At 66.3% G+C, this 57,671-nt stretch carries 41 protein-coding genes, 1 tRNA gene, 2 other RNA genes and 6 pseudogenes (1 of these 50 running past the window's edge); 37 read left to right on the top strand and 13 right to left on the bottom strand.

Going from position 1 to position 57,671, the window contains the following annotated elements; genetic code table 11:
• The 3 genes in view from XCSCFBP4642_RS0116080 to XCSCFBP4642_RS0116070 are tightly spaced (at most 5 nt apart) and all read right to left on the bottom strand, a layout consistent with a single transcriptional unit that may run on beyond the window.
• Nucleotides 1–1,800 carry the 5' portion of a transglutaminase TgpA family protein gene (locus XCSCFBP4642_RS0116080; RefSeq protein WP_029220694.1) on the bottom strand. 153 nt of this gene lie to the left of the window's left edge, so only the first 1,800 of its 1,953 coding nucleotides appear in the window; it begins with the start codon at nucleotides 1,798–1,800; the stop codon falls past the left edge of the window.
• Complete coding sequence (locus tag XCSCFBP4642_RS0116075) at nucleotides 1,793–2,749, bottom strand: DUF58 domain-containing protein (RefSeq protein ID WP_029220693.1); 957 nt, start codon at nucleotides 2,747–2,749, stop codon at nucleotides 1,793–1,795. Before XCSCFBP4642_RS0116075 ends, XCSCFBP4642_RS0116080 begins: the two co-directional genes overlap by 8 nt.
• A gap of 5 nt (nucleotides 2,750–2,754) precedes the next feature.
• Nucleotides 2,755–3,708, bottom strand: coding sequence for an AAA family ATPase (locus tag XCSCFBP4642_RS0116070; protein WP_029220692.1), 954 nt, complete (start codon nucleotides 3,706–3,708; stop codon nucleotides 2,755–2,757).
• Nucleotides 3,709–3,744: 36 nt separating this feature from the next.
• Between XCSCFBP4642_RS0116070 and XCSCFBP4642_RS0116065 the strand changes: the two genes are divergently transcribed.
• Both XCSCFBP4642_RS0116065 and XCSCFBP4642_RS30395 read left to right on the top strand, forming a co-directional pair.
• On the top strand, nucleotides 3,745–5,586 hold the full coding sequence (locus XCSCFBP4642_RS0116065) for a glycosyltransferase family 39 protein (protein WP_029220691.1): 1,842 nt from the start codon (nucleotides 3,745–3,747) through the stop codon (nucleotides 5,584–5,586).
• A gap of 8 nt (nucleotides 5,587–5,594) precedes the next feature.
• Nucleotides 5,595–5,723, top strand: coding sequence for a hypothetical protein (locus XCSCFBP4642_RS30395; RefSeq protein ID WP_266104088.1), 129 nt, complete (start codon nucleotides 5,595–5,597; stop codon nucleotides 5,721–5,723).
• 147 nt (nucleotides 5,724–5,870) lie between these two features.
• Here XCSCFBP4642_RS30395 and XCSCFBP4642_RS0116055 read toward each other — a convergent pair whose 3' ends face one another.
• Nucleotides 5,871–6,446 (bottom strand): Maf family protein, encoded by a 576-nt coding sequence (locus XCSCFBP4642_RS0116055; RefSeq protein ID WP_029220690.1) that lies wholly within the window; start codon nucleotides 6,444–6,446, stop codon nucleotides 5,871–5,873.
• Nucleotides 6,447–6,555: 109 nt separating this feature from the next.
• On the opposite strand from XCSCFBP4642_RS0116055, the gene XCSCFBP4642_RS0116050 reads away from it, so the two are divergent.
• The 13 genes from XCSCFBP4642_RS0116050 (at nucleotide 6,556) to XCSCFBP4642_RS0115990 (ending at nucleotide 17,340) form a co-directional block, all read left to right on the top strand.
• Nucleotides 6,556–7,065, top strand: coding sequence for a YceD family protein (locus XCSCFBP4642_RS0116050; protein ID WP_029220689.1), 510 nt, complete (start codon nucleotides 6,556–6,558; stop codon nucleotides 7,063–7,065).
• A gap of 97 nt (nucleotides 7,066–7,162) precedes the next feature.
• Entirely contained in the window at nucleotides 7,163–7,357 is a 195-nt protein-coding gene (gene rpmF, locus XCSCFBP4642_RS0116045; RefSeq protein ID WP_010368401.1) for a 50S ribosomal protein L32, read from the top strand.
• A 90-nt stretch (nucleotides 7,358–7,447) separates the two neighbouring features.
• Complete coding sequence (locus tag XCSCFBP4642_RS0116040) at nucleotides 7,448–8,425, top strand: beta-ketoacyl-ACP synthase III (protein WP_029220688.1); 978 nt, start codon at nucleotides 7,448–7,450, stop codon at nucleotides 8,423–8,425.
• Between the two features lie 223 nt (nucleotides 8,426–8,648).
• On the top strand, nucleotides 8,649–9,593 hold the full coding sequence (gene fabD / locus XCSCFBP4642_RS0116035) for an ACP S-malonyltransferase (protein WP_029220687.1): 945 nt from the start codon (nucleotides 8,649–8,651) through the stop codon (nucleotides 9,591–9,593).
• Nucleotides 9,594–9,676: 83 nt separating this feature from the next.
• On the top strand, nucleotides 9,677–10,420 hold the full coding sequence (fabG, locus tag XCSCFBP4642_RS0116030) for a 3-oxoacyl-ACP reductase FabG (RefSeq protein ID WP_029220686.1): 744 nt from the start codon (nucleotides 9,677–9,679) through the stop codon (nucleotides 10,418–10,420).
• A 204-nt stretch (nucleotides 10,421–10,624) separates the two neighbouring features.
• Entirely contained in the window at nucleotides 10,625–10,864 is a 240-nt protein-coding gene (acpP, locus tag XCSCFBP4642_RS0116025) for an acyl carrier protein (protein ID WP_002814322.1), read from the top strand.
• A 141-nt stretch (nucleotides 10,865–11,005) separates the two neighbouring features.
• Nucleotides 11,006–12,241, top strand: coding sequence for a beta-ketoacyl-ACP synthase II (gene fabF, locus XCSCFBP4642_RS0116020; protein WP_029220685.1), 1,236 nt, complete (start codon nucleotides 11,006–11,008; stop codon nucleotides 12,239–12,241).
• A 182-nt stretch (nucleotides 12,242–12,423) separates the two neighbouring features.
• Complete coding sequence (locus tag XCSCFBP4642_RS0116015; RefSeq protein WP_029220684.1) at nucleotides 12,424–13,779, top strand: aminodeoxychorismate synthase component I; 1,356 nt, start codon at nucleotides 12,424–12,426, stop codon at nucleotides 13,777–13,779.
• Nucleotides 13,780–13,839: 60 nt separating this feature from the next.
• Entirely contained in the window at nucleotides 13,840–14,913 is a 1,074-nt protein-coding gene (gene mltG / locus XCSCFBP4642_RS0116010; protein ID WP_029220683.1) for an endolytic transglycosylase MltG, read from the top strand.
• Nucleotides 14,910–15,869: a DNA polymerase III subunit delta' gene (locus tag XCSCFBP4642_RS0116005; RefSeq protein WP_029220682.1), complete on the top strand. Its 960-nt coding sequence runs from the start codon at nucleotides 14,910–14,912 to the stop codon at nucleotides 15,867–15,869. The genes mltG and XCSCFBP4642_RS0116005 overlap by 4 nt, the downstream gene beginning before the upstream one ends.
• A complete protein-coding gene (locus XCSCFBP4642_RS0116000; protein WP_003483889.1) occupies nucleotides 15,866–16,219 on the top strand; it encodes a PilZ domain-containing protein in 354 nt (117 codons plus the stop codon). Before XCSCFBP4642_RS0116005 ends, XCSCFBP4642_RS0116000 begins: the two co-directional genes overlap by 4 nt.
• 167 nt (nucleotides 16,220–16,386) lie before the next feature.
• A tRNA-Val gene (locus XCSCFBP4642_RS0115995) sits at nucleotides 16,387–16,461 on the top strand.
• A 552-nt stretch (nucleotides 16,462–17,013) separates the two neighbouring features.
• Entirely contained in the window at nucleotides 17,014–17,340 is a 327-nt protein-coding gene (locus tag XCSCFBP4642_RS0115990) for a hypothetical protein (protein WP_029220681.1), read from the top strand.
• Nucleotides 17,341–17,472: 132 nt separating this feature from the next.
• Here XCSCFBP4642_RS0115990 and prpR read toward each other — a convergent pair whose 3' ends face one another.
• Nucleotides 17,473–19,047 carry a propionate catabolism operon regulatory protein PrpR gene (prpR, locus tag XCSCFBP4642_RS0115985; RefSeq protein WP_029220680.1) on the bottom strand — a complete coding sequence of 525 codons (1,575 nt, stop codon included), beginning with the start codon at nucleotides 19,045–19,047 and terminating at the stop codon, nucleotides 17,473–17,475.
• Nucleotides 19,048–19,219: 172 nt separating this feature from the next.
• Between prpR and prpB the strand changes: the two genes are divergently transcribed.
• From prpB to XCSCFBP4642_RS29695, 11 genes and pseudogenes are all read left to right on the top strand, one after another.
• On the top strand, nucleotides 19,220–20,116 hold the full coding sequence (gene prpB / locus XCSCFBP4642_RS0115980; RefSeq protein ID WP_029220679.1) for a methylisocitrate lyase: 897 nt from the start codon (nucleotides 19,220–19,222) through the stop codon (nucleotides 20,114–20,116).
• A 75-nt stretch (nucleotides 20,117–20,191) separates the two neighbouring features.
• On the top strand, nucleotides 20,192–21,346 hold the full coding sequence (gene prpC, locus XCSCFBP4642_RS0115975) for a bifunctional 2-methylcitrate synthase/citrate synthase (protein ID WP_029220678.1): 1,155 nt from the start codon (nucleotides 20,192–20,194) through the stop codon (nucleotides 21,344–21,346).
• Nucleotides 21,347–21,491: 145 nt separating this feature from the next.
• Complete coding sequence (acnD, locus tag XCSCFBP4642_RS0115970) at nucleotides 21,492–24,083, top strand: Fe/S-dependent 2-methylisocitrate dehydratase AcnD (RefSeq protein WP_029220677.1); 2,592 nt, start codon at nucleotides 21,492–21,494, stop codon at nucleotides 24,081–24,083.
• Nucleotides 24,084–24,174: 91 nt separating this feature from the next.
• Entirely contained in the window at nucleotides 24,175–24,417 is a 243-nt protein-coding gene (locus XCSCFBP4642_RS0115965; protein WP_029220676.1) for a type II toxin-antitoxin system ParD family antitoxin, read from the top strand.
• 20 nt (nucleotides 24,418–24,437) lie between these two features.
• Nucleotides 24,438–24,731, top strand: a complete 294-nt coding sequence (locus XCSCFBP4642_RS0115960; RefSeq protein ID WP_235048231.1) for a type II toxin-antitoxin system RelE/ParE family toxin — start codon at nucleotides 24,438–24,440, stop codon at nucleotides 24,729–24,731.
• Nucleotides 24,732–24,824: 93 nt separating this feature from the next.
• Nucleotides 24,825–26,024 (top strand): 2-methylaconitate cis-trans isomerase PrpF, encoded by a 1,200-nt coding sequence (gene prpF, locus XCSCFBP4642_RS0115955; RefSeq protein WP_029220674.1) that lies wholly within the window; start codon nucleotides 24,825–24,827, stop codon nucleotides 26,022–26,024.
• 191 nt (nucleotides 26,025–26,215) lie between these two features.
• A complete protein-coding gene (locus XCSCFBP4642_RS0115950) occupies nucleotides 26,216–28,435 on the top strand; it encodes a TonB-dependent receptor (protein WP_029220673.1) in 2,220 nt (739 codons plus the stop codon).
• A 107-nt stretch (nucleotides 28,436–28,542) separates the two neighbouring features.
• Nucleotides 28,543–29,526 carry a nucleoside hydrolase gene (locus tag XCSCFBP4642_RS0115945; RefSeq protein ID WP_029220672.1) on the top strand — a complete coding sequence of 328 codons (984 nt, stop codon included), beginning with the start codon at nucleotides 28,543–28,545 and terminating at the stop codon, nucleotides 29,524–29,526.
• 678 nt (nucleotides 29,527–30,204) lie between these two features.
• Nucleotides 30,205–35,121 (top strand): alpha-2-macroglobulin family protein, encoded by a 4,917-nt coding sequence (locus XCSCFBP4642_RS0115935; RefSeq protein ID WP_029220671.1) that lies wholly within the window; start codon nucleotides 30,205–30,207, stop codon nucleotides 35,119–35,121.
• A gap of 102 nt (nucleotides 35,122–35,223) precedes the next feature.
• Nucleotides 35,224–35,415: pseudogene (locus tag XCSCFBP4642_RS29485) on the top strand (hypothetical protein); the annotation flags it as partial.
• Nucleotides 35,404–36,029, top strand: a pseudogene (locus XCSCFBP4642_RS29695) (glycerophosphodiester phosphodiesterase family protein); the annotation flags it as partial. The pseudogenes XCSCFBP4642_RS29485 and XCSCFBP4642_RS29695, both read left to right, overlap by 12 nt.
• A gap of 106 nt (nucleotides 36,030–36,135) precedes the next feature.
• Here the strand turns inward: XCSCFBP4642_RS29695 and XCSCFBP4642_RS0115925 are convergent.
• Nucleotides 36,136–37,314, bottom strand: a complete 1,179-nt coding sequence (locus XCSCFBP4642_RS0115925) for an IS4 family transposase (RefSeq protein ID WP_033898453.1) — start codon at nucleotides 37,312–37,314, stop codon at nucleotides 36,136–36,138.
• 2 nt (nucleotides 37,315–37,316) lie between these two features.
• On the opposite strand from XCSCFBP4642_RS0115925, the pseudogene XCSCFBP4642_RS25045 reads away from it, so the two are divergent.
• The 3 genes and pseudogenes from XCSCFBP4642_RS25045 to ubiM all read left to right on the top strand — a co-directional run bounded on the left by XCSCFBP4642_RS25045 (nucleotide 37,317) and on the right by ubiM (nucleotide 41,152).
• Nucleotides 37,317–38,285 (top strand): annotated as a pseudogene (locus XCSCFBP4642_RS25045) (IS5 family transposase).
• A 252-nt stretch (nucleotides 38,286–38,537) separates the two neighbouring features.
• A pseudogene (locus tag XCSCFBP4642_RS25040) lies at nucleotides 38,538–39,337 on the top strand (IS1595 family transposase).
• A 636-nt stretch (nucleotides 39,338–39,973) separates the two neighbouring features.
• Nucleotides 39,974–41,152 (top strand): 5-demethoxyubiquinol-8 5-hydroxylase UbiM, encoded by a 1,179-nt coding sequence (ubiM, locus tag XCSCFBP4642_RS0115910; RefSeq protein WP_029220669.1) that lies wholly within the window; start codon nucleotides 39,974–39,976, stop codon nucleotides 41,150–41,152.
• 150 nt (nucleotides 41,153–41,302) lie between these two features.
• Here the strand turns inward: ubiM and XCSCFBP4642_RS25035 are convergent.
• From XCSCFBP4642_RS25035 to XCSCFBP4642_RS25920, 4 genes and pseudogenes are all read right to left on the bottom strand, one after another.
• A pseudogene (locus tag XCSCFBP4642_RS25035) lies at nucleotides 41,303–41,622 on the bottom strand (hypothetical protein).
• Entirely contained in the window at nucleotides 41,619–41,861 is a 243-nt protein-coding gene (locus tag XCSCFBP4642_RS0115900) for an RNA-binding S4 domain-containing protein (protein ID WP_029220668.1), read from the bottom strand. The pseudogene XCSCFBP4642_RS25035 and the gene XCSCFBP4642_RS0115900 overlap by 4 nt, the downstream one beginning before the upstream one ends.
• Before the next feature lie 151 nt (nucleotides 41,862–42,012).
• Nucleotides 42,013–42,654: a hypothetical protein gene (locus XCSCFBP4642_RS0115895; RefSeq protein ID WP_029220667.1), complete on the bottom strand. Its 642-nt coding sequence runs from the start codon at nucleotides 42,652–42,654 to the stop codon at nucleotides 42,013–42,015.
• Nucleotides 42,655–42,678: 24 nt separating this feature from the next.
• Nucleotides 42,679–43,168: pseudogene (locus XCSCFBP4642_RS25920) on the bottom strand (RNA polymerase sigma factor).
• Nucleotides 43,169–43,339: 171 nt separating this feature from the next.
• Here XCSCFBP4642_RS25920 and XCSCFBP4642_RS0115885 point away from each other — a divergent pair.
• The 3 genes from XCSCFBP4642_RS0115885 (at nucleotide 43,340) to XCSCFBP4642_RS0115875 (ending at nucleotide 48,942) form a co-directional block, all read left to right on the top strand.
• Nucleotides 43,340–45,241, top strand: a complete 1,902-nt coding sequence (locus tag XCSCFBP4642_RS0115885) for a DEAD/DEAH box helicase (RefSeq protein WP_029220666.1) — start codon at nucleotides 43,340–43,342, stop codon at nucleotides 45,239–45,241.
• Between the two features lie 403 nt (nucleotides 45,242–45,644).
• Nucleotides 45,645–48,047: a putative bifunctional diguanylate cyclase/phosphodiesterase gene (locus tag XCSCFBP4642_RS0115880; protein WP_029220665.1), complete on the top strand. Its 2,403-nt coding sequence runs from the start codon at nucleotides 45,645–45,647 to the stop codon at nucleotides 48,045–48,047.
• Between the two features lie 172 nt (nucleotides 48,048–48,219).
• Complete coding sequence (locus XCSCFBP4642_RS0115875; RefSeq protein ID WP_029220664.1) at nucleotides 48,220–48,942, top strand: pseudouridine synthase; 723 nt, start codon at nucleotides 48,220–48,222, stop codon at nucleotides 48,940–48,942.
• Nucleotides 48,943–48,946: 4 nt separating this feature from the next.
• On the opposite strand, the gene XCSCFBP4642_RS27285 is transcribed toward XCSCFBP4642_RS0115875, so the two are convergent.
• Nucleotides 48,947–49,023: non-coding RNA, sX9 sRNA (locus XCSCFBP4642_RS27285), on the bottom strand.
• 186 nt (nucleotides 49,024–49,209) lie between these two features.
• Between XCSCFBP4642_RS27285 and XCSCFBP4642_RS0115870 the strand changes: the two genes are divergently transcribed.
• Both XCSCFBP4642_RS0115870 and XCSCFBP4642_RS27280 read left to right on the top strand, forming a co-directional pair.
• Nucleotides 49,210–50,319, top strand: a complete 1,110-nt coding sequence (locus XCSCFBP4642_RS0115870; protein ID WP_425480198.1) for a GGDEF domain-containing protein — start codon at nucleotides 49,210–49,212, stop codon at nucleotides 50,317–50,319.
• A gap of 380 nt (nucleotides 50,320–50,699) precedes the next feature.
• Nucleotides 50,700–50,775: non-coding RNA, sX9 sRNA (locus XCSCFBP4642_RS27280), on the top strand.
• 4 nt (nucleotides 50,776–50,779) lie between these two features.
• Here the strand turns inward: XCSCFBP4642_RS27280 and XCSCFBP4642_RS0115865 are convergent.
• Nucleotides 50,780–51,727: a DMT family transporter gene (locus XCSCFBP4642_RS0115865; RefSeq protein WP_029220662.1), complete on the bottom strand. Its 948-nt coding sequence runs from the start codon at nucleotides 51,725–51,727 to the stop codon at nucleotides 50,780–50,782.
• 343 nt (nucleotides 51,728–52,070) lie between these two features.
• The gene (locus tag XCSCFBP4642_RS0115860; RefSeq protein WP_029220661.1) at nucleotides 52,071–52,904 is read right to left on the bottom strand and encodes a DUF72 domain-containing protein; all 834 of its coding nucleotides are present in this window, start codon (nucleotides 52,902–52,904) and stop codon (nucleotides 52,071–52,073) included.
• A 723-nt stretch (nucleotides 52,905–53,627) separates the two neighbouring features.
• Here XCSCFBP4642_RS0115860 and rraA point away from each other — a divergent pair.
• From rraA to XCSCFBP4642_RS0115845, 3 genes are all read left to right on the top strand, one after another.
• Entirely contained in the window at nucleotides 53,628–54,128 is a 501-nt protein-coding gene (rraA, locus tag XCSCFBP4642_RS0115855) for a ribonuclease E activity regulator RraA (RefSeq protein ID WP_029220660.1), read from the top strand.
• Nucleotides 54,129–54,147: 19 nt separating this feature from the next.
• Nucleotides 54,148–55,743: a serine hydrolase gene (locus tag XCSCFBP4642_RS0115850; protein WP_029220659.1), complete on the top strand. Its 1,596-nt coding sequence runs from the start codon at nucleotides 54,148–54,150 to the stop codon at nucleotides 55,741–55,743.
• Between the two features lie 312 nt (nucleotides 55,744–56,055).
• Nucleotides 56,056–57,321, top strand: coding sequence for a cation:proton antiporter (locus tag XCSCFBP4642_RS0115845; protein ID WP_029220658.1), 1,266 nt, complete (start codon nucleotides 56,056–56,058; stop codon nucleotides 57,319–57,321).
• Nucleotides 57,322–57,671: the final 350 nt, after the last annotated feature.

Below are 57,671 nucleotides of genomic sequence, written 5' to 3'. Positions count from 1 at the left end.
CCAGGTGATGGCCGGTTCGTGCGGTTCGCGCGCCAGGCCAAGCTTGCCGTAACGGCGGCCCAGCCGATGCCAGGCGCGCAACAGCCGATCGCGTTCGCGTTCGCCACGCGCCAGCAGCCAACCCATCCAGGCCAGGGCACTGACGGCAAACACGCCGAAGATGGCGGCCAGCTGGGTGGGGTCCAGGCGCTCGATGCCGAACGGTTGCAGCAGCCGTTGCTGGCGGTCGGCATTGAAGGACAGCACCAGATCGTTCCAGCCGCGGCGCAGCCAGTCGCTGACCTGGCCCAGGCTGGCCCAGGCGCCGAGCTGGGCGAAGTCGTTGCCGCCACCGCTCTGCAGGCGATCCTCCAGCGTGTCGTAGATGCGCTCGGGCGCCACTGCGGCAGTGGGGTCCACGCGAACCCAGCCGCGGCCTGCCAGCCACACCTCGGTCCAGGCATGCGCATCCATGCGCCGCACCACCCAATAGTTGCCGAAGCTGTTGTAGGTCCCGCCGGCATACCCGGTGACCACGCGCGCGGGGATGCCGGCGGCGCGCATCAGCACCACGAACGCCGAGCTGAAGTGCTCGCAGAATCCGGCCTTCTGCTGGAACAGGAACTCGTCGACGCTGTTGCGACCCAGCAGTGGCGTGTCCAGCGTGTAGGCGAATTCGCGGGTGATCCACTGCAGCGCCCGTTGCACGATGGCATCGTCGTTGCCGCCAGCGTCGGCGCGCCATTGCCGGGCCAGGATGAGCGTGCGCGGATTGAAGCCGGGCGGCAACGCGAGCGCGCGTTTGCGCAGCTGCTCGGGCAGGTCGGTGTCGAACCGTGCCGGCGGTGCCGATTGCAGCTCCCAGCGGGTCAGCGCACTCAATGAGCGCTGCGCAAACAGTTCGTAGTCGGGCGAGAGGTCGGCATTGGCAACGCCCTGGGTCGGCAGGTCCAGCGAGACCAGCTGGCGACGATCGGTGGGCTCGTAATCCAGGCGATAGCGATAGGTCTGCGGGCCGGGCGTGACCGATGCCGGTTGGCCGCGACCGGTCCAGCGGGCGCGCTGCCAGCTGCGGCCGTCGAAATCCCACATCACCGGACCGCGCCAGTAGCGCTGCTGCTGCGGCGGCGCCTTGCCGGTGAACTGCACGCGCAGCGCCGGGCTGTCGTCGGCCATCAGGTCGATCCATTCGCCCGGCGACATGGTGTCCGACAGGCCGGGCCGGGACAGTGCGCGCTCGGGCACGCCCCACAGCGGTGAGCTCAGGCGCGGCAGCAGCCAGAACGTGGCCAGTGCCAGCGGCACGCCGATGGCGACCAGCTTGCCGATGCCGCGCAACTGCAGACGCAGGATGGGCGTGGTGGTGCAGTGTTCCTCGTCGGCCAGCCGCTGCATGCTGAGCAGGGCGCTGAGCACGGCCAGCAGTGCCAGGCCCATCGTCGCCGGCCCCTGGTCGAGCAGGAATGCGGCGAATGGAGCGAACAGCGCGAAGCCGAGCAGGCTGCGCGCATCGCGCAAACTGCGCAGTTCGGACGCCTTGATCGCCAGCATCGCGGCCAGCACCGCGCAGCCGGTATCGCGGCCGAAGCGCATGCCGATCTGCCAGTACACCGCCGCCAGCATCGCGATCACTAGCAACAGCCGCAACGGCGCCAGCAGGCTGCCGCGCCAGCTCATTGCCCCGACCAACACGGCGGCCACCGCGATGGTGGCGGCGAGCAGGCCGGGCAACTGCAGCAGCAGCGGCGCCAGCGCCAGCCAGCTGGTGGCCAGTACCCAGCCACGGCTGGCCTGTGAAATGGGAAGGGCCGGCTCAGTCATGGGGAAGCAGTGCCAGGGCGCGCAGACACAGATGATGGTGCGAGGGCCCTTGCGCAGGGCCCAGCGGCGGCTGGCCGGGCAGCAGCAGGCGATAGCGGCGCCCGTCGCGTTCGGCCAGGTTGACCCAACGTGCCAGCCGCGCGATGCGGCGTTCGTAGGGCAGTGCGTGCAGCGTGCGCCAGTCGAGCGTCATTTCGATGCCGAGCGGCTGTTCGTACTCGCGCACCAACAGGGTGTCGCGGCGGGCCGAATGCTTCCAGGAGATCGTGCGCGGGGCATCGCCGGCGCGGTACGGGCGCAGTTGGTGCAGTTCCTCGCCCTGGGCGTGCAGCCGGGTCTGGTTGGGCGCGCCGGCGCCATCCGGCAGGGTGGGGCCGTGATCCTCGGGCCGGGGGTAGGCCAGCAGTGGCGTTTCCGGCCACACCCAGGACCACGCACGCACCAGCCCCAGCGGCTGGGTGCTGGACAGGCGGATGCGTTCGATGTCCTGCCAGCCGCGCCGGGTGGTGGGCACCAGCAGGTCGACCTCCGCCATGTCGTGCTCGAGCAACGCACAGAAGCCGCTGCTGTCAAGATGATCCAGGCGCAGGCCACGCCGCAGGCGGGTGTCGCGGCGGGCCAGCGAGACCCGCATGCGCAGCGGTTCGCCGGCGACCACCGGTTCGGCCGAGACTGCCTCCACGCGCAGCGCCGACAACTGCAGGTGCGCCATGATGCTGCTGGCGATCCCGGCGGTGGCCAACAGCAGGGCCAGCAGCAGGGCCGGGTTGTTGTTGTAGTTCAATGCGCCCAGCAACATCGCCAGCAACAAGGCGGTGACGAACAGCCCAAAGCGGGTCGGCAGCACATAGATGCGACGGCGATCCAGCACGATCGGCAAGGCTTCCGCGCCCCGCGGACGGGCCAGCAGGCTGAGTCGGCGGCCAATGCCGCGCAATGACGCACGCACCGGTATCAGTCCACCGGCACGCTGTGCAGGAGCGCCTTGGCCAGCGCCGGTCCGGACGAGGATTCGGCTTCCGGCACCAGCCGGTGCCCGGCCACGGCCACAAACAGCGCCTGCACGTCTTCCGGCAGCACATGCTCGCGCCCCAGCAGCAGCGCGTAAGCCTTGGCGGCGCGCAGCAGCGCGATGCCGGCACGCGGCGACAGCCCCACCCGCACCCCGGCGTGCTGGCGGCTGCGTAGCAACAGCGCCTGTACATAGGCGATCAACGCATCGCTGGTGTGGATCCGGCTGACTCCGGCGCGCAGAGCCACCACGTCGGTATCGCTGAGCTGCGGTGCGGCCTGGGCGATCAATTCGCGCCGGTCGGTACCCGACAACAGGGCGCGTTCGGCGTCGGCGCTGGGGTAGCCCAGGCTGAGCCGCAGCAGGAAGCGGTCCAGTTGCGAGTCCGGCAGGGGAAACGTGCCCGACAGGTCCACCGGGTTCTGCGTGGCGATCACGAAAAACGGCTCCGGTAACGCATGGGTGACGCCGTCCAGCGTGACCTGCTGTTCGGCCATGGCCTCCAGCAGCGAGCTCTGCGTACGCGGCGGGGCGCGATTGATTTCATCGGCCAGCAGCACGTTGGTGAACACCGGGCCGGGATGGAACTGGAACTGGCGCGAGGCGGCATCGTAGACCGACACGCCCAGCACGTCTGCCGGCAGCAGGTCGGAGGTGAACTGCACGCGCTGGAAGCCCAGTCCCAGGCTGGAGGCCATGGCGTGGGCCAGGGTGGTCTTGCCCAGGCCGGGCAGGTCCTCGATCAATAAATGTCCCCCGGACAGCAGTGCCACGAACGCCAGCCGCACTTCCTGCGCCTTGCCCAGCAGCAGCGAATTGACCTGGTCTTGCGCGCGCCGCAGCGATTGGCGCAGCGCATCGGTTAGCATTTCCGTGGAACGCAGCGGTGTCGACATCACAATTCCGTAGGTGGAAGAAGAGTGCACAGGGCAATGCAAGGGGATCAACGCGCACATCGCACCTTCGTGATCCTGTGGACACTGGCCACTGCCGTCAAGCTGTTGATCGCCGCGCGGTTGCCGCTGTTTGTCGACGAGGCGTTCTATTGGCAGGAAGGCCAGCATCTGGCCGCCGCGTATTCGGATCTGCCGGGCATGACCGCCTGGCTGACGCGGCTCGGTGTCGAGCTCGGTGGGCATCATCTGCTGGCGTTGCGCCTGCCGTTTCTGGCCATCGCCGCGTTGCTGCCGTGGTTGATCGCGCACATCGCCACGCGCTGGTTCGGCTCCACACTCGGGTGGCAGGCCGGCAGCCTGACCCTGCTGATGCCGCTGTCGGCCACGCTGGGCATCCTGGCGGTGCCGGACGTGCCGATGGCCCTGGCCGCGGTGCTGTGCATGGATGCCGGCGCACGCCTGTTGCGCGAGGTCGACGCCACCAGTGCGCTGGAGCTCGCCATCGGCCTGGTCATCGGTGCGCTCAGCCACTACCGCTTTGTCGGTGTGATCGGGGTGGGCTGCATTGCGCTGCTGTGCATTCCGCAGGGGCGCGCGGTGCTGCGCGACCCGCGCATCTGGATGGCGCTGACGGTGGGCGCGGTGAGCTGGCTGCCGCTTTTGTTCTGGAACACCGACCATGACGAGGCCGGGCTGCGCTTCCAACTGGTCGATCGGCATCCGTGGCGGTTCCAGATCAGCGGTCTGTGGTTCCTGCTGATCCAGGCAGTGGCCGTGACGCCGCTATTGGCGTGGGCGATGCTCAAGGTCGGCCTGGCCGGCACGCGCGCCGGTGGCGGTTCGCGTGCGCAATGGCGGTATTTCAGCCTGCTTGGCGGGATTTCGACCGTGGCGATCTTCGTGCTCGGCTTCTTCAGCGATGCCGAGCGGATCAGTTTCCATTGGCCGCTGCCGGGCTACCTGGCGTTGCTGGTGGCGGTGCCGGTGATCCTGATGCGTTGGCCGCATACGCTGCGTCGTGCGGCCTGGGCGATTGCGCTGCTCGGCACTCTGGGTGCGTACGGCTATCACCTGGCCGTGTCGGTGCCGTCGATGCGCGCGCATGCGGCCGGCGAAAAATACTATCCGCGCAACTTTGCCGGGTGGAAGGACCTGGCGCGCGCGGTCGAGCTCCGGCTCGCGCAGATGCCGCCGGGCACGCGCGTGCTGGCGGAGAATTTCAAGGTCGGCGCCGAGCTGGGCTTCCAATTGCACGATGCCAATGTCGAGGTACTGCGCGCGGAGTTGAACGACAAGCACGGGCGCAGCGCGCAGTTGTTGCAATGGGGGCTGCTCAGCGACGGGACGCGCAATGGACCGCGGCTGCTGGTGCTCTCGCCCAGCGATCAGCGTTATCGCGACCTGCTGAAGCGCTATCATGCCATCTGCGAGATGGTCGGGCCGTTGCCGCCGCCCACCGTGGTGTTCACCGATCACGGCTACCAACGTTTCCTGCTGTTCGCGCTGCCGGCGCAACGCCAGCCCGGGCCGTGTATCGCCCCGGCGATGGCCTGGATCGATACGCCGCTGCCGGATGCGAACGTCGCTGGCCGGGTGCAGGTGCGCGGCTGGGCCTTCAAGGATGGCATCGGGCTGGCGGATGTGGAGCTGCTGCTCGACGGCCGCCCGGTGGCGAACGCCGAGTATGGCAGTGCGCTGGACGTGCGCCCGTACTGGAAAATCTCCACCGACCCGCAGCATCCGAATGTCGGCTTTTCCGCCACGCTCGACACGCAGGCGTTGCCGCCCGGCACGTATTGGTTGGGACTGCGCCTGTACGGCCGCGACGGCAGTGTCGAGGACTGGTGGGAACAACCCGTGACCGTTTCCGCACCCTAGATCCCGCAATGATCGATAACGTCTTTCCCCATCCCGCGCTTCCGTCCGGGATGGATCCGGCGCGTTGCCGCACCTTGTCCCCGCAGGTCGGGCAGGCCAGCTATGCCTATCAGTTCTGCGAACTGGCGCGTCCGTAGCAAGGATCGGCAGGGGCCAGGGCAGGTCATCGCCAGGGAGTGGCCCAGTGGCTTGGCCGGCCTGACATTTGACCAGGGCGGTGCTGCTGCCGTTGTCCTCCGTCTGCAGGCCGATGCTCCTGCCGCAGGCTGCTGCCGGAGCGGGTATCAAGGAAGCACGAACCCCGCCTGCCGCAGCAACCGCGCCAACGCGATCAACGGCAGGCCGATCAGTGCGGTGGGGTCGCTGGTGCGGATGGCGTCGAACAGGCTGATGCCCAGGCCTTCGCACCTGAAGCTGCCTGCGCAATCCAGTGCCGACTCGGCGGCCAGATAACGCGCGATGTCGTCAGGCGTCAGCGGGCGCAGTTGTACTTCGGTCAGATCCAGCGCGTGGAAGCTGCCGTGCGGGCCTGCCAGGCTGACGGCGGTGTGGAAGCGCACCACGCGCCCGGCCATGGCACCCAGTTGCGCACGCGCCCGGGCAAGGCTGCCCGGTTTGCCCAGGGCTTCGCCGTCCAGATCGGCGACCTGGTCCGAGCCGATCACCCAGGCGTCGGGGGCGCCGGCCGCCACTGCAGCGGCTTTTTCGGCAGCCAGACGGCTGGCCAGGGCCGCGGGTCTCTCGCCCGGCTGCGCCTGCTCATCGACCTCCGGGCGGGCGGTGCTGAACTCCAGTTGCAGGCGGCCGAGCAGGGCGCGCCGGTAGACGGACGTGGAGGCAAGGATCAGGGGTGGCATCATGGACATGGTCAAGGGCGGGCAGGGGAGTCTGCCAGCCTGCACTGGTTACAGCCTCTGTGAATGGGGGCATTTGACATGGCTACGGCGGGTCTTTAACATTCTGCGGCTTATGTCCGCGAACGTACCCGAAATGCTGGATGCTTGGCGGATGGTCGCAGCGCGCAGGCGCTTCGATGGCCGCATTCCGCTATCTGCGATGACTCGCTTGCAGGGAAGTCTGGTCGATACCGAGGGCGAGTGCGTCTATTCGCTCCAATTCGATCATGACGACCTGTTGAAGGTCGCCTTTGTCGAACTCAGTGTCGATGTCGAGCTTCCGCTGGCCTGCCAGCGCAGCCTGCAGCGCTTCCTGTATCCGGTGCAAATCAGACAGCGTCTTGGTTTGATCCGTGACGAAGCCGACGAAGCCGCATTGCCGGCCGAGTACGAAGCGTTGCTGGTGCCGGAAGATGGCATGCTGCGGGCCGTCGACATGGTCGAGGACGAATTGGTGCTTTCGGTACCGGTGGTGCCGATGGCCCCGGGTAGCGAAGCGATCGACGCCGAATGGGTTCCGACCCAGGAAGAGCGGGACAAGGTCAGCCCGTTCGCGGCGCTGGCAGCGTTGAAGAAACAGTAACCGCCGCTGTTAAGGGCGGAAAGACAGGTCGACGCGGGCGTAGAGCGTGCTGTTCGACTCAACAGACAAGTTATCGAACTAAAGTTGGAGCAATCCTATGGCTGTGCAGAAATCCCGTGTCACCCCGTCCCGTCGCGGCCAGCGTCGTTCGCACGATGCCCTGACCGCCAAGCAGCTGTCGACCGACCCGACCAGCGGCGAGATCCATCTGCGCCACCACATCACCGCTGACGGTTACTACCGCGGCAAGAAGGTGATCACGACCAAGTCGTCGGCCGTCCAAGAAGATTGATCCGTGGCGCCCGCCGCGTTCGACGCGGCCGGGTGACCCTCGCTTCTTCCGGAGCCGCCGGTCACCGCGGCTCTTGCACCAGGAAACAGTATGAGCAAGCGGATCTATTCCAGAATCGCGGGCACGGGTAGCTATTTGCCCGAGAAGGTGTTGACCAACGACGACATGTCGAAGATCGTCGACACCAGCGATGAATGGATCTTCTCGCGCACTGGTATCCGTGAGCGTCACATCGTTGCCGACGACCAGACCACCAGCGATCTGGCGTATTTCGCCTCGCTGAAGGCGATGGAAGCGGCCGGTGTGACCGCCGACGAGATCGACCTGATCGTCATCGGTACCACCACGCCCGACCTGATCTTTCCGTCGACCGCCTGTCTGTTGCAGGCACGGCTGGGCAACGTCGGTTGCGGTGCGATGGATGTCAACGCCGCCTGCTCGGGCTTCGTCTACGCGCTCAGCGTGGCCGACAAGTTCGTGCGCAGCGGCGACGCCAAGACCGTGCTGGTGGTGGGCGCAGAAACCCTGACCCGCATCGTCGACTGGACCGACCGCACCACCTGCGTGCTGTTCGGCGATGGTGCCGGCGCGGTGATCCTCAAGGCCGACGAAGAGACCGGCATTCTCAGCACCCACCTGCATGCCGATGGCAGCAAGAAAGAGTTGCTGTGGGATCCGGTGGGCGTGTCGGTGGGGTTCGGCGAAGGCAAGAATGGCGGCGGTGCGTTGCTGATGAAAGGCAACGACGTCTTCAAGTACGCGGTCAAGGCGCTGGATTCGGTGGTCGATGAGACCCTGGCTGCCAACGGCCTGGACAAGCACGACCTGGGCTGGCTGATTCCGCACCAGGCCAACCTGCGCATCATCGAGGCCACCGCCAAGCGGCTGGACCTGCCGATGGAACAGGTGGTGGTCACGGTGGATCGCCACGGCAACACGTCCTCGGCCTCGGTGCCGCTGGCGCTGGACGAAGCGGTGCGCTCCGGTCGCGTGCAGCGTGGCCAGTTGTTGCTGCTGGAAGCCTTCGGCGGTGGCTTTACCTGGGGCTCGGCGCTGCTGCGCTATTGAGTTCATCAAGCACGTCCGTGTTCGCCGGCGGTGCTTTCACTATCAATTCTCGACGGCCGCGCACCCGCGCGGCCGATGCGGGTGCGTGCCCGATCCGGATCGGACCGGCGCGTGGGTTTGCGCGCTCGGGCCACGTTCCGGTTGCCCCTGCATACGCGGCAGTACAGACGCCCGGGCGATTTCGCACGTATCATCCCGGCTCGATTTTTGTAGGCAGCAACGCGTGACCGAATCTACGCTCGCTTTCGTGTTTCCCGGCCAGGGCTCCCAGTCCCTGGGCATGCTGGCCGACCTGGCCGACCTGCACCCGCAGATCCGCGAGACCTTCGTCGAGGCCTCCGATGGCGCCGGTGTCGATCTGTGGGCCCTGTCGCAGGGCGGCCCGGAAGAGATGCTCAACCGCACCGAGTACACCCAGCCGGCGCTGCTGGCTGCGGGCGTGGCGGTGTGGCGGCTGTGGAACGCGCAGCGCGGCGAACGTCCGGCGCTGCTGGCCGGGCATAGCCTGGGCGAATACACCGCCCTGGTCGCGTCCGGCGCCTTGTCGCTGCACGACGGCGCCCACCTGGTGCGCCTGCGCGGTCAGTTCATGCAGGCGGCCGCGCCGGCCGGTGTCGGCGCGATGGCGGCGGTGCTGGGTGCCGAGGATGCGGTGGTGCAGGAGGTCTGTGCCGCGGCGTCCGGCAGCCAGGTGGTGGTGCCGGCCAATTTCAATTCGCCGGGCCAGATCGTGATCGGTGGCGATGCCGCAGCGGTGGACCGCGCGCTGGCGCTGCTGGCCGAGCGCGGCGTGCGCAAGGCGGTCAAGCTGGCGGTAAGCGTGCCCTCGCATACCCCGCTGATGCGCGATGCCGCCAACCAGCTCGGCGAGGCGATGGCCGGATTGACCTGGCACGCTCCGCAGATTCCGGTGGTGCAGAACGTGGATGCGCGCGTGCACGATGGCAGCGAGGCGATCCGCCAGGCACTGGTGGAGCAGCTGTACCTGCCGGTGCAGTGGACCGGTTGCGTGCAGGCGCTCGCCAGCCAGGGCATCACCCGGATCGCCGAATGCGGCCCGGGCAAGGTGCTGAGCGGGCTGATTAAGCGCATCGACAAGAGCCTGGACGCGCGCCCGCTGGCCACGCCTGCCGACTACGCTGGCGCGCTCGACGCCTGGACGCACTGATCCAACGCCGCTGCCGGTTGTGCCGGCACCCCTCGACGTTCGCGGCCACGGCTGCGACGTCCCCCCTTCGAGGAACAGTAGTCATGAGCAAGCCCCTGCAGGGCGAAATCGCCCTCGTCACCGGCGCCAGTCGCGGCATCGGTGCGGCCATTGCCGATACCCTGGCTGCCCAGGGCGCCACGGTGATCGGTACCGCCACCTCGGCCTCCGGCGCTGCAGCCATCGGCGAGCGTCTGGCCGCCCATGGCGGCCACGGCCGTGAGCTCAACGTCACCGAGGCGGCGGCGGTCGATGGCCTGATCGATGCGATCGGCAAGGAATTCGGCGCCATCTCGATCCTGGTCAACAACGCCGGCATCACCCGCGACAACCTGTTGATGCGGATGAAGGACGACGACTGGCAGGCCATCATCGACACCAACCTGACCAGTGTGTTCCGCACCTCCAAGGCGGTGATGCGCGGCATGATGAAGGCGCGCAAGGGCCGCATCGTCAACATCGCCTCGGTGGTCGGCGTGACCGGTAACCCCGGCCAGACCAACTACGCTGCGGCCAAGGCCGGCATCATCGCGTTCTCCAAGTCGCTGGCCAAGGAAATCGGCTCGCGCGGGGTCACCGTGAATGTGGTGGCGCCCGGCTTCATCGATACCGACATGACCAAGGCGCTGCCGGACGAGGCCAAGGCCGCTTTGCTGCAGCAGATCGCGCTCGGGCATCTGGGCGCGCCGGAAGACATCGCCAACGCGGTGGCGTTCCTGGCCGGCCCGACCGCCCGCTACATCACCGGTGAGACCCTGCACGTCAACGGTGGCATGTACATGCCGTGAGCGTGTGGCGCCGGGAGGCGCTAAGTGGCTGATCGGCCGGGAGTTGTGATGCAATGCAAGGCCCGGTCGCTTCCACTACACTATCCAACGCGGCCATTGCAGCGGCGATGGCGTCTTGTGAGTCCCTCACAGGAGCACCGCACATCCGTGTGCGGGGATCCTAAAACTCGAACCACCACTACTCCATCTGGAGCGATATCCCCAATGAGCACCATCGAAGAACGCGTCAAGAAAATCGTCGTCGAACAACTCGGCGTCAAGGAAGAGGAAGTCACCACCAGCGCATCGTTCGTCGATGACCTGGGTGCCGACTCGCTGGACACCGTCGAGCTGGTGATGGCGCTGGAAGAAGAGTTCGAGTGCGAGATCCCGGACGAAGAGGCCGAGAAGATCACCTCGGTCCAGCAGGCGATCGACTACGTCAAGGCTCACGTCAAGAGCTGATGCGTTGTTCCTGACGGCAGTGGCGTGCGTTAAGCCGCTGCTGCGTCAGACATTCCATGGGGCCGCTGATGCGGCCCTGTGTTTTTCAAGCGTCATCCGCAAACCGCAAGCACCGTCCGTTCCGTGGTGAGGAGATCTGCAATGAGTCGTCGTGTTGTCGTTACCGGCATGGGCATGGTGTCGCCGCTGGGCAATGATCTGGCCACCAGCTGGGATGGAATCATCCACGGGCGCTCAGGCATCGGCCCGATCACGCAGATCGATGCCTCGCAGTTCACCACCAAGATCGCCGGCGAGATTAAGGATTTCGATCCCACGCTTTTTGTGTCCGCCAAGGACGTCAAGAAGATGGATTCGTTCATCCACTACGGTGTCGGCGCCTCGTTCATGGCGCTGGACGATTCCGGCCTGGACATCGACGAAAGCAATGCCGAACGCGTGGGTGCCATTCTCGGCTCCGGCATCGGCGGGTTGCTCGGTATCGAAGAGCAGACCATCAAATTCCATGAGGGCGGCGCACGCAAGATTTCGCCGTTCTATGTGCCCAGCACCATCATCAACATGCTGCCGGGCCAGGTCAGCCTGATCAAGGGCCTGAAAGGCCCGACCTTCTCGGCCGTATCGGCCTGCGCCACCTCCAACCATTCGATCGGCACCGCGATGCGCATGATCCAGCACGGCGACGCCGACGTGATGCTGGCCGGCGGCGCCGAGCGCGGCTCCTCGCCGAGTTCGGTGGGCGGCTTCTGCGCGATGAAGGCCATGTCCACCCGCAACGACGACCCGACCGGCGCCTCGCGTCCGTGGGACAAGCAGCGCGATGGCTTCGTGCTGGGCGACGGTGCCGGCGTGCTGGTGCTGGAAGAGTACGAACACGCCAAGGCGCGTGGCGCGCGCATCTATGCAGAACTGGTCGGCTTCGGCGCCAGCTCCGACGCCTTCCACATGACCGCGCCCAGCGAAGACGGCGAGGGCGCGGCGCGCAGCATGGCCGCGGCGATGCGCGATGCCAAGCTCAACCCCGAGCAGATCGGCTACCTCAACGCGCACGGCACCTCCACGCCGCTGGGCGATCTGGCCGAAACCCTGGCGATGAAGCGCGCGCTGGGCGACCACGCCTACAAGACCATGGTCAGCTCGACCAAGTCGATGACCGGCCACCTGCTCGGCGCGGCCGGCGGCGTGGAAGCGATCTTCTCGGTGATGGCGCTGCATACCGGCATCATTCCGCCGACCATCAATCTGGAAGAGCCCAGCGAAGGCTGCGACCTGGATTACGTGCCGAACGTGGCGCGCGAGGTGCAGGTGGATGCGGTGATGTCCAACGGCTTCGGCTTCGGCGGCACCAACGGCACGCTGGTGTTCAAGCGCGTCTGACGTCCTGGCGCTGGTGTCCCGCGAACAATGCGTCGCGGGACACGCCGCACGCAGGTTACGGCCGTCGGGCCGGGCGCGTGTACGCGGCCGAACGTCGCTCCGCGAGCTGATCCTTCCCTTCATGCGTGCCCTGCCTCCCTTGCAGGGCGGCGCCTCTCAGTACCCCACGCCCAACCCGGCCGATGACGCTCACCAGACCCCTGCACGCCGACATCGACCTGCTGGCGCTGCATCGGCTGGCGCCGCAGCGGTATCCGGCACTGCTCGAATCCACCGCCTCCGGCACCGCGCACGGTCGCTGGGACGCATTGCTGCTGGCGGACGGCGCACGCCTGCGGCTGGATGCCGATGGGCGCACGCGCGACGGCGATGGGCGCGTGCTGGACGGCGGCTTTCTGCACGCACTGGATGCGGCCTGGCAAGCCGAGCGCGTGCCGCACGATGCGACCAGCCCCTGGCCGTTTCGCGGCGGCTGGGCGGTATTGCTGGATTACGAACTGGCCGCGCAGGTCGAACCGATTCTGCAGTTGCCCACGCGCAGCGATGGCTTGCCGAGCGCACTGGCCTTGCGCGCGCCTGCCGCGGTGCTGCGCGACCGGATGCAAGGCCGCTGCATCGCGCTGGCCGAGCCGGGCCGCGAGGATCTGCTGACCCGCATCGTCGAGGACATCGCCACCTGCGCCGCATTGCCACCGTTGCCCAACTGGGTTGGGCCGCTGGCTGTCGATGAGGACGCGCCGGAGCGCTTCACCGATGCAGTGGAGCGCGTGCTCGATTATCTGCGCGCCGGCGATGTGTTCCAGGCCAATATCTCGCGCGCCTGGCATGCGAAGTTCGCCGCGGCGGTCGATCCGGCGGCGTTGCATGCGCGCCTGCGCGCGGCCAATCCCGCCCCGTTTGCCGGCCTGTTCGTCGCGGCAGGACGCGCGGTGGCGAGTTCCTCGCCGGAGCGGCTGGTGTCGGTGCAGGGCGATGTGGTGCAGACGCGCCCGATCGCCGGCACCCGCGCGCGCTTTGTTGGCGACGACGATGCCGCACGCATCCGCGAGCTGGTCGGCCATCCGAAGGAGCGCGCCGAGCACGTCATGCTGATCGACCTGGAGCGCAACGACCTGGGACGCATCTGCGCGCCGGGCACGGTGGAGGTGGACGAGCTGATGGGCGTGGAAAGCTACGCGCACGTGCACCACATCGTCAGCAATGTACGCGGCCGTCTGCGCGCCGACGTCACTCCGGGCGAGGTGATCGCCGCGGTGTTTCCCGGCGGCACCATCACCGGTTGCCCGAAGGTGCGCTGCATGCAGATCATCGCCGAGCTCGAACGCACCGCGCGTGGCGCCTACACCGGCGCATTCGGCTGGCTCAATCGCGACGGCGACATGGATCTGAACATCCTGATCCGCACCGCCGAGGTCGCCGGGGAGCAGGTGCATTTCCGCACCGGCGCCGGGATCGTGGTGGATTCGGACCCGCAGCGCGAACTGGACGAGACCCGCGCCAAGGCGCGCGGCGTGCTGCGCGCCTTGGACCAGGCATGAGCGCTTCAACGGGACATCACCGGCGCGCGGTATCCTGCGCGGCGCTGGGGCAATGACGAGGTGCGTGTGGCGGTGACTGGCAAACGTGGATGTCTGGCTGTGCTGGGCACGGCCCTGTTGCTCGTGGCGCTGCTGGCCATTGCGGGGCTGGTGGCGTGGCGGCATTACCTGCACTTTGCCGAGACACCGGTGAGCGCGCGCGCGCCCAGCGTGGTGATCGCGCCCGGCGACTCGCTCAAGGCCACATTGCGCAAGTTGCGCGCCGCCGGCGTGGCGCAGGGCACCGATCTGGAATGGCAGTTGCTGGCGCGCCAGGTCGATGCGGCCGGCAAACTCAAGGTGGGCGAATACGCGCTGGCGCCGGCGCTGTCGCCGCGTGAGCTGCTCGAACGCATGCGCCAGGGCCGGGTGATCCAGTACCGCTTCACGATTGTGGAGGGCTGGAATTTCCGTCAGCTGCGCGCCGCGATCGCCACCGCCACGCCGCTGCAGCAATCCATCGCTGCGCTGGACGATGCGGCGTTGATGGCGCGGCTGGGGTTCGCCAACCAGCACCCGGAAGGGCGCTTCCTGCCGGAAACCTATCTCTACCAGCGCGGCGACAGCGATCTGGACGTGCTCAAGCGCGCCCACCTGGCCATGGACAAGGCGCTGGCGCAGGCCTGGGAGCAGCGCGCGCCTAACCTGCCGCTGGCATCGCCAGAGCAGGCGCTGATCCTGGCGTCCATCATCGAGAAGGAAACCGCGCTGGGCTCGGAGCGCCCGTTGATTGCCGGCGTGTTCCTGCGTCGCCTGCAGCTGGGCATGAAGCTGCAGACCGACCCCACCGTGATCTACGGCATCGGCAGCAGCTACGACGGCAATATCCGCCGCCGCGACCTCACCACCGACACGCCGTACAACACCTATACGCGCACCGGCCTGACCCCGACGCCGATCGCCATGCCCGGCCGCGAGGCGCTGCTAGCGGCGGTCCGCCCGGCTCCCGGCGATGCGCTGTACTTCGTGGCCGTGGGTGACGGCACCGGTGCCCACGCCTTCTCGGCCACGTTGGCCGAGCACAACGCCGCGGTGGCGCGCTACCTGCAACGTCGCCGCGAGCCGACCCTGCCGCAGAAGGAGCCCACGCCATGACCGCCGCGTTTTCGCCCTGGCAGCAGCGCGCCTTCGACCAGACCGTGGCGGCACTGGACGCCGGCCGGCTCGGGCACGGGCTGCTGATCTGTGGCCCCGAAGGCCTGGGCAAGCGCGAGGTGGCCCTGGCGCTGGCCGAGCACGTGCTGGCCAGCTCGCCCGACCCGGCGCTGGCGCAGCGCACGCGCCAATTGATCGCCGCCGGCACCCATCCGGACCTGCAGCTGATCTCCTTCATTCCCAACCGTACTGGCGACAAGCTGCGTACCGAGATCGTCATCGAGCAGGTGCGCGAGATTTCGCAGAAGCTGTCGTTGACGCCGCAGTACGGCATTGCCCAGGTGGTGATCGTCGACCCGGCCGATGCGATCAATCGCGCCGCCTGCAATGCCTTGCTCAAGACGCTGGAAGAACCCTCGCCGGGCCGCTACCTGTGGCTGGTCAGTGCGCAGCCGGCACGTTTGCCGGCCACCATCCGTAGCCGCTGCCAGCGGCTGGAATTCAAGCTGCCGCCTGCGCACGAGGCGCTGCAGTGGTTGCTGGCGCAGGGTGTCGAGGCGCGCGCCGCGCAGGAAGCGCTGGATGCCGCGCGCGGTCATCCCGGATTGGCAGCGCAGTGGTTGCGCGAGGATGGCCTGGCGGTGCGACGCGCGGTGGCACAGGATCTGGAGCAGATCGCCAGTGGTCGCGCCGGCGCGGTGGATGTTGCGCAGCGCTGGACCAACGACGGCCATGCCGATCAGCGTCTGCGCCATGCGGCTGACCTGGCGTTGGCGCAGGCATCGGCCGGCTTGACCGATCCATCGCGGTTGCACAAGCTGGCGACCTGGTTCGACGCCGCCAATCGCACCCGCGATCTGCTGCGTACTACCGTCCGCGCCGACCTGGCAGTGACGGAATTGCTGCTGGCCTGGCGCGAGGGAGAGCGCCAGGCACGTTCTAGGGGAACTCGATGAGTGCAATGAATGCACGCCAGGGCATTTTGTCGCTGGCGTTGAAGGACAAGCCGGCGCTGTACAGCGCCTACATGCCGTTCGTGAAAGGGGGCGGCATCTTCGTTCCCACGCCCAAGCGTTACATGCTGGGTGATGAGGTGTTCCTGCTGCTGACCCTGCCCGATTCCAGCGAGCGCCTGCCGGTGGCCGGCAAGGTCATCTGGACCACCCCCGCCGGTGCGCAGGGCAACCGCGCCGCCGGCATCGGCGTGCAGTTCCCGGACGGCCCGGAAGGCGAGGCGGTGCGCAACAAGATCGAAACCCTGTTGGCCGGCCTGACCACCTCGGACAAGCCCACGCACACCATGTGAAACGGGGCGTTGGCGCGGCAGGGTGGTGGGTGAGGCGCAAGGCCCACCCGCTGCCCCGCCGTGATCGGATCGAGGTCATGCAGCCGCGGTGTCGTCGCATGACAGGGCCAGATAAACAACTGTTGACGATTGCTGCCGCTGCCCTATAATGTGCGGCTCGCGTCACCGGGCGGTTAGCTCAGCGGTAGAGCATTGCCTTCACACGGCAAGGGTCACAGGTTCGATCCCTGTACCGCCCACCATTGAAATTCAGTAGATCCACGGATTTCGACGCGAAGAAAAGCCGGCCATATGCCGGTTTTTTGTGTTCGCGTTTTCTGTCTGCTAGGAGTCGAGCAGTGGGTCGCGCTCGATCCTTTCAATGGCATCGCAGTGCGCCAGGCAGCGCCTGGCGTGCATGCGTCCAAGCCGCACAATGGGTTCGATGTGGCTGGCAGGCATGATCGTGCGGCCTAGCAACCAGCTTTTCAGGGTTTCCAGAGATACCCCCAATCGCGCGCGCCGCGGGCGCGCGCCAGCGACGGCCGTAGATGCGAGGGGCGATCGCCTGCAGTGCCGGCAGGCGCGGGTACGTAGAGACAGTCATTGGGTAGCTCGGTAATGGCGCAGACGCCCATTACCGCAGATTGGCAACCAAGATCAACGGTCGGCCGCAATCCTTGTCGTGCGCGGCGCTACGGCCCGAATGGTGGCTGCGACACGACGCATTACCAGTTGCTGAGCTGGTCACCGGTTGTTGCGAGCTCGACAAGGAGTTGCCATCCTGCAAGGCCCCGGATCGAGATGGAGTGGCGATGAAGACGCTGCTGGGAAGTGCGCTGGTTGCGACATTGCTGTTGGCTGGTTGCGCGCGCGATGTGAGCGAGCAGTACGTGGGCAAGTGGGTCAACGTGAAGTCGCAGAAGAATGTGCTGAGCATCGAGCACAATGGCGAGAGCTTCATCATCCGCGACACCATGCCGGAGCTGTTTGGCAATGGCGCCAAGACCAGGAACTACCCGGCGCTGCTGACCAAGGGCGTGCTGCAGGTGTCCAGTGGCAGCGGCACCGTCAACTATGCGATCGATGAGGCAACCGGGCGTTTGAGCACCGGGGATACCGAGTACACGCGGGTCAAGTGACGCGGGGGTGGTGGCGCTGCGGTGTCATCGGAGCTTGGTTGCTCAGGGAAACGATGCAGGTGCTGGTCATCGCTTGCTGGCCGACGCTGCTGAAGGTGCGTCGTTAGCGTGACTGCGCGCGCGCGCTGAGAGCTACGGGTCTGCCGTGCGGCGGTTTTGCATCCAGCGCCACAGCGTGGTACGTGAAACGCCCAGTGCCTGTGCGGCAATGGCGCGATTGCCGTTGGCGCGCTCCAGTGCGGTGCGCACCGCTGCGGCGGTGAGCTGCATGCGCGATGCGGCCAGGTCCGTTTGCATAACTGCAGCTGTCTGATGATCGGGGTGTCTTTCGAACAGTTCGGGTGCCCAGCATTGTAGGTGCTCCAGGCTCAAGCTTTCGCTCGCCTGCACTTTCCAATGAATGCACAGGCGCTCGACCAGATTGCGCAGTTCGCGCACATTGCCGGGCCAGGTGTGCTGCTGCAGGTGCTGCAAGGCGTCTTCGGACAGGGGCGAGGCACTATTGCCTAGTTGCTGGAAATAATGCGCAAGCAGCAGCGCAATGGCATCGGGTCGGTTGCGTAGCGGCGGCAGGGCGATGCGCAGTGCCCCCAGGCGATAGAACAGGTCGCGCCGGAAGCGGCCCTGCTCGACCAGGGCATGCAGGTCCTGCAGGCTGGCGGCGACCACGCGGACGTCCACTGCCACTGGCAGGGTGGCGCCGACGCGCAACACCTCGCGCTCTTCCAGGACGCGCAGCAGGCGGGTCTGCAGCGGCGTGGGGAGCTCGCCGATTTCATCGAGGAACAGGGTGCCTTCGTGCGCAGCTTCGATCAGGCCGGTGTGGCCGCCGCGGCGTGCGCCGGTGAAGGCGCCATCGCTATAGCCGAACAATTCCGCTTCCAGCAGCGATTCGCTGATGGCGCCACAGTTGATGGCGACGAAGCGGCCGCGACGCCGGCTGCCAGCGTGCAGCTGGCGCGCGACCAGTTCCTTGCCGGTGCCGGTCTCGCCGCTGACCAGCACGGTCCCCGGATGGGGGGCATACAGCTGCACCAGCTCGCGTGCCTGCAGCATGGGGGCGTCTTCGCCAAGCAGGGCGTCGTTGCGGCGCACGCGGCGCGTGCCGCTGCGCGCAGTGCGCGGCTGCGGGCTGGTGGAGGCGCTGCCCAGCGCGATGGCCTGTTCCAGGGCTTGGCGCACCGATGCGGCCGAATACAGCAGCACGCCGGGCAGGCCGGTCTGCTCGGCGAAATCGATCGCCATGCCAGTGCCCACGATGACCTGGATGCCGGCCGTGCGCAGATCGGCAATGCAGTCGCGCGCATCTTCGGCAGTGACGAAGCGTCGGTGTTCGATGTCCAGATCGAAACTGGCCTGGAAGGCATGAAACGAAGGGACGTCGCTGGCATGCGTCACCACGCCGATGCGCGGGGCGATGCGGCGCGCGCGCGCCAGCGCTTCCATCAGATCGAAGCCGGTGGCCTGGATCGGCGCCAGCGGCAGTGGCAGGCGACTGCGCAGATAAGCGGCGTTGGAGCCGCCGGCCACCAGCGCGTCGCAGCGCTCGCGGCGCAGGCGCTGACTGATCACTTCCACCGCGTCGGCAAAGCCCAGGTTGATCTGCTCGATGCGCGCACGCTGGTCGAATTCCGGAATGACGTCGGCCAGCAGACCGGTCAGTCGCGAGACGCTGACGGTCCAGATGGTGGGCGGGGTGGACTCCATGGAGTTGGTCGGTGGGATCCTGGGCACTGGTAAACCGTGTTCCATTTGCGTTTCATACTGCGCCGAATGTTGCGTTCGTGCAACATTTAATGCCGCGTGGGAGAGTGAAATCAACTACTTGCCGTTGGCACGGTCTTTGCGCCTATTGCCCCATCTCAGCGCAGGAATCGCCATGACGTCTTCGTCCACCGCCACCGCCGGCACGCGCTTCCGCGCAGCGCTGGCTGCCGAGTCGCCGCTGCAGGTGATCGGCGCGATCAACGCCAACCACGCGTTGCTGGCCCAGCGTGCCGGCTACCAGGCCATCTACCTGTCCGGCGGCGGCGTGGCGGCGGGCTCGCTCGGGTTGCCGGACCTGGGCATCAATACGCTGGAGGACGTGCTGATCGACGTGCGCCGCATCACCGACGTCTGCGCATTGCCGCTGCTGGTGGACGTGGACACCGGCTTCGGGCCGAGCGCGTTCAACATCGAACGCACCATCAAGTCCTTGATCAAGGCCGGCGCGGCCGGCTGCCATATCGAAGACCAGGTAGGCGCCAAGCGCTGCGGGCACCGGCCGGGCAAGGAGATCGTCAGCCAGGGCGAGATGGTGGACCGGGTCAAGGCGGCGGCCGATGCCAAGACCGATCCGGCGTTCTTCCTGATCGCCCGCACCGACGCGATCCAGATGGAAGGCGTGGATGCAGCCATCGAGCGCGCCATCGCCTGCGTGGAGGCCGGTGCGGACGGCATCTTTGCCGAGGCGGCCTACGATCTGGAGACCTATACGCGCTTCGTCGATGCGGTGAAGGTGCCGGTGCTGGCCAACATCACCGAATTCGGCAAGACGCCGCTGTTTACGCGCGACCAGCTTGCGCAGGCCGGTGTGGCGATCCAGCTGTTTCCGCTGTCGGCATTCCGTGCGGCCAACAAGGCGGCCGAGGCGGTCTATACCGCGATTCGGCGCGATGGCCATCAGCAGGCCGTGCTGGAAAGCATGCAGACGCGCGAGGAACTGTATGAGCGCATCGGCTATCACGATTACGAGCAGCGGCTGGATGCGTTGTTCGCACGCAAAGGCGCATGATCGCGCGTTGCCGCGCACCGATTCCTTTACTTCGTCCGTGACATCGCAACACCCCACCGTTTGGGAGCTCATCGCATGAACGACACCGCCATTCCTGGCTTCAAGCCGAAGAAATCCGTTGCCCTGTCCGGCACGGCCGCCGGTAATACCGCCCTGTGCACCGTGGGCCGCAGCGGCAACGACCTGCACTACCGTGGTTACGACATTCTCGACCTGGCCACCAGCAGCGAGTTCGAGGAGATTGCCTACCTGCTGGTGCACGGCAAGTTGCCCAACAGCGGAGAACTGCGCGGCTACAAGGCCAAGCTGCGTTCGCTGCGCGGCGTGCCGGCGGCAGTGAAGACGGCGCTGGAACAATTGCCGCCGTCGGCGCATCCGATGGATGTGATGCGCACCGGCGTGTCGGTGCTGGGCTGCCTGCAGCCGGAAAAGGACGACCATAATCATCCGGGCGCGCGCGACATCGCCGACAAGCTGATGGCGTCGCTGGGCTCGATGCTGCTGTACTGGTATCACTACAGCCACAACGGCAGGCGCATCGAGGTGGAGACCGACGACGATTCGATCGGTGGGCATTTCCTGCATCTGCTGCATGGGTTTGTACCAAAGGATTCGTGGGTGCGTGCGATGCACACCAGCCTGATCCTGTACGCCGAGCACGAGTTCAATGCCTCCACGTTTGCAAGCCGCGTGATTGCCGGCACCGGCAGCGACATGTACAGCGCCATCGCCGGTGGTATCGGTGCGCTGCGTGGTCCCAAGCACGGCGGCGCCAATGAAGTGGCGTTCGAGGTACAGAAGCGCTACGACACGCCGGATGAAGCCGAGGCCGATATCAAGGCGCGGGTGGAGCGCAAGGAAGTGGTGATCGGCTTCGGGCATCCGGTGTACACGGTGTCCGATCCGCGCAACAAGGTGATCAAGGAGGTGGCGCGCGAGCTTTCCGAAGAGCAGGGCAGCCGCAAGATGTACGACATCGCCGAACGCCTGGAGAGTGTGATGTGGGACATCAAGAAGATGTTCCCGAACCTGGACTGGTTCAGTGCGGTGAGCTACCACATGATGGGGGTGCCGACAGCGATGTTTACCCCGCTGTTCGTGCTGGCACGGACGGCCGGTTGGAGCGCACACATCATCGAGCAGCGCGTGGACGGCAAGATCATTCGGCCTTCCGCCAATTACACCGGCCCGGAGGATCGGGTGTTCGTGCCGCTGGATCAGCGCTCCTGAAAGCCGCTGCGTGCGAGCGGCCCTCATCCGCCCTTCGGGCACCTTCTCCCGCGTTGCGGGAGAAGGGAGCGTGGCGAGCAGTGCGTGGTAAACAGCAGCAACAACAACAGCAACAGACCCCGACCGCTTTGTGATATCGCCAGCCATGAATAGCCAGTACCGCAAGCCCCTGCCGGGCACGTCGTTGGAGTACTTCGATGCACGCGCCGCCATCGATGCGTTGCAGCCCGGCGCGTATGCGGCATTGCCGTACACCGCGCGCGTGCACGCGGAGAATCTGGTGCGCCGCGCCGAACCGCAGATGCTGGATGCCTACCTGCGCCAGCTGATCGAGCGCAAGCGCGAGCTGGATTTTCCGTGGTTTCCGGCGCGTGTGGTCTGTCACGATATCCTTGGCCAGACCGCGCTGGTGGACCTGGCAGGCCTGCGCGATGCCATTGACGAACAAGGTGGCGACCCGGCCCAGGTCAATCCGGTGGTGCCGGTGCAGCTGATCGTGGACCATTCGTTGGCAGTGGAATACGCGGGGTTCGACAAGCAGGCGTTCGCCAAGAACCGCGACGTCGAAGATCGCCGCAATGCCGATCGCTTCCATTTCATCCAATGGACCAAGCGTGCGTTCGAGAACATGGAAGTGATTCCGCCGGGCAACGGGATCATGCACCAGATCAATCTGGAGAAGATGTCGCCGGTGATCTATACGCTGGACGGCGTGGCATTTCCGGATACCTGCGTGGGTACCGACAGCCACACCCCGCATGTGGATGCCCTGGGCGTGATCGCAGTGGGCGTGGGCGGGCTGGAAGCGGAGAACGTGATGCTGGGGCGCGCCTCGTGGATGCGCCTGCCTGACATCATTGGCGTGGAGTTGACCGGTCGGCCGGCGCCAGGCATCACCGCCACCGACATCGTGCTGGCGTTGACCGAGTTCCTGCGCCAGCAGCGCGTGGTGGGGGCGTACCTGGAGTTCTTCGGCGCCGGCGCCAGTGCGCTGACCATCGGCGACCGCGCCACCATTTCCAACATGACGCCGGAATTCGGCGCTACCGCGGCGATGTTCTACATCGACCAGCAGACCATCGACTACCTGCGCCTGACCGGTCGCGACGATGCGCAGGTGGCGCTGGTGGAAACGTACGCACGCCACACCGGCCTGTGGGCGGACGACCTGGCGACCGCGCACTACGAGCGCGTGCTGCAGTTCGATCTGTCCAACGTCGTGCGCAACATGGCGGGCCCGTCCAACCCGCACAAGCGCGTGGCGACCAGTGAGCTGGCGCAACGCGGTATCGCGGGGCAATGGGACGAGGTACCGGGGCAGATGCCCGATGGCGCGGTGATCATCGCCGCGATCACCTCCTGCACCAATACCTCCAACCCGCGTAACGTCATCGCCGCCGGCCTGCTGGCGCGCAACGCCAATGCGCGCGGCCTGACCCGCAAGCCGTGGGTCAAGAGTTCGCTGGCGCCGGGGTCAAAGGCGGTGCAGCTGTATCTGGAAGAAGCCGGCCTGCTGAGTGAGCTGGAGCAGCTGGGCTTCGGCATTGTGGCGTTCGCCTGCACCACCTGCAACGGCATGAGTGGGGCGCTGGATCCGGCGATCCAGCAGGAGATCATCGAGCGCGATCTGTATGCCACCGCCGTGCTGTCGGGCAACCGCAACTTCGACGGGCGCATCCATCCGTATGCCAAACAGGCGTTCCTGGCCTCGCCGCCGCTGGTGATTGCCTATGCCATCGCCGGCACGGTGCGCTTCGATATCGAAAAGGATGTGCTGGGCATCGATGCCGATGGCGTGCCGGTGACGCTCAAGGACCTGTGGCCGAGCGATGCGGAGATCGATGCGGTGGTGGCGCGCAGCGTCAAGCCGGAGCACTTCCGCAGCGTCTACGACCCGATGTTCAAGCGCAGCGTGGGGCAGGGCATCCAGGTGAGCCCGTTATACGACTGGCGGCCGGCCAGTACCTACATCCGGCGCCCGCCATACTGGGAAGGCGCGCTCGCCGGTGCACGCAGTTTGCAGGGCCTGCGCCCGTTGGCGGTGCTGGGCGACAACATCACCACCGACCATCTGTCGCCGTCGAATGCGATCCTGGCCGGCAGCGCGGCAGGCGAATACCTGGCGCAGATGGGCGTGCCGGAGGAAGACTTCAATTCCTACGCCACCCATCGCGGCGATCACCTCACCGCGCAGCGCGCCACCTTCGCCAACCCCAAGCTGGTCAACGAAATGGCGGTGATCGATGGACAGGTCACCGCCGGTTCGCTGGCACGGCTGGAACCGGAAGGGCAGGTGCTGCGCATGTGGGAGGCGATCGAAACCTACATGATGCGCAAGCAGCCGCTGATCATCATTGCCGGTGCCGATTACGGTCAGGGCTCCTCGCGCGACTGGGCGGCCAAGGGCGTGCGTCTGGCCGGGGTGGAGGTGATCGTGGCCGAAGGCTTCGAGCGGATTCACCGCACCAACCTGATCGGCATGGGCGTGTTGCCGCTGGAGTTCAAGCCGGGCACCGACCGCAAGACGCTGGGCATCGATGGCAGCGAAACCTTCGATGTGGTCGGCGAGCGCACGCCGGGCGCCACGCTGACGCTGTCGATCCATCGGCGCAACGGCGAACAGGTGCAGGTGCCGGTCATCTGCCGCCTGGATACCGCCGAGGAAGTGTCCATCTACGAGGCGGGCGGCGTGCTGCAACGGTTTGCGCAGGATTTTCTTGAGGCCTCGGCAGCCTGATGGCTTCGACGCCCGAGGACGCCAGGTCGCCCGCTTGCACCCACCCGTGCAGGCGCGCACACTTTGGCAATCTTTGCCATCAGGAGGTCGCATGGCCACGATGAATATCTCTTTGCCCGACGAGCTCAAGCAGTTCGTCGATCAGCAGGTTCAGGAGCACGCCTACGGTTCCAGCAGCGAGTACCTGCGCGAACTGATCCGCAAGCAACGTGATGTGGAACAGCTGCGTGGGTTGCTGCTGGATGGGGCCAACTCCGGGCCGGCCGTGGCAACGGAGCCTGATTTCTTCGACAAGATGCGTGAGCGCGCGCAGGCACGCGCTGCCAGCAAGTGAAGCCGGCGCGCTGGCGCCCATTGGCGCTGCGCGACGTCGACGAAGCCGCTGCGTGGTATGGCGAACACGCCGGGCTCGCGCTGGAACTGGCGTTTACCGACGCGCTGGAGTCGGCGGTCAAGATGCTGATGCAGCACCCGAGTGTCGGTTCCAGCCGACATGCGGTGCTATTGAAGCTGCAGGACCTGCGGGTGTGGCCACTCAAGGGATTTCCCTATTCGATTTTCTACATCGAACGCGACACGGACATCGTCATCTGGCGTGTGCTGCAGATGCAGCGCGACATTCCTGCGTGGATGAGCGGCGACGCCTGAGCGGTTCGACGCGAGTTTTGCCTCAACTCTCCGACAGCGCCGCAGTCAGTGCGTCTTCGCTGTGATCACGATCAACCGAGATAGACCAAGCCCATGACCCCGCTCCCCCAACTCCGCATCCCGGCCACCTACATGCGTGGCGGCACCAGCAAGGGCGTGTTCTTTTGCCTGCAGGATCTGCCCGCTGCCGCGCAGCAGCCCGGGCCTGCGCGCGATGCGTTGCTGCTGCGGGTGATCGGCAGCCCCGATTCCTATGGCAAGCAGATCGATGGCATGGGCGGGGCGACCTCCAGCACCAGCAAGAGCGTGATCGTCTCCACCAGCATGCGGCCGGGTCACGATGTGGACTACCTGTTCGGGCAGGTGTCCATCGATAGCGCGTTCGTGGACTGGAGCGGCAACTGCGGCAACCTGTCGGCGGCGGTGGGGCCGTTTGCGATTGCCAACGGCCTGGTCGATGCCGCGCGGGTGCCGCGCGACGGCGTTGCGACGGTGCGGATCTGGCAGGCCAACATCGGCAAGACCATCGTGGCGCATGTGCCGATGACCGATGGCCAGGTGCAGGAAACCGGCGACTTCGAATTGGACGGGGTGACCTTTCCGGCGGCCGAGGTGCAGCTGGAATTTCTCGACCCGGCCGACGATGCCGAAGGCGAGGGCGGAGCGATGTTCCCCACCGGCCAGCCGATCGATCAGCTGGAGATTCCCGGCCTGGGCACGATCGCCGCGACGCTGATCAATGCCGGCATCCCGACCATCTTCGTCAACGCGCGCGACCTGGGCTATACCGGCACAGAGCTGCAGGAAGCGATCAATGGCGACCCGCGTGCATTGACGATGTTCGAGACCCTGCGTGCGCACGGCGCGGTGCGGATGGGTTTGATTGCGAAGGTGGAAGACGCGGCGACGCGGCAGCACACGCCGAAGGTGGCGTTCGTGGCGCCGCCGGCCGATTACACCGCCTCCAGCGGCAAGCCGGTACATGCCGCCGAGCTCGATCTGCTGGTGCGCGCGATGTCGATGGGCAAGTTGCATCACGCCATGATGGGTACCGCCGCGGTGGCGATCGGCACCGCGGCCGCCGTGCCCGGCACCCTGGTGAATCTGGCAGCGGGCGGCGCGGCACGTTCTGCGGTGCGCTTCGGGCATCCCTCCGGAACCCTGCGCGTCGGCGCCGAGGCGCACCTGGTGGACGGCCAGTGGCAGGTGACCAAGGCACTGATGAGCCGCAGTGCGCGGGTGCTGATGGAAGGCTGGGTGCGGGTGCCGGTCGACGCCGCCGGGGTCGGCTGACCGCCCGCTGAGACCGGGCAGGCCCCCACGCACAAATTGTATGCACGCGTTGCATTAATTCGAACGCCTTTTCGAATTCGGAAAACTTTTTCGCACGCGCTCTGCCATATTTGTGTAAATCGTGTTAATTCTGTTGCACCGCGGCATGCATGCCAGGCAGCCGCCCCGCCACCAGAATTCGGAGTCTTCCCATGTCCGCCAGCCGGTCGCTCAAGATCAGCGCCCTTGCCGTTGCCGTCGCGTTCTTCCTCCCGCTTCACGCTGCTGCGCAGCAGGCTCCCGGGGACGACGACGGCGTCGTGCGTCTGGATGCGGTCAAGGTCACCGTCGAGCGTCGTTCGGAAGACTCCAAGGACGTGCCGGTCTCCGCATCGGTGCTGCGTCCGGAGTTCCTGGATGCCATCTCTACCAGCGGCTCGGATATCCGCGTGCTCGCGGGCAAGGCGCCCAGCCTCAACATCGAATCGTCCAACGGCCGCGTGTTCCCGCGCGTGTACATCCGCGGTTACGGCAACACCGATTTCAACACCTACGCCTCGCAGCCGGTGTCGTTGATCTATGACGATGTGGTGCAGGAAAATGCGTTCCTGAAGGGCTTCCCGATCTTCGATCTGGAAGGACTGGAAGTGCTGCGCGGCCCGCAGGGCACGCTGTTCGGCCGCAACACGCCGGCCGGCGTGGTCAAGTTCAATTCGGTCAAGCCGACCATCGGCGCCAACGACGGTTACGCCAGCCTGTCTTACGGCACCTACGGCACCATGACCCTGGAAAGCGGCCTGAGCATCGCCATGGGCGACCACTGGGCGGCGCGTCTGTCCACCCTGGGCCAGCGCCGCGACGACTGGGTGGAAAACCGCGACGGCCGCGATCTGGAAGGCTATACCGATTCGGCCGTGCGTCTGCAGTTGCTGTACCAGGCCAGCGACGATTTCAGCGCCTTGTTTAACGCGCATGCGCGTCACCTGGACGGCACCGCGCGGCTGTTCCGCGCCAACATCATCCAGCCCGGCACCAATCAGTTGGTGGATGGTTTCGACGCGGAAGAATCCTTCATCGACGGCGCCAACACCCAGGAACTGCAGACCTACGGCGGCAGCGCCAACCTGACCTGGGACCTGGGCGACATCGCGCTGCACTCGATCACCGCCTACGAAGGCATCGGCAAGTACTACAGCCGTGGCGACATCGACGGCGGCTTTGGCGCGGTGTTCGCACCGCCGTCCGGCCCGGGCGTGATTCCGTTCCCGGTGGAAACCGCCGGCGGCATCAAGAGCCTGGACCAGTACAGCCAGGAACTGCGTGCCGAATCGCAGTACGAGGGCCCGCTCAACTGGCAGGCCGGTCTGTACTACTTCCACGACGATGTGGAAGGCGAAAACTACACCTACAACACCTTCAGCGGCGGCGATCTGGCCAGCTACCAGCTGACCCGCCAGCGCAATACATCGTGGGCGGCATTCGGTTCGTTGAACTACGCTGCCACCGATCGGTTGAACCTGCGCGCCGGCATCCGCTACACCTACGACAAGAAGACCTTCGACGTGCTGGCGCTGGACCGCGTCACGCTGGCGGAGCCGTCCAGCGGCGAGACCGACAACTCCAAGGTCACCGGCGATCTGGCGGCCACCTTCGCCATCAACGACGACGTCAACGTGTACGCCCGTGCCGCACGCGGCTTCCGCGGCGCCAGCTTCGGCGTGCCCTCGGGCACCGCGCCGCTGACCGTGGCCGAGCCGGAGACGGTGGATTCGTTCGAGATCGGCATCAAGTCGGATCTGTTCGACAACCGTGCGCGCCTGAGCTTCGACATCTACGATTTCCGCGTGAAGAACCAGCAGCTCACTGCGGTGGGTGGCGCGTCCAACGATGTGCGCCTGCTCAATGCCGACAAGACCAAGGCGCGCGGTGCCGAGTTCGATTTCGAGGCGCTGCTCACCCAGAACCTGCGCGTGACCGCAGGCGGCGCCTACAACTGGACCCGCATCGACGACCCGACCCTGTCGGTGGGCGTGTGCCGCACCTGCACCGTGACCGATCCGCTCAATGCAGCCGGCAACGCCATCATCGACGGCAACGACCTGCCGCAGGCTGCCAAGTGGATGGCCAACGCCACCCTGCGTTACGGCATCCCGATGGGCAACGATGGCGAGCTGTTCTTCTACACCGACTGGTCCTACCGCAGCGAAGTGAACTTCTTCCTGTACGACGCCAAGGAATTCACCGGCCAGCCGCTGGTCGAGGGCGGCGCCAAGATCGGCTACAACTGGGGCGCGGGCGCGTACGAGTTGTCGGTGTTCTGCCGCAACTGCACCAACCAGATCCGCGTGACCGGTGCGATCGACTTCAACAACCTCACCGGCTTCATCAACGACCCGCGCATCGTCGGTGCGCAGTTCCGCGCCAACTTCTGATCGGCGTCGTGGTGTAGCACTATCGAACCGCCGGCCAACATGCCGGCGGTTTTTTTTATGGTCGCAGGAGTGGATGCATGCATCGGAGATGGCGAAACATGTGGTGGATGCTGGGGTTGTGGTGTGCGTCGGCAGTGGCATGTGCGCAGACGCCTGCCGCCAATGCCGCGCAGCCGGCGCCAATGCCCACGTCTACGTCGACGTCCTCCGAGTTGCTGGTGGTCTCCACCGATATCGGCGACGACATCGACGATGCGTTTGCGCTCGGGCTGTTGCTGCGTAGCCCGCAGCTGCATGTGCTGGGCATCGCATCGGCCTGGGGCGACACCAGCGTGCGTGCGCAGTTGCTGCAGCGCCTGTTGCAGCAGGCCGGGCGCAGCGAGATTCCGTTGGCGGTGGGCGCACGCACCACCAGCGCGATCCCCTTCAGCCAGGCGCGCTGGGCCGCCAGGGGACAGTTGCCCGGCAAGCTGCCGGATGCGGCGGCGATGATCCTGCAGCAGGCGCGCCTGCACCCTGGCAAGGTGACCTTGCTGGTATTGGGGCCGATGACCGACGCTGCAGTGGCGCAGCAGCGCGACCCGGCCGGCTTTGCCAAGCTCAAGCGCATCGTGGCGATGGGCGGGTCGGTGCGCGTTGGCTACGGCAAGTCGGCCTATCGTTCGGCCAGCGCGCCGGCGCCGGAGTACAACATCCTGGCCGATGTACCGGCGGCGCAGCGGGTATTCGCGGCCGGCGTGCCGATCGTGTTGCTGCCCTTGGACGCCACCCAGATCACGCTGGAAGAACCCGAGCGCATCGCCTTGTTTGCACATGGCGATGGGCTCACCGATGCGCTCACCCAACTGTATTACCAGTGGCGCAATACCGACCAGCCCTGGGCCAGCGCCACGCCGACCCTGTTCGACGCCGTGCCGGTGGCCTGGCTGCTGCGCCCCGACCTGTGCCCGACCACGCCGCTGCATCTGGACGTCGATGCGCAGGGCTACACCCGCGAAGGCGCAGGCACGCCGAACGTGCAGGCCTGCCTGCGCGCGGACAAGCCGGCGTTGATCGACCTGTACATGCGCACGGTGCTGCAGTTGCGCTAGGAGTGACTATCAAAATGTGGTGAGTGCCGGCTTGGTGGCGAGCGTAGTGGTTTTATTGGCCGTACTTTGGGATGCAGTCAAAAGCCTGGTTGGTCGTGTGCGCGGTGCCCTCACCGCTCGCGGGACACGCCGCAAGTACGTCCTTGTAGGCTCGGTGGCGGCATCCATGCCGCCACACGGTCCCGCAATCGGCGAGGACACCGCACCAGAAAATGCGTCGGTTGCTTGGTTGAACGCCTGCTTGTTGCTCTGCTTGTGATGGAACGTTTGTTCGACGCACCATCCTCCGAACAATGCACGCCATGCCCTGTGTGCGCCCCTGCACACCGACCATCTCGACTGGTCCTTGCCCGCCCACCGTCGCGGGACCTTACGCGGCATGGATGCCGCGTAAGAGCCTACATGGACGTACTTGCGGCGTGTCCTGCGATGGTGGGCGGGCAAGGGCCCTGCAGCCAAGCCGCAACTCAGCGGCCTGCCATGGACCGGTGTCAAACCATTGCGCTCACCACTGGTCGGGCGCGGCGGTCCCGTCGCAGCGCTGGCCCGGTGGCGCGTCATCGCCGTCCATCGGCAAGTCCTTGCGTCGCCCCATGCCGCCATCGGTGACGTGAACGGCATCGCTATACTTGCGTCCTCAGTCATGGGGTAGTGCGAATGGATAGCCGGGAATCAGGGATGACGTGGTCAGGCACGCGGCGCATGTTGCTGTGGGTGGTCCTGCTGGGCGCGGCGATCGGTGCGGTGGCGTGCAAGCGCAACGAAAGCGGCCAGCTGCCTGCCGCCAGTGGCGAGGCGATCAAGGCCGACACGCAGGCGATTACCGGCTTTGCGCTGGCGCGCGCCTATCCCGACCAGACCAGCGACGGCCTGTCGCTGGCGCTGGAATTCTCGCGGCCGTTGGTGGGCACGCAGGACTTCGATGCGCTGGTGCGTTTCGAGGAAAAGGTCGGCACCGGCGACAGTAGCTGGACCCTATCCGACGACGGCAAGACGCTGCGTTATCCGTACGTGGAAGCGGCCAAGGACTACACCGTCCTGGTCGACGCCAACCTGCTGGCCGCCGATGGCAGCCGCCTGGGCAAGCCGCTCAAGCAGAAGGTCTACACCGGCGCGCTCAAGCCGGTGGCCGGGTTCGCTTCGCAAGGCAGCGTGCTGCCGGCACGCGAGAGCCGCGGTCTGCCGGTGGTGTCGGTCAACGTGCCGGAAGTGGACGTGGAGTTCCTGCGCGTGCGCGAGAAGTCGCTGCCGGCGTTCTTCCAGCAGTTCCAGCGCGGTGGTCGTCGCGGCAGCTGGGAATTGGAGAGCGAATATAACGACAAGCAGCCGTTGTCCAAGCTGGCCGCCCCGGTCTACGTCAATCGTTTCATTCTCGGCGGCAAGCAGAACGAGCGCGTGCTGACTTACCTGCCCACGCAGGACATCAAGGAACTGCAGGAGCCGGGCCTGTACTTTGCGGTGATGAAGCGCGCCGGCAGTTTCGACAATGGCTTCGACACCGCGTTCTTCACCGTCAGCGACATCGGCCTGCATACGCGCGCCTATAAGGACAAGCTGTTCGTGCACACCGCCTCGTTGCAGAGCGGCGAGCCGATCAAGAACGTGGAAGTGCGCGTCCTCGATGCCAAGGGCGAGCTGTTCCTCAAGGGCACCACCGACGGCAACGGCAATGCGCTGCTCAACTACACGCTCGATGCCGGCCACGTACTGGTGGCGCGCAGCAAGACCGATATCTCGGTGCTGCCGTTCAACCAGCCGGCGCTGGACCTGAGCGAATTCGCAGTGGCCGGGCGGCAGAGCGCCTGGTTCGACGTGTTCGCCTGGGCCGGCCGCGACCTGTATCGCCCCGGCGAGACCATGCGCGTGTCGGCGATCCTGCGCGACAACGACGGCAAGCCCACCGCCGGGCCGACGAAAGGCGGGCAACCGGTGTTCCTGCGCCTCAAGCAGCCGGACGGCAAGACCTTCCGCGAGACCAGGCTGCAGCCGGGTGAGCAGGACTATTTCGAGTTCAGCCAGCAGATTCCGGCCGATGCGCCGACCGGCCGCTGGCAGGTGGAATTCCGCACCGATCCGGCCAGCAAGGACGCCGTGCAGGGCATGACCGTGCGCGTGGAAGAATTCCTGCCCGAGCGCATGAAGCTGGATCTGGACAGCACCCAAAAGACCCTGAGCCCCGGCCAGCCGTTCACGCTCGTCGCCAATGCCGCGTATCTGTATGGCGCGCCGGCCGACGGCAACCGTTTCACCGCCAAGCTTGCGGTCAGCGTCGAGCAGCACCCGCTCGAGTCCTTGCCGGGCTGGTTCTTCGGCGACCCCACGCTGGAGCTGCCGCACGACGCCAAGGACGTGATCGACACCGAATTCGGTGGCGACGGCATCCTGCGCGAAGACATCGCATTGCCGGCTGAAGCCAAGCCGGTCAGCACGATTGCGGCGGTGGTCTCGGGCAGCGTGTACGAGACCGGCGGGCGCACCGTCACCCGCAGCGTCAAGCGCGTGCTGTGGCCGGCCAGGGCGCTGGTCGGCGTGCGCCCCCTGTTCGACGACAAGGACGGCACCGACGCCAACGGCACCGCGCGCTTCGAAATCACCCGCGTGGATACCGATGGCAAGCCGCAGCCGGCCAAGGGCCTGAAGGCCACGCTGGTGCGCGAGCTGCGCGACTACCACTGGAACTACACTGACGACCATTGGGATTACGACTTCACCCGCCGCTTCGAGAACAAGGACACGCGCACGCTCGACATCGCCGGCGGCAACGCCAGGCTCGAGGTCCCGGTGGAGTGGGGCGAGTACCGCCTGGACGTGTTCGACCCGTCCACCGGGCTGACCACGCGCTACCCGTTCCGCGCCGGCTGGAGCTGGAACGACGAAAACCGCGGCCTGGACGCGCGCCCGGACAAGGTCAAGCTGGCCTTGGACAAGACCGCCTATCGCGCCGGCGACACGCTCACCGTCACGCTGACCCCGCCGCATGCCGGCAAGGGCGTGCTGCTGGTGGAAAGCGACAAGCTGCTGTACGTGCAGGACATCGACGTCAAGCCGGGCAGCAGCTTCGACATTCCGGTCACCGAGGCGTGGGAACGCCACGATGTCTACGTCACCGCGTTGGTGTTCCGCGGCGGCAGTGCGCCGAGCAAGATCACCCCGGCGCGTGCGGTGGGCGTGGCGTATGTGCCGATGGATCGCAAGGCGCGACGCGTGGCGGTGGGCGTGTCCGCGCCCAAGCAGATGCGCCCCGAGCAGGCGTTGCCGGTGACGGTGAGCGTGCCCGAGCTGGCCGGCAAGGCGGCGCACGTGACCATCTCGGCGGTGGACGTGGGCATCCTCAACATCACTCGCTTCCCGGTGCCCGATGCCAACGCGCAGTTCTTCGCGCAGCGTCGTCTGGGCACCGATGCCTACGACATCTACGGGCGGGTGATCGAAAGCTTCGAAGGCGCCAGCGGCAAGCTCAAGTTCGGCGGCGACATGGCGCTGGAAGCCTTGCCGCAGGCCAAGCGCCCGACCGCGCGCGTGCAAACCGTTGACCTGTTCTCCGGCTCGGTGAAGCTCGATGCCCGTGGCAATGCGCGCGTGCAACTGCCGGTGCCGGATTTCAACGGCACCTTGCGTGTGTCGGCGTTGGTGTATTCGGATACCCGTTACGGTAACCGCGATATGGAAACCATCGTGCGCGCGCCGATCCTGGCCGAAGCCAGCATGCCGCGCGTGATGGCGCCGGGCGACCGCAGCACGGTGACGCTGGATGTGCAGAACTTCACCGGCAAGCCGGGCGAGTTCACTGTGCGCGTGGACGGGATCGGCCCGCTGGCCATCGCCGAGGCGGCGCGCAGCGTCAAGCTTGGTGTGGATGCCAAGCAGACGCTGAGCTTCCCGCTGAGCGCCACCGAAGGCTATAGCGTGGCCAAGGTGCGCGTGCGCGTGGACGGCAACGGCTTCAAGGCCGACCGCAGCTACGACCTGCCGGTGCGTGCCGGCTGGCCGCAGGTGCTGCGTGCGCAGACGCGCGTGCTCGATCCGCTGGCGCCGATCACCCTGGACAGCGGCTTTGCCGATGGCCTGATGGCCGGCTCGGTGACCGCGCGCATGGTGGTCAGCCCGCTGCCGCCGATTCCGTTCGCCAGCGCCCTGCAGGGTGCGTTGGACTATCCGTATGGCTGCGCCGAGCAGACCACCAGCAAGGGCTATGCAGCGCTGTTGCTCGACGACGCCACCGCCAAGTCACTGGGCACCCAGGGGCTGGATGCGGCCAAGCGCCGCGAACGCATGGAAGGTGCGTTCGGGCGGCTGGCATCGATGCAGATCGCCAGCGGGCATTTTTCGATGTGGGGCGACGATGGTTACGTCAATCCGGGCCTGACCCCATACATCGCCGAGTTCCTGCTCGACGCCAAGGACGCCGGCTTTGCGGTGCCCGACAACGTGCTGCAGAAGGCGCTCAATCGGCTCAGCGAGGACCTGCTGTCCGGTGGCAACGAGTTCTACGGGCAGGACCGCCGCGATAGCCTGAAGTTCGCCAACCAGGCCTGGTCCGGCTATGTGCTGGCACGCGTCAACCGCGCCCCGCTGGGCACGCTGCGCGCGCTGTACGACAACCAGCGCGACAAGGCGCTCACCGGCCTGTCGCTGGTGCACCTGGGCGCGGCGCTGTCGCTGCAGGGCGACACCAAGCGTGGGCAGGCGGCGATCAAGGCGGGTTTTGCCAAGGACAGCAACGAGCGCCCGCCGTACTTCGCCGATTACGGCAGCGCGATCCGCGACGATGCCTTGATGATGGCGCTGCTGCACGAGCGTGGCTTGTCCAAGCCCGAGTACGACACCCGCGCAGTGGCATTGGGCCGCGCGCTGGATGCACGCCGCGCCACTGGCTGGCTATGGCTGAGCACGCAGGAGCAGGTGGCGCTGGCGCGCTTGGGCAAGGCCTTGATGGTCGGCCAGGGCAAGCAGGTGTCCGGCACCTTGACTGTTGGCGGCCAGACGCAGGAGATTGCGCCGGCACGCCTGTTCGGGCGCAGTTTCGACAGCGCCGCCCTGGCGCGCGGCGTGCAGTTCGCACCGCAGGGCGAGGTACCGATGTACGCCAGCCTGGAAGTGGCCGGCATCCCGCGCAGCGCGCCGGAGCCGGACACGCGCAACCTCAGCGTGGAGCGCAGCTGGTACACCACCGACGGCAAACCGTGGACCCCGCGTGCATTGAAGGAAGGCGAAGCGCTGATCGTGCGCGTGACCATCACCGCCAACAGCGACATGCCGGACGCGCTGCTGACCGACCTGCTGCCCGCCGGCCTGGAGATCGAGAACTTCAATCTCGGCGATGCCAAGCAATGGGCCGATGTGGTGGTGGACGGCATCGGCATCAGCGAGCGTTCCAGCGCCGCCGACGTCAAGCACGAAGAATTCCGTGACGACCGCTATGTGGCCGCGCTGGCGCTGTGCTCGGGCAGCAAGGCACAGCTGTATTACCTGGTGCGCGCAGTCACCCCGGGCACCTACACGGTGCCGCCATCGTTGGTGGAAGACATGTACCGGCCGGAGCTGCGCGGGGTGGGGCACACTGTGCCGGCAACGATCTCGGTGGTGCAGCCGTAAGACGATGCGTTGGTCCTTCTCCCTGCTCCGCAGGGGCGGATGAGGGAAGGTACGAAGTGTGGTGTCATCGATGGCCGAGTGGCTTCGCCCCGCACCCTCACGTTCTTCAGCGCCGAGGCCGCGCTGGGCCACGCCAACGACGTGGGCAAGCCGCGCGATCAGGACGATCCTGGCTACCGGTTGAATGCCACCGGAAGCCGCACTTTCGGCAGCGAGCAACAGTACGGGCTCACGGTATCGGTCAACTACCAGACGCTCAGCAGCTATACCGAAACCCACATGACCACCGACACCACCGGCAAGCTGTCGGAGCTGACCCTGGCCGACCTGCAGAAGCTGCGCCTGCGCAGCGATGAAGGCGGCGCACGGGTGCCATTGACCGACCAGCGCGTGGTCGCGCTGGATCAGATGCCGGCTGCTTCCAAGTGCCGCATCCTGTTGAATCTGGACGTCAAGGATGCGATCTATGTGCAGGTGATCGATGCAGTCGCGCGTCTGGGGATGCAGCACCAGGTGATCGTCAAGGCCGAAGCCGGCATCGCCACGCCGCTGCTGGCGGGGATGGTGCCGTTCAACACCGTGTACTTCTTCCCGACCTGATCAATGCGCACGGCACGGCCGATCTGGCCGCGATCGCCACGGCGCAAACCCGCAACGCACGCCCGATGGCATTCGAGTTGCCCAAGATGGCCGCGGAGCAATTGCCCGCCCTGGCAGCGGTCAGCAAGGCACACAACATGCGGTTGATGGTCAACTCGTTGTGGGAAGGGTTTATCGCCGGCTATGGTGGCGATGCCGATGCGGTGCGCAACCCGGACCAGGTCTGGGGCCGCCTGTACCGCGATGGGGTGAGCCTCATCCAGACCGATGCAGCGGAAGCGTTGCTGCGCTATCGCGCGACGCAGGAGCCTGCAGTGGACGTGCTGATCGGCGCGCTACCGAATCAAGCGCCACCGTGTCACGTTGTAGAGCGGGCACCAAAGGGTAGCTGACTCTTTTAGGTATCCCCACGTTTTACAGCACCAATGTCATCTGCTCGCGCACTGCGTCGGGCAGTGCGCGCAAGCTATCTAGCCAGCGTGAGACCGGTTTCATCGGCCAGCGCCTGACCAGCGCCTCGCGGCCGACGCGCAGTGTCGAGTAGAGCTTGCGAGTGCTGCTGCCTGGCGATAGCCACTTGGCGATACCGGTGGCTTCGCAGCCCAGTCCTGCCAGCCAACTGGCGAAGGTGGCCAGCGTGTTGAGCAACAACAGGATCTGCAACCGCTCACCGCGACGGGTCAGGCTGTCTTCCATCGCCTGACCGTAGCGATGCGATTTCAGATCACGAAAAGCCAGCTCGATCTGCATCCTTCGTGCGTACAGGTTGACCAACTGCTTCGCGCTTGGCGCTTGCAGCTGTGGGGAGGCAACGATCAGCCATGGCTCGCGCTCACGCGCTGCTGCTTTCAAACTTGAAGATGCACGCGAGACCTTGGCGGGGGAGCGTCGGTTGCGTTGCTGACGTCCCTGACGAGTCTTGGCATAGAGCACCAGACGGCAATCGAGTGGATCGCTGCGATTGGCCTGCATCGGTGGCAATTCGTGTGCACGGTTGGACGCCAGCGCATGCAGGCGACGGCTATCGATCCATTGCGCTGCATCATCGGGCACGTCTTGCGGTTTGACCTGCGTGCGTCCGCGCAGACGCCCGACCCAATCCCAGCCCATCGCCGACACCGCGCGGAACCATGGCGTGCGGAATCCGGCGTCGGTGACCAGGATCGGACGCACATCGTCTGGAATCAGTGCGCGCAGTTGTTGCAGAAAACGCTTCTCTGCGCCGGGCGAGCCCTGCTGGTTCCCAGCAACCACCATGTCCAGCAAGGTGAGCGTGCGCCCACCGATGGGCACGGCGGCGCGTAGCAGGCACCACGACTTGTCCGGCTTCAAATCGCTCCAGTCGATGACGATCACCGGCTGCTCGCCGCGCAACAGCCAATGCGCCATGTCCTGCTCGATGGCTGATCGCTCGACCTGCAACGTGCGATTGCACAGCAGGCGGTCGCATGTCTTGAGGGGCGCACGTACCCGCGTCGCACCGGGCCAGGCGCGTGCGATGTCGATCAGCGTCAGCCGGCATCCGTGCACTAGGGAACCTCTGAACAACGTACCACGAATGAGCGACACTATTGGTTCGGAGTGAGGAGGCATCCATGCAACTGACATTCGGTGACGCCGAAGGCCTGAGCAAGCGCAAGCAGACGCGGCGCGAGATCTTCCTAGAAGAGATGGAGCGCATCGTTCCGTGGAAGCAATTGCTTGCGCTGATCGAAGCACACTATCCGGTGTCGGGGCGGCCCGGTCGGCAGCGGTACGCGCTAGCGACGATGTTGCGGATTCATCTGTTGCAGCAATGGTATGCGTTGAGCGATCCGGCGATGGAAGAGGCATTGCGCGAGATCGCAACGCTGCGGCGTTTTGCCCAGCTCGGTGGCTTGGACGATGTTCCGGACGAGACGACGATTCTCAACTTTCGCCGTCTGCTGGAGACCCACGGTATTGCCGCGCGTATGCTGGAAGAGGTCAACGCACATTTGTCGCCCAAGGGTCAGAGCCTGCGATCTGGCACGATCGTCGATGCAACCCTGATCGCTGCACCCAGTTCGACCAAGAATGCAGATCGTGCGCGCGACCCTGAGATGCATCAGACCAAGAAGGGCAACCAGTGGTATTTCGGGATGAAGGCGCACATCGGGGTGGATGAATTTTCCGGGCTGGTACACCATGTGCAGTGCACCGCAGCCAACGTGGCCGATGTCACGGTGACGCACGCATTGCTGCACGGGAAGGAAGACCGCGTGTTCGGCGACAGCGGCTACACCGGTGCGGAAAAACGCGAGGAGCTACAGCGCTGCGAGGCTGCGTTTTTCATTGCCGCCAAGCGCTCCGCGATTGAAGCCATTGGCAACAAGCGCGAGCGTGCCCGGGAAGAACGTTGAGAACACTTCAAGGCCAGCGTGCGCGCAAAAGTGGAGCATCCGTTTCGCGTGATCAAGCGCCAGTTTGGCTACACCAAGGTGCGCTATCGCGGCTTGGCCAAGAACACTGCACAGGTGCTGACGTTGTTTGCGCTGTCGAACCTGTGGATGGTGCGCCGGCAATTGCTGCCGGCCCGGGCATAGTGCTGCCTGGCGGCAGCTAGAACCGCTAGAAAGTTGCAGAAATCGCACCAAACGCAGCATTTTGCACGTCGCTGACATGCAAGAGGCTGGAATTTGAGGGGTTTAGCGGTTCCTGATTAGCCCCATCCCTCAGCCGTAGTTGCAGGATCTGCGACGCTGCGGTTGGACAATGACCCCAGCTCAAGGCAACGGAGGTGGGAGAGGGGCATCAACATCGTGCAGTTTCAGCCAGGCTTGTCGCTGAGCGAGTTCATGGATCGCTACTGAACCGAAGCCAAGTGCTACCGGGCGTTGTATCGGTGGCGCTGGCCGAAGGGATTTCGCTGCCCGCAGTGCGACGGCCGCGCGCGCTCGCGCGTTCGACGCGATGATCAGGTGTACTACCAGTGCCGGGCGTGCCGGCATCAAACCACCTTGCGTGCTGGCACGCTGTTGCAATCCAGCAAGCTGTCCTTGCGCCTGTGGATGCAGGCGATGACCGAGCGCGAAGAACCGCGAAAACTCAAGGGGTTTGTGCAGATCGACGACGCGTATCTGGCGGTGAACGCAGCGGCGGCAAGCGCGGACGGGGCTCGGAGAACAAGCAGCCGTTCGTGATCGCGGTGCAAGTGGACCACACCCACGAGCATCCGGTCTTTGCGGTGATCGAGCCGGTGAAGGCCTTTGACAACGCCTCGCTGAAGGACTGGATCGCGCGCCGTCTGGAGCCGGAGTGTGAGGTCTATAGCGACGGCCTGGCGTGCTTTCGCCGTCTGGAGGAGGCCGGGCATGCCCACACCACCCTCGATACCGGCGGCGGTCGTGCTGCAACCGACGTCCAGGGAGCACGTTGGTTGAATGTGGTGCTGGGCAATGTCAAACGCGCCATCAGCGGGACCTACCATGCGGTGGGCCAGGCCAAGTATGCAAGGCGCTACCTGGCCGAGGCGGCCTATCGCTTCAACCGCCGATTCGACCTGAAACAGATGCTGCCGCGGCTGGCGACGGCGCTGCTGCGTTGCACACCTTGCCCAGAGCGCGTTTTGCGTATGGCAAGCAACTTCCATGGCTGAGGGATGGGGCTAATCAGGTAGTGGTTTGTTCAGACCTTCACTAGCGCTTCAACCGCGCGCAGCAAGGTGCGTTGGCGTAATGCATGCATCCCGGAGAGTGAGTTAGACAGGCACTTCTGCAATACTTCACTGGCGCGCATGGTCGGCACTCTTCCCTGGCTTAGTCACCTTGAAGCGTGTCCCATGCGCGCAGCTTCTTCCACATCTTGAATCAACAGGCGCTTGATATTGCAGGAAGAAATGTGGAGAAACCTCAGAACCTGGAACCGTTATTGAGCCGTTATTCAAAACGCACTTCCTGTGTCCTGTTCAATCCGGCTTTCCCGAGCGGCCTGAAGGTCTTCGTATAGCTTAGACTCAACTTCCAAGTGCAACACCCCGCCTTGACGTAGGGTAGCGGCATGGGCACACAGTACAGGCACCTGGGTTCCGAAGAACGCGCNTGCGCTTGCTGTTGTACTCCGCGTCGCCGAAGGTCAGTTGCATCGTCATCGTCCTGGTGCCTCTGTGCGATTGTCGCAGGATCAGGGGGAGTTGTTCAGAGTTTCCCTAAAGGACGCAGCGCTTGATCTGGATCAAGCGCTGCGCAGTCTGCCGGCTCTAGACTCCCTGCATCGGCAATCACGGATGCACGGCATGCGCAAGGTGGATATCGCGATCGTTGGTGCCGGGCCGGTGGCTCTGAGTCTTGCGCGCGCGCTGGCTGGCATCGGCCTGTCGATGGTGTTGGTCGATCAGCAGCCGCACGCGCAGCTGGCCGACCCCGCCTTCGACGGGCGCGAGATCGCGCTGACCCATGCCTCGCGCGCCTTGCTGGAGCAATCGGGCATCTGGCAGCAATTCCCGGCCGAAGCAATCTCGCCTCTGTGCGATGCGCGGGTCATGGACGGACGGTCTTCATTTGCGCTGACCTTCGCCGCCTCTGCACCTGGCGTGGGCGATCTCGGCTGGCTGGTGCCCAATCACCTGATCCGGCGCGCCGCCTGGAAGGCGGTGCAGAGTCAGGACGGGGTGGCGTTGCGCTGCGGTTGCAGCGTGCGCGCGATCGAGCACAGCGGCGCCGGCGTGCAGCTCCAACTGTCCGATGGCCAGCGGCTGTCGGCGCGTCTGCTGGTGGCTGCCGACAGCCGGTTTTCCAGTACCCGGCGCCTGCTTGGCATTGGTGCGCAGCTGCGCGATTTCGGCAAGACCATGCTGGTGTGTCGCATGCGGCATGCGCTACCGCATCACCACGCGGCGTGGGAGTGGTTTGGCTATGGCAAGACGCTGGCATTGCTGCCGCTGCATGGCAATCGTGCCGGCGCGGTGCTCACCCTGCCGCCGCGACGGATCGAGGCCTTGCTCGCGCTCGACGCCGTGCGGTTCGGCGCTGCGATGACCGATGCGTTCGAGCACCGCCTGGGTCCGATGGATCAGGACGGCAGCCGGCATGCGTATCCATTGATCGCCAGCTATGCACAGCGCTTCGTGAGCGCGCGCGCGGCGTTGATCGGCGATGCGGCGGTGGGCATGCATCCGGTCACCGCCCACGGATTCAACTTCGGACTGCAGAGCCAGGCACGCCTGGCCGAGCGCGTGCGTCGAGCGGCGGCCAGCGGGCGGGACATTGGCAGCGCTGCGCTGCTGCACGACTACGAGCGCGCGCATCGCGTCGCCACACGCCCCTTGTACGAGGCCACCAATGCCCTGGCGACGCTCTACACCGACGATCGCCTGCCGGTACGGCTCGTCCGAGCGGGGGCGCTGCGGGCCGCGCATGCGGTGGCGCCATTCAAGCGGGCGATTGCTGCGCATCTGGTCCAGCGGGGCGTCTGACGCGTTGCGGCTGTGGCGGGGAAATCATCGCCTGTTGCACCACGCTGCCTTAGCCCGGTGCGCTAGCGGTTGACTGTTTCCACGCGTGATGGAGCCATGCAGCGCACCGACCGCGCATCGCTGTGCATGCCGCAAGCGCGCTGGCTGAGCTCAGGGCGAGGCGTCCACCCGCACAACGATCGCCTCGATCGCGGCCTGCGCATCGCCGCTGCGCAAGGCCTGTTCCAAAGCGGAATCGCCCAGGCGCAGCCGGCCCTGGTCGCGTCCGCGCGCCAGTGGCCGCGCCAGCCTTCCAGCTCGTGCAGGGCCAGCATGCTGCAGCCGCCACGCTCGGCATGGCCGCTGCGGATGGAGTGCTCCAACCAGAAGAGCGTTGCCGAACCGATGGCGATCGGACACACATGGATGTCGTGTTCCGGGTCGTCGGCCGAGGGTGCGATGTTGCGCTGGCCGATCTCCACTACCTTCATTCGGTCGGTGCCGCGTCCGGGTCCATCGCCATCACGCGAATCTCCACATCCTCCAGCTGCACCACCTGGCCGGGACGGATCTTGGCGGTCTTGCGCAGCTCCTGCGCACCGTCGACGTTGACCGCACCGCTGGCGACGATCGCCTTGCCCTGGCCGCCGCTGTCGGCGAGGCCGGCCAGCTTGAGCAACTGGTGGAGCTCGATGTACTCGCCGTCGATGTCGAATTCCAGGATCTGCATGTTGCGCTCGTTGACCAAAACAGGGCGATTATCCGCCTGCGGCAGCCGGTAGCACCACCACCGATGGCGTCGCAATGGCGCACGCCGCTGGTGGTCCTGGCCCGGATAATGCCCGGGCCAGGAGGGGCGCATTCGACGCAACCCGGTACGCTCACTCGCGCCGGAAGCGCGCGATCTCGGCCAGCAGGCGTGTTGCGCGGGTCATGCCGCGCCCGGCATGTGCGTCGTCCAGGCGATCCAGCCAGGGATGGCGGGCGCGCTGCAGGCGCCGATAGCCATACCAGGTGCCGACGATGCCGATCACGCCGAAGACCGCATTGAGCAGCAGCCACCTGTGAGGCAGGCCGATACCGGTGAGCCTGCGCCGGAGGCTGTCGGCCACCGCCACCCACAGCAGCCAGCACGCCATGCCTAGCCAAGGCGCCACCCGTGTGCGCCAGCGGCGCGGCTGCGCGAGCGCCTGCTGGGTCTGCAGCAGCGGCCCGGCAAAGTCCAGTCGCGCCAGCCGCTGCAGTTGCCGCAGCGCCGACAGCGCCACACACCACAGCTGCAGCAGCACGCCGCCGATGATCGCCGCCATGTCGTCGCCGCTGCCGCTCCAGCTGCGTGCCACCACGCTGCCCAGCGCGATGGCGCACAGCAGCTGCGCCGATTGGCCCAGCCACAGCGGGCGCAGGCTGGCGTGCGCGGCGTGGCCGTGGGCTTGCTCACGCAATTGGCCGATCTGCGCGGCCTGTTGGTCCAGGCGGTGTTCCAGGGTAGTCCAGGCGTGGTGCATGTCATCCAGTTCCATGGCGGCTCCAGTGCGGTGGTGGGGTCAGAGGTCGGTGCGAATGCGGGCTTTCAGGCGGCTGAGTTTGGTGGCGACATTGGTCTGGCTGATGCCGAGCACCGCGCCGATCTCGCGGTAGCTGTGTTGGTCCAGATAGAGCGGCAACAGGGCACGCTCCAGCGACGGGTGTTGCGCGATGAAGGCGTAGAGCGCATGCACCTGCTGCTCGCGGACGGGGTCGTGCGCCAGCGGATCGGCGATGCGATCGCCACCGCATCCAGCGCGATCGGTTCGCCGGGCAGACGGCTGCGGCCGCGCAGGTCGCTGATCGCCACGTTCAGCGCGATGCGATACATCCGGGTGGAAGGCGCCGGCCCGGGCCGTAGCTGGGGAAGGCCCGCCACAGCTGGGCGGCGATTTCCTGGGCGAGCTCGTCGCGGTCGCAGCAATAGCTGGCCGCGACCTTCAGCACGATGCCGCGGTGCTGCTGCAACAGGCTGCTGAAACGGGCTTGGAGGTCTATGTCCAGACGCATGAGGCATGGCGTGAAGAGGAGAAAAGGTTGGCGTGAGGGGATGATTCGCTGGCCCGGGCGAATCCTCACAACCTGAACGGACTGTCACGGCCCTTCGACAGCAGGGGGGTAAAGGCGCACACTATGCTGCTTTGCGCCTGCCGGCTCCGTGCAGCGCCCCCGGAGTTACCCATGACCCAAGAATCTTCCGCGCCGCTGCTGTTTGCAGACCTCGGCCTCTCGGACGCTGTGATGAAGGCCGTTGCCGCCGTCGGCTACGAGACCCCTTCGCCGATCCAGGCCGCCACCATCCCGGCGCTGCTGGCCGGCCGCGACGTGCTCGGCCAGGCCCAGACCGGTACCGGCAAGACCGCCGCGTTCGCGCTGCCGGTGCTGTCCAATGCCGACCTGCACCAGGTCAAGCCGCAGGCGCTGGTGCTGGCTCCGACCCGCGAGCTGGCCATCCAGGTCGCCGAGGCGTTCCAGAAGTATGCCGAAGCCATTCCCGGCTTCCGTGTGCTGCCGGTCTACGGCGGCCAGCCCTACGCCCAGCAGCTCAGTGCGCTCAAGCGCGGCGTGCATGTGGTGGTGGGCACCCCGGGCCGGGTGATCGATCACCTGGACCGCGGCACCCTGGACCTGTCGCAGCTGAAGACGCTGGTGCTGGACGAAGCCGACGAAATGCTGCGCATGGGCTTCATCGACGACGTCGAGGCCGTGCTGAAGAAGCTGCCCGAGCAGCGCCAGGTGGCGCTGTTCTCGGCCACCATGCCGCCGGCCATCCGCCGGATCGCGCAGACCTATCTGAAAGACCCGGCCGAAGTCACCATCGCGGCCAAGACCACCACTTCGGCCAATATCCGCCAGCGTTACTGGTGGGTGAGCGGGCTGCACAAGCTGGACGCGCTGACCCGCATCCTGGAAGTGGAGCCGTTCGACGGCATGATCATCTTCGCGCGCACCAAGGCCGCCACCGAAGAGCTGGCGCAGAAGCTGCAGGCGCGCGGCATGGCTGCCGCCGCCATCAACGGCGACATGCAGCAGGCAGCACGTGAGAAGACCATTGCCCAGCTCAAGGACGGCAAGCTGGACATCCTGGTCGCCACCGACGTGGCCGCGCGCGGCCTGGACGTGGAGCGCATCAGCCACGTGCTGAACTACGACATTCCGTACGATACCGAAAGCTATGTGCACCGCATCGGCCGTACCGGCCGTGCCGGCCGCAGTGGCGAGGCGATCCTGTTCGTCACCCCGCGCGAGAAGGGCATGCTGCGTTCGATCGAGCGCGCCACCCGCCAGCCGATCGAAGAAATGCAGCTGCCGAGCGTGGATGCGGTCAATGACACCCGCGTGGCGCGCTTCATGACCCGCATCACCGAGACCCTGACTGGCGGCCAGATCGAGATGTATCGCGATCTGCTGCAGCGCTATGAGGCCGAAAACAACGTGCCGGCAATCGATATCGCCGCCGCCATGGCCAAGCTGCTGCAGGGCGATGCGCCGTTCCTGCTGACCCCGCCGGTGCGTGGTGCGCGCGAGGACACTGCACCGCGCGAGCGTCATGAGCGTGCCGACCGCGGCGATCGTCCGCGCTTCGAGCCCAAGTTCGAGCGTGGCCCGCGTGCCGACGGCGACCGCGCACCGCGCCCGCCGCGTGGCGAGGATGCCGGCAACGAGCGTCCGCGCCGTGAGCCGGCCCCGCGTGGCGAACCGGAGTTCGGCATGGAGAGCTATCGCATCGAAGTGGGCCACAGCCACGGCGTGAAGCCGGCCAACATCGTCGGCGCGATCGCCAACGAGGCCGGTCTGGAAAGCCGTTACATCGGCCGCATCGACATCCAGGACGATTACTCGATCCTGGACCTGCCGGCCGACATGCCGCGCGAATTGCTGCAGCACCTGAAGAAGGTCTGGGTGTCCGGCCAGCAGCTCAACATGCGCAAGCTGGAAGACGGCGAGGCGGCCGCCGCGCCGTCCAAGCCGCGCTTCCCGCGCGGTGGCAAGCCGTCCGGCCGTCCGAATGGCCCGGGGCGTCCGATGGACCGCGCCGGCGCGCCGCACCGCAAGGGCCCGCCCAAGCCGCGCGGCGAGTAAGCGCGGGTCGCGCGCCGACTGCGCCGCCACCGGGCGCGCGCTGCCGGTGCCCGCACTCGGCATGCACCGCGCGTGCCCTCCGGTTCTGAGTGCACCCGCCACACCCCCTGACGGCTGCCTGCGCGGTGGTATTGGCCGCTCCAGGCCACCACCGGTGGTGGTATCGCAGGCTGGGTCCGCATCGCATGGCCGGAATCGCTATGTTCTCAGAGACATAGCATCGCCGGCGCGCCGTCCCTGTTCCGAGGCGGTCGCGCAGGCCCGGGATCGACCGGCTCCGCAAGCTGTCCCCGTGTCCCGATAAGCGAGCCCGGCCATACAGAGTGCGCCGTTGCGGCCGCTACTGCCTTCAGGCGCCCACTGGGCGCCTGAATCGCACCGGGGCGGTGAAGGACGGATGGCAATGGCACAGTCAGCACGCAAGAGTGGTGGGCAGACCCTGCACCTGGTCCGCGGCTGGCTGACATTGCCCCTGGCGCTGCTGATCGGCATGGCGGTGGTCATGGCGGTGGGCTCGGCGCTGGTGATCGAAACCCAGTCCGGCGCAACCGCCTGGATCGTCGGCGAAAGCCAGTGGTCCAAGGCCCAGCAGGAATCGGTGTACTGGCTGGAACGGTACCTGGGCAGCGGCGATCCGGCCGACCTGCAGGCAGCCTGCCGCGCGCTGGACGTGCCGCTGGGAGATCGCTCGGCGCGCATTGCGGTCGAGCAGCCGGTGATCGATTGGGACGCGGTGCACGCCGGTCTGGCCGCTGGCCGCAATGCCCCTGAGGACATGCCGCAAATGGTGCGGCTGTACCGCTATGGCCAGGGCGTACCGTACCTGGGCGAGGCGATTGCGCTGTGGAAGCGCACCGACGCCGACATCCTGCAATTGAGTGCGCTGGCCGATCGTGCCGCCTCGGCACAGGCCACCGGCAAGCCGGACCTGCGCACCTTGCAGGCGCTGCGCGACGAGCTGCATCTGCTGGACGCGCGCATGCGCAGCGATGCGGCCGAATTCCTGGTGTTGCTGACCCGCTGCGCGCGCCTGCTGCACGACGTGATGGTGGTCTGCAGCCTGGCCACCTTGCTGCTGATGCTGACCACCTGCGTGCTGGCGATGCGCCGTATCCGCGATTACCTGCTGTCGCACGAAGGGCGTTTTCGTACCGCGTTCCAGCAGGCCGCGCTGGGCATGGTCAAGTTCGACCTGCGTGGTCACGTGCTGGACGCCAACGCGTCGATGGCCAATATCCTGCGCTACCGCCCGGACGAACTGCAGGGCTGCACGCTGGCGCACGTGATGCATCCGGACGACATCGTGCTGGACGGCCGCGGCATGATCGACTGGCCGCGCCTGATGCAATCGGGCGAGCTGCGCTTCCTGCGGGCCGATGGCGGGGTGATGTGGGGCCGCTGGAGCGCCTCGCTGGTGGAACCTGGCCCGGAAGAGCCCACGCTGGTGCTGGCAGTGATCGAGGACGTCTCGCACGCGCATGAACTGGCCGACGAGGTCGCCTTCCACGCGCGCCACGATGCCTTGACCGGCCTGATCAACCGCCGCGAGATCGAGCGCCGCCTGCTGCGGCTGATCGAGCCGCCGCAGTCGCCGCAGCTGCGCCATGCGCTGTGCTTCGTGGACCTGGACCATTTCAAGCTGGTCAACGACACCTTCGGGCACGCGGTCGGCGACAAGTTCCTGTGCCATTTCGCCGATGTCATCACCATGCAGCTGCGTCCCGGCGACTGGCTGGGGCGGCTGGGCGGCGACGAGTTCGCGATCCTGCTGGCCAATACCGACCTGGCGCAGGCGCAAGCGCTGCTGGAGCGCATGCACGGCGTGCTCGGGCAGCCGTGGAGCCACCAGGACGGCCGGCCGCTGACGCCGAGTTGCAGCTTCGGGGTGGTGGAGATCCGCCAGGGCGCCAGCGACGTCAATGCCCTGATGACCGCGGCCGACCTGGCCTGTTTCGCGGCCAAGGAAGAAGGCCGCAACCGCATTCGCTGCTTCGGCGAAAACGATCTGGCACTGGCGCGGCGGCGTCACGACGGTGGCTGGATCAGCGCCGTGCAACAGGCCATCGCCGAAGAACGCCTGCTGTTGTATGCGCAGAAGATCCAGGTGCTGAGCGACCCCGGGCGGCTGCAATACGAAGTGCTGGTGCGCATGCGCGCGCGCGACGGGCGGGTGCTGAGTCCTGGCGAATTCCTGCCGGCGGTGGAGCGCTACGGGCTGGGGCGCATGGTCGATGCCTACGTGCTGGAAACCCTGTGCGCGCAGCTGGGCGCCAGCCCGATGCATGTGGCCACGCTGGACCTGTGCCACGTCAACCTGTCCGCGCAATCGATCGCGCAACCGGATTTTCTCGATTTCGTCTGCGCCTTGTTCGAGCGCTATCCCGCGCTGGTGCCGAAGTTGTGCATGGAAATCACCGAGACTGCGGTGATCGGCGACCTGGAACATGCGCAGCGCTTCGTGCAGAGCGTGCGTGCGCGCGGCTGCCATGTGGCGCTGGACGACTTCGGCAGCGGCCTGGCCTCGTTCGGCTACCTCAAGCAGTTCACCGTGGATGTGTTGAAGATCGATTGCGGCTTCGTGCGCAACTACGCGCACGATGCGGTGGATCGCGCGACGGTACACTCGATCGCCCAGGTCGGCCTGGCGTTGGGGATCGAAGTGGTGGCAGAAGGCGTGGAGTCGGAGTCCGACATTCCCGGCCTGCGCGAAGCGGGGGTGGGCCAGGTGCAGGGGTTCAGCCTGCATCGCCCGTGTCCGCTGGACGACCTGATCGCGCCGCAATCGCGGCTGATGGTAAGCGGCTAGGGCGGGTCATTGCAGTCGCCAGCGGGCCATCCGGCCCAGAGATCCTGGCGGCGTGTGGGCACGCGTTGGTTGGGGGATACGCCACTGTCGCGCAAGCCGCCAAGCACGCAGGTGATGCGCTACCGCCTGCAGGCGACGGCGCACGGCCGCCGAAATCGCCGATAATTGGCAAATGACCAACCGACTCAACAAACATATCGCCGATACCGGCTTTTGCTCGCGCCGCGAGGCCGACCGCCTGATCGGCGAACGCCGCGTCACCGTCAATGGCATGCTGGCCGGCACCGGTGCGGTGGTGGGCGACGACGACACCGTGCTGGTGGACGGCCAGCCGCTGCGCGCACGCGAGGCCAAGAAGCCCGGCGGCCGCAAGCATGTCTACATCGCGCTCAACAAGCCGGTGGGCATCACCTGCACCACCGAGAGTTCGGTCAAGGGCAATATCGTGGAATTCGTCGGCCACGAGCAGCGCATTTTTCCGATCGGCCGGCTGGACAAGGATTCCGAAGGGCTGATCCTGATGACCAGCAACGGCAACATCGTCAACGAGATCCTGCGCGCAGAGAACCGCTATCAAAAGGAATACCTGGTGGCGGTCAACAAGCCGGTCACCGACGAGTTCCTGCGCGGCATGGCGCGCGGCGTACGCATCCACAACGAGACCACGTTGCCGTGCCGCACTGCGCGGATCGCCAAGTTCGGGTTCCGCATCGTGCTAGAGCAGGGCTTGAACCGGCAGATCCGCCTGATGGCCGCCGAGTTCGGCTACCGGGTGACGCAGCTGCGCCGGGTGCGGATCGACAACATCAAGCTGGCCGCGCTCAAACCAGGGCAGTGGCGCAATCTCAGCGATGCGGAGCTGCGTGGTTTGCTGCCGCAGCGCACCGACTGGTAACAGCGGCCAAGAGAACGGAGCGAGCAGTCGTCAGCCGGGTGTGGACGACGCGCGCAGAACCGGAGTGGACGAGCGGTACATGCCGCACCGCGCATCGGCCGCGCCCGCCTGGCGGCTGCACAATCGTGTTGTCAGCGGCGTGTTGTCAGCCGGCATGTTGTCAGCCGACGTGTTGTCAGCCGGTCAAGTCGGCTGGCCGGATGAACCGCACGCTGTGCGAACACCTGCGAAGTCGCGCATGCATGGCCTGGCCAATGCGGCTCCGGCATACTTGCGACGATAACCACTCAGCAGGGGGCTGACTGCGTGATCAAACCGCAATTGCCGGGAAACGAAGCCGAACGGCTGATCGCCCTGCGACAGTACGACCTGCTGGATTCGCCGCCCGAGCGCGCCTTCGACGACCTGACCCTGGTGGCCTCCACCGTCTGCGAGACGCAGATGGCGGCGGTGGTGCTGGTGGACGAGCACCGGCAGTGGTTCAAGGCTGCCCATGGCGTGCCGCGCAGCGAGGCGCCGCGCGACATCTCGTTCTGCGCGCACGCCATCCTGCGCCCGGACGAAGTGATGACCGTCGACGATACCTTGCTGGACCCGCGCTTCTTCGATAACCCGATGGTCACCGGCGAGGGCGCGGTGCGTTTCTATGCCGGCGCGCCGCTGGTCACCAGCGAAGGCATGCCGCTGGGCTCGCTGTGCGTGTTCGACCAGGCGCCGGCGCACCTGCGCGATGACCAGCGCGCTGCCTTGCAGGCCTTGTCCCGGCAGGCCTCGCATTTGCTGGAACTGCGCCTGGCCGGCAAGCAGCTGCGCCAGCAGTTGCGCGAGCGCGAATGGTACGAGCAGCAGATGGCGCAGTATTACGCGGCAATGGAAGCGGTCAACGCCGATCTGGTCGAGCAGACCCGCACCGATCCACTGACCGGCCTGCCCAATCGACGTGCCTTCGCCGCCGCACTGGCGGCCGCCACCCAGCAGACGCGGGTGGCCAACCAGCCGCTGTCGGTGGCGTTGCTGGACGTGGATCACTTCAAGGTGGTCAACGACGTGCATGGGCACGACCAGGGCGATGCCGTGCTGCGCGAGCTGTCCACGCTGCTGCGCGCGCATGTGGCCGGTAGCGGCACCATTGCGCGGTACGGCGGCGAAGAGTTCGTGTTGCTGCTGCCCAATGTGGACCTGCAGCAGGCGCGGGTGCAGTGCGAATACCTGCGGCAAAGCGTGGCGACCATGACGATTGCCTTGCCGGTGACGGTAAGCATCGGCGTGGCCATGCTGTATCCGCACGAAAGCGTGGAGGCGGTGATCAAGCGTGCCGACCAGGCGTTGTATGCCGCCAAGCGCGGTGGGCGCGACCAGGTGGTGGCGCTGGACTAGCCGTGCTTGGCGACTGCCTGGCTGCAGACTGCAGGAGCAGGCAAGACGGTAATCCGCAAGGCTGATCGGCGAGCAGTCGTCAGGTGGGTGGGGTGACGCGCTCGGAACCAGACTGCACGGGTGGTACACACCACGTCTGCGCATTGGCAGCGACCGCCTGGCGGCTGCGCAATGGTGTTGCCTGCTGCTCCAGCCCAACGTCGCAAGCGGCTATCGCCTGGATGCAGGCAGCGCAGAGAACACCGAGCATGCGCCTGTCGGTGCCATACGCGTCGTCGTGTCGGCTCCCAGAGCGGTAGGCTGTTAGGGCGCGGACTTGGAGCGGCTAGCAAAACTGCTGCACAGCCGTCAGACGGGCGCGGTCGGTGCTCGGAATCCTCATGTACCCCTCGTACACTCCGGTTCCTGCGTGCAGCCCACACCCACCTGACGCCTGCTCGCCACGTTCTGTCAGCCGCTCTTAGTCGACGATGTTCTTGGCTTCGGCGGTGCCCAGCAGTTCCGGGTGCACCACCTTGCGCCGCCGTTCCAGCACCGGATGCAGGAACACCGCGCCGAGGATGATCGCCACGCCAAGATAGAACTGCAGGGTCAGCTCGCGCTGCTCGCCCAGCAGGGCGATGGCCAGCACGATGGCGTAGACCGGTTCGAGGTTGGTGATCAGCTGCACCGAATACGCGCTCAGGTGGCGCAGCGCGACCAGCGCCAGGGCGAACGGCAGCAGGGTGCAGGCCAGCGACAGGGCCAGCAGCAGGATGCCGTCGTGCAGGCCGGGAATGACCAGCAGGTCGCCATGCAGCGATGGCAGCAGCAGCGGCATCGCCGGTGCCAGCAGGGTCAGGGTCAGCGTGCCGGCGCCCAGTTCCAGCGCGGTGACGGTGAGCGGATCGGCATGCGCCACCATGCGCTTGTTGAGCGAGCCGAACAACCCGACGAAGACGGCAGACACCGCGCCCACCACCACGCCTGCACGCATGCCGTCCGGCACGCCGCCCACCACCAGCGCCACCCCGGGCAGCACCGCCAGGCCGAACAGCAACTCGCGCGGGCGGAACGGCCGCTGCGTCACCCAGGGCTCGATCACCGCGGTAAAGACCGGGGCGAGCGCGATGCAGGTGGCCGCCACCGACGCATTGGCCAGCTTGATGGCGCCATAGAAGGTCAGCCAGTGCAGGGCCACCAGGGCGCCGATGCCGCAATAGCCCAGGACCACCCGCCCGGACAGACCGCGCAGCCCGCGCCAGACACGCGGCCACAGCGCCAGCGCCGCGACCACGATCAACATCCGCCACCACACCAGCGGCAACGCCTGTAGCGTGATCAATTTGCCCAGGATCGCGGTGATCCCCCAGAGCAGGACGCAGAAATGGATTTGCAGTTGCGTCTTGCGCAGGTCGGTCGTGGGCATGTGCCATTGTCGCCGAAATGCATCGCGGCGGCGCCGGGCGGCGCGGCACTCTTGCAGCGCCAGGCTCCGCGCGCGGGAACCGTACCGAGCCCCTCTCCCTCCGGGAGAAGGATCGGGGTGAGGGGGCGGTTTACCCACGGCCCGAAGCGTGAAGCATCGCCGTGAGTCACCACCATTCAACATCACCGCAGGCACGTCATGCGGTCCGCACGGCACCAGCAACCGCACAGGTCAGTGGCAAACCGGACACGCGCGTGGACGACACACATCACCACGTGTCCGCCACGCACCAGCATCAGGGCTCTTGCCGCACGCACAATCGCGTGCACTGTCGGCGACGCAGCTAACCTGCCGACAACTCCTTCAACAGCGCCATCGCCGCTGCCGGATTGCGCTCTTTTGCCGCACTGATGAAGAACACGAACACCTCGCGGCCCGCACTGCACGCTTTTGACGGATCTTCGATGTGCGGTAGATCGTCGGGGTCTTCGCCGCGCCGCCAGGCCTCGATGCGCTCGGCCCAGCGCTTCAGTGCCGGTGCCGGATAGCCGGCATGCAGGCGTGCCTGGCTGCGCATCAACCGTGCGTAGACAAACCCCGTGGACAGGTCTGCGAAGGAGGGATACTCATCCGAATCGGTGAACACCGTGGCCACACCGTGCTGGCGTACCAGTGCCAGCAGCGCGGTATCCACGGCCGCGGGGTCGCGGATTTCCAGTACGTGTCGCAGGGGCCGATTGCCTGCCTGTTTGGGCAGCAACGCAAGAAAACCTTCCAGATCGCCGGCCTGCAGCCGGTGCCCATGTTCGAACTGCCAGACCAACGGGCCCAACGTCTGGCCGAGCTCGACAATGCCGCCGATGAAATCTTCCACCTGTGTCCCGGTGCCGGCCAGCGTGCGCGACTGGGTGATGCGCCGCGGCGCCTTGGCAGAGAACACGAATCCCGGCGGCACCTCGTCGCGCCATTTCGCATACGTCGCCGGCTGCTGCGCGCCGTAGTAGGTACCGTTGATTTCGATGGCGGTGACCTGGCGGCTGGCGTATTCCAGCTCGCGCCGCTGCACCAGGCCTTCGGGGTAGAACATGCCTGCGCGCCACGGCGCATACACCCAGCCGCCGATGCCGACGTGGATGCCATCGAGGGTGGGCGGGGTGGAGGCGAACAGGTCGGTCATCGCAGCGGAACGCGTTGGCAGGGAAGTGCGCGATTGCAGCCGCTCTCGCTTTGACGTGGGCAGCAAGCGCAGCCTGCAGCCTCGCGGATCGGCACGGGAGGCAGCGTGAGCATGCTGATGGCTTGCGGCGTGGTTGCCAACGGTTGCGTGTGCGTCGCTTTCCGTGTGGCGATGAAACAAGCCGCTGTCGTCCCGGGGAGCAGCCGGTGGTTGCATCACGGCGGTGACTGGCCGAAGGCCAGAATGACTAACGGCCATGGCGAAGTCGTGTGCGTTGCGGTGAGCGTGGCCGCTTGATCCGGCGAACCTGAAATCGCCAGCGCGGTAACTGCGTGCGGGCAACACGTTCACCGTCTGTAATCCATGTACAGGTGCGCCGGAAATCAGTGCAACCATCGGCAGCGCGAAGTGACCGCGTAATACTGAGGATTGCCGCCAGGAAGCATTGTGCGCCCGCTTGGCTGGCGGACCGTCGCAGCGACTGCGTGTTGCCCATCACGGCATTGCAGGTCGAATCGCATCGCCTTCAATTCGTGTCTGAGGACGTGCTCTAGCCGGCACTGCATGCAGCCGGTTTGTTAGCCATGCTACGCGTTGCCATGCATGAGATCGGCTACTTCGGAGCTGTCGCACTGAGCGCAGCCGCACACCCCATCACGTCCTTGCAGCATGACGTCCTTGCAGCGGGCTACCATGACGGCTGCGCCGCATGAGACCGCATCGATGACCTGGACCACGCCCGATCTGTGCGACCGTTTTCCGGAGGTGAGCATCGCCGAGCCGCTCTTCCGTCACTTTGGCGGACGCGATGTGTTTTCCGGGCCTATCGCGACGGTGCGCTGCGTCGAAGACAACGCGCGCGCGCGCGAACTGGCCGCCACGCCGGGCGATGGTCGGGTGCTGGTGGTGGATGGGCAGGGCTCCTTGAAGCACGCGTTGCTGGGCGACCAGATCGCGGGGCGGGCGGTGGCCAACGGCTGGGCTGGGGTGCTGATTCACGGTTGCGTGCGCGATGTCGAGATCCTGGGGAGCTTGCCGCTGGGCGTGCTGGCGCTGGCGGCCTGCCCGCGACGCACCGAGCGGCGCGATCTGGGCGATGTGGATGTGCCGGTGAATTTCGCCGGTGTGGCGTTCGTGCCGGGGCACTGGCTGTACGCCGATCGCAACGGGGTGCTGGTGACGCCGCTGCCACTGTCGCTGGACAGTGCCGGCGGCCTGGCCTGATCGATCTCAAGGAATGGCAATGCGCTTGAACCACTGGCTGACGGGAGGCGTGCTGATGCTGGCGACCCTGGTGACAACGACGCAGGCGGCGGAGCTGCCGGCCGGCATGCAGCAATTCGATGCGCAGATGGAACGCGTGCGCAAGCAGTTCGACGTGCCCGGCATCGCAGTGGCCATCGTCAAGGACGGGCAGGTGGTGCTGGAGCGCGGCTATGGCGTGCGCGAGATCGGTAAACCCGAGCCGGTGCAGGCCGACACGTTGTTTGCGATCGCCTCCAACACCAAGGCGTTCACCGCCGCGTCGCTGTCGATCCTTGCCGACGAAGGCAAGCTCTCGCTGGACGACAGGGTCATCGATCACCTGCCGTGGTTCCGCATGTCCGACCCGTACGTCAGCGGCGAAATGCGCATCCGCGATCTGCTGGCGCACCGCAGCGGGTTGAGCCTGGGTGCGGGCGACCTGTTGTTCTGGCCGAGCACCAGCTATACCACCGAAGAAGTGGTGCAACGGCTGGCCAAGGTGCCGTTGCAGGGCGGGTTCCGCGATCGCTACGCCTACGACAACATCCTGTACGCGGTGGCGCAGAAGGTGATCGAGCAGGCGTCCGGGCAACCCTATGACGCCTTCCTGCAGCAGCGCATCTTTACGCCGGTGGGCATGCGCGGCACGCGCTTCAATGCCGATCACCTGCAGCCCGGCGATCACGCCGCGGTGGGGCACGCCAAGTACGATTTTAGCCAGCTGCGGACCGTGGCGCCGTTGACCTGGTCCAATAACTCCGGTGCCGGTGGCATCTACGCCAGCGCGCACGACATGGCGTTGTGGATGAAGGTGCAATTGGCCGGTGGGGTATTGCCCGATGGCAAACCACTGTTCAGTGCCGCGCGCCAGCAGGAGATGTGGTCGATGATCACGCCAATCAACGTCGGCGAGCCGCCGGTGCCCGAACTGGCCGCCACGCGGCCGAATTTTTCCGGGTATGGCGAAGGCTGGAGCTTGAGCGACTATCGTGGCCATCGCCTGGTGTGGCACACCGGCGGCTGGCCGGGCATGGTGTCGCGGCTGACCCTGATGCCGGATCAGGCGCTCGGTGTGGTGGTGTTGACCAACCAGGAAGTGGGCGCGGCCTTCAACGCCGTGACGATGCAGGTGCTGGACGCGTTCTTGCAGGTGCCGCCCACCGACTGGACCGCGGCTTACGTGAAGGCGGTGGAGAAGGCGGCCGGTGATGCCGACACCAGCTGGAAGCAACACCAGGACGCACGCGCCGCGCGTTCGACGCCGTCGTTGCCGTTGCGCAGTTACGCGGCCACCTATCGCGACCCGTGGTACGGCGATGTCGTGGTCCGCCAGGACGGCAAGCGGCTGCGCCTGCAGTTCTCCAGGACGGCGCAATTGGTCGGCACGCTGGAGCACTGGCAGCACGACAGCTTCATCGTGCGCTGGGACGACCGCTCCTTGAATGCCGATGCCTTCGTCAATTTCGCGCTGACACCCGATGGTGCGGTGCGCGAGATGCGCATGCAGGCGATCTCGCCGCTGACCGATTTCAGCTTCGATTTCCAGGACCTGGTGTTGACGCCGGTGCAGGCAAAGGCTGCCGCTCCGCAGTGATCCGGGTGGGACGGGCCGCGCACAGGACACTGCTGTGCGCATCGGCGCCGTGATCTGCGCCGATGCGCCCACTGCCCGGATTCAGTGCGGCGGCCGCTGTCTCGCACTACCCCCTGACCACCGCCCGCTACGTTGTGTTTGCCGTTCTTGAGCACCTGCAGTCGAGCGCTGCGGTTGCGCTTGAGATGGCGAGCACATGCCTCCGGCATGGCGCCCGCAACCTGTGCGGACCTGCCACGCCACCCGGCCCGCTACCGCCCACCGGGCTGGCTCGTTATGATCCGCGCACTTCTCAGGGATGTTGCCCAACGCATGACCACTCCGCAGATGTCGGTGTATTTTTTTCTACAGGCCGCGGCGATCCTGCTGGTTTGTCGGTTGGTGGGCATGCTGGCCAAGCGTCTGGGGCAGCCGCAGGTGGTCGGCGAGATGATCGCCGGGGTGATGCTGGGGCCGTCGCTGTTCGGCCTGCTGGCGCCGGGCGTGCAGGCGGCGCTGTTCCCCAAGCAGACCATGGACGTGCTGTACGTGTTCGCGCAATTCGGCGTGGGCCTGTACATGTTCCTGGTCGGCACCGATTTCCGTGGCGATCACTTCCGCGCGCGCTATCGCAGCGCGATGAGCGTGTCGCTGGCCGGCATCGCCGTGCCGTTCGCGCTGGCCTTTGCGATGTGCCCGTGGCTGCTCACCGTGGATGGCCTGTTCTCCGACAAGGCCAAGCTGATGGAGGCATCGCTGTTCCTGGGCGCGGCCATCGCGATCACCGCATTCCCCATGCTGGCGCGCATCATCCACGAACGCGGTCTGACCAAGAGCCCGCTGGGCACGCTGGCGTTGACGGCCGGCGCGTTCGACGACGCGGCAGCCTGGTGCATCCTGGCCGTGGTGTTGGCCAGTTTCGGCGGCAGCTGGGGCAGTGCGTATCTGGCCATCGGCGGCGGCGTGGCGTACGCATTATTCATGATCTTCGTCGGCCGGCATCTGTTGCGCCGGCTGGCCGACCACGTGGTGCCGGACCAGCCGCTCAGCAACAGCATGCTGGCGATCGTCTTGATGCTGTTCTGCGTCAGCGCCTGGGCGATGGATGCGATCGGCATCCATGCGGTGTTCGGCGGCTTCCTGCTCGGCGTCTGCCTGCCCAAGGGCCCGCTGACCGAGAAGCTGCGCGAGATGATGCAGCCATTCGTGGTGGTGTTGCTGCTGCCGTTGTTCTTTACCTATTCGGGCCTGAAGACCCAGCTCAGCGTGCTGCTGCAGCCGCAGATCATGCTGGCCGGGGTGGCGATCCTGCTTGCCTCGTTCGTGGGCAAGGGCGTGGCCTGCTGGGCCGCGGCGCGCGCCACCGGCGAGAACAACCGCGACGCGATGGCGATCGGGTCGCTGATGAACGCGCGCGGGCTGATGGAGTTGATCATCATCAACATCGGCCTGCAGGCCGGGGTGATCGAACAAGGTCTGTTCTCGGTGCTGGTGCTGATGGCGATCCTGTCCACCTTGATGGCAACGCCGTTGTTCAACTGGATCATGCGCCGACATGCCCACGTGAGCGATGCGGTGCCGAGTCTGCAACGGCGTTGAAGGGTTGCCGCCGCGCAGTGGCAAGCCAACCGCAGCAGCGGTCGCCAGCGATGCTGGCGCTCATCCGCAGTTGCTCACCGGGGACGGCGCTGCGCACGCGCCGGGACGGTGTTGCGACAGCGTGCGCATGCAACCGCGCCCGGCGGGGCACGCCCGAAACACGCATCAGCAGCACGTGCATTGAGGGCTATGGGTCTGTGGCGGCATACTTGCCGTTGATCGTGCGATCGAGTCCTCATGACCAAGGCAAAAAAGAACCTGATTAGCCCCGACTCTCAGCCATGAAAATTGCTCGCTGCACGTAAAACCGGCTCTGGGCATGGTGTGGATTGCATCATGGCCGTGGCAAG

Origin of the sequence: Xanthomonas cassavae CFBP 4642 (assembly GCF_000454545.1) — a bacterium.
In the GTDB taxonomy this organism is placed as follows: domain Bacteria; phylum Pseudomonadota; class Gammaproteobacteria; order Xanthomonadales; family Xanthomonadaceae; genus Xanthomonas; species Xanthomonas cassavae.
The sequence above is the reverse complement of the archived record's forward strand: the minus strand, read 5'-3'. Positions and strand labels throughout refer to the sequence as shown.

Bases quoted from the DNA above. Each gene is read 5' to 3' on its own strand.
- XCSCFBP4642_RS0116070 (WP_029220692.1), bottom strand. From the start codon at position 3,708: ATGTCGACACCGCTGCGTTCCACGGAAATGCTAACCGATGCGCTGCGC.
- XCSCFBP4642_RS0116065 (WP_029220691.1), top strand. From the start codon at position 3,745: ATGCAAGGGGATCAACGCGCACATCGCACCTTCGTGATCCTGTGGACA.
- XCSCFBP4642_RS30395 (WP_266104088.1), top strand. From the start codon at position 5,595: ATGATCGATAACGTCTTTCCCCATCCCGCGCTTCCGTCCGGGATGGAT.
- XCSCFBP4642_RS0116055 (WP_029220690.1), bottom strand. From the start codon at position 6,446: ATGATGCCACCCCTGATCCTTGCCTCCACGTCCGTCTACCGGCGCGCC.
- XCSCFBP4642_RS0116050 (WP_029220689.1), top strand. From the start codon at position 6,556: ATGTCCGCGAACGTACCCGAAATGCTGGATGCTTGGCGGATGGTCGCA.
- rpmF (WP_010368401.1), top strand. From the start codon at position 7,163: ATGGCTGTGCAGAAATCCCGTGTCACCCCGTCCCGTCGCGGCCAGCGT.
- XCSCFBP4642_RS0116040 (WP_029220688.1), top strand. From the start codon at position 7,448: ATGAGCAAGCGGATCTATTCCAGAATCGCGGGCACGGGTAGCTATTTG.
- fabG (WP_029220686.1), top strand. From the start codon at position 9,677: ATGAGCAAGCCCCTGCAGGGCGAAATCGCCCTCGTCACCGGCGCCAGT.
- acpP (WP_002814322.1), top strand. From the start codon at position 10,625: ATGAGCACCATCGAAGAACGCGTCAAGAAAATCGTCGTCGAACAACTC.
- fabF (WP_029220685.1), top strand. From the start codon at position 11,006: ATGAGTCGTCGTGTTGTCGTTACCGGCATGGGCATGGTGTCGCCGCTG.
- XCSCFBP4642_RS0116015 (WP_029220684.1), top strand. From the start codon at position 12,424: ATGACGCTCACCAGACCCCTGCACGCCGACATCGACCTGCTGGCGCTG.
- XCSCFBP4642_RS0116005 (WP_029220682.1), top strand. From the start codon at position 14,910: ATGACCGCCGCGTTTTCGCCCTGGCAGCAGCGCGCCTTCGACCAGACC.
- XCSCFBP4642_RS0116000 (WP_003483889.1), top strand. From the start codon at position 15,866: ATGAGTGCAATGAATGCACGCCAGGGCATTTTGTCGCTGGCGTTGAAG.
- XCSCFBP4642_RS0115990 (WP_029220681.1), top strand. From the start codon at position 17,014: ATGAAGACGCTGCTGGGAAGTGCGCTGGTTGCGACATTGCTGTTGGCT.
- prpR (WP_029220680.1), bottom strand. From the start codon at position 19,047: ATGGAGTCCACCCCGCCCACCATCTGGACCGTCAGCGTCTCGCGACTG.
- prpB (WP_029220679.1), top strand. From the start codon at position 19,220: ATGACGTCTTCGTCCACCGCCACCGCCGGCACGCGCTTCCGCGCAGCG.
- prpC (WP_029220678.1), top strand. From the start codon at position 20,192: ATGAACGACACCGCCATTCCTGGCTTCAAGCCGAAGAAATCCGTTGCC.
- acnD (WP_029220677.1), top strand. From the start codon at position 21,492: ATGAATAGCCAGTACCGCAAGCCCCTGCCGGGCACGTCGTTGGAGTAC.
- XCSCFBP4642_RS0115965 (WP_029220676.1), top strand. From the start codon at position 24,175: ATGGCCACGATGAATATCTCTTTGCCCGACGAGCTCAAGCAGTTCGTC.
- prpF (WP_029220674.1), top strand. From the start codon at position 24,825: ATGACCCCGCTCCCCCAACTCCGCATCCCGGCCACCTACATGCGTGGC.
- XCSCFBP4642_RS0115950 (WP_029220673.1), top strand. From the start codon at position 26,216: ATGTCCGCCAGCCGGTCGCTCAAGATCAGCGCCCTTGCCGTTGCCGTC.
- XCSCFBP4642_RS0115945 (WP_029220672.1), top strand. From the start codon at position 28,543: ATGCTGGGGTTGTGGTGTGCGTCGGCAGTGGCATGTGCGCAGACGCCT.
- XCSCFBP4642_RS0115935 (WP_029220671.1), top strand. From the start codon at position 30,205: ATGACGTGGTCAGGCACGCGGCGCATGTTGCTGTGGGTGGTCCTGCTG.
- XCSCFBP4642_RS0115925 (WP_033898453.1), bottom strand. From the start codon at position 37,314: ATGCCTCCTCACTCCGAACCAATAGTGTCGCTCATTCGTGGTACGTTG.
- ubiM (WP_029220669.1), top strand. From the start codon at position 39,974: ATGCGCAAGGTGGATATCGCGATCGTTGGTGCCGGGCCGGTGGCTCTG.
- XCSCFBP4642_RS0115900 (WP_029220668.1), bottom strand. From the start codon at position 41,861: ATGCAGATCCTGGAATTCGACATCGACGGCGAGTACATCGAGCTCCAC.
- XCSCFBP4642_RS0115895 (WP_029220667.1), bottom strand. From the start codon at position 42,654: ATGGAACTGGATGACATGCACCACGCCTGGACTACCCTGGAACACCGC.
- XCSCFBP4642_RS0115885 (WP_029220666.1), top strand. From the start codon at position 43,340: ATGACCCAAGAATCTTCCGCGCCGCTGCTGTTTGCAGACCTCGGCCTC.
- XCSCFBP4642_RS0115880 (WP_029220665.1), top strand. From the start codon at position 45,645: ATGGCACAGTCAGCACGCAAGAGTGGTGGGCAGACCCTGCACCTGGTC.
- XCSCFBP4642_RS0115875 (WP_029220664.1), top strand. From the start codon at position 48,220: ATGACCAACCGACTCAACAAACATATCGCCGATACCGGCTTTTGCTCG.
- XCSCFBP4642_RS0115865 (WP_029220662.1), bottom strand. From the start codon at position 51,727: ATGCCCACGACCGACCTGCGCAAGACGCAACTGCAAATCCATTTCTGC.
- XCSCFBP4642_RS0115860 (WP_029220661.1), bottom strand. From the start codon at position 52,904: ATGACCGACCTGTTCGCCTCCACCCCGCCCACCCTCGATGGCATCCAC.
- rraA (WP_029220660.1), top strand. From the start codon at position 53,628: ATGACCTGGACCACGCCCGATCTGTGCGACCGTTTTCCGGAGGTGAGC.
- XCSCFBP4642_RS0115850 (WP_029220659.1), top strand. From the start codon at position 54,148: ATGCGCTTGAACCACTGGCTGACGGGAGGCGTGCTGATGCTGGCGACC.
- XCSCFBP4642_RS0115845 (WP_029220658.1), top strand. From the start codon at position 56,056: ATGACCACTCCGCAGATGTCGGTGTATTTTTTTCTACAGGCCGCGGCG.